Annotated in this window: 55 protein-coding genes (1 of these 55 only partly in view); 11 read left to right on the top strand and 44 right to left on the bottom strand. The window is 53.6% G+C overall.

Going from position 1 to position 57,158, the window contains the following annotated elements:
* Positions 1 to 120: 120 nt before the first annotated feature.
* The 4 genes from NST08_RS04540 to NST08_RS04525 form a co-directional block, all read right to left on the bottom strand.
* Positions 121 to 1,071 carry a DUF3991 and TOPRIM domain-containing protein gene (locus NST08_RS04540; protein ID WP_213529389.1) on the bottom strand — a complete coding sequence of 317 codons (951 nt, stop codon included), beginning with the start codon at positions 1,069 to 1,071 and terminating at the stop codon, positions 121 to 123.
* 49 nt (positions 1,072 to 1,120) lie between these two features.
* A complete protein-coding gene (locus NST08_RS04535) occupies positions 1,121 to 1,405 on the bottom strand; it encodes a hypothetical protein (RefSeq protein ID WP_213529390.1) in 285 nt (94 codons plus the stop codon).
* 181 nt (positions 1,406 to 1,586) lie between these two features.
* Positions 1,587 to 4,085 carry a helicase-related protein gene (locus NST08_RS04530; RefSeq protein ID WP_251536727.1) on the bottom strand — a complete coding sequence of 833 codons (2,499 nt, stop codon included), beginning with the start codon at positions 4,083 to 4,085 and terminating at the stop codon, positions 1,587 to 1,589.
* A gap of 3,587 nt (positions 4,086 to 7,672) precedes the next feature.
* Positions 7,673 to 8,014 (bottom strand): TnpV protein, encoded by a 342-nt coding sequence (locus tag NST08_RS04525; protein WP_251536386.1) that lies wholly within the window; start codon positions 8,012 to 8,014, stop codon positions 7,673 to 7,675.
* A gap of 64 nt (positions 8,015 to 8,078) precedes the next feature.
* On the opposite strand from NST08_RS04525, the gene NST08_RS04520 reads away from it, so the two are divergent.
* Positions 8,079 to 8,897, top strand: coding sequence for a hypothetical protein (locus tag NST08_RS04520; protein ID WP_251536384.1), 819 nt, complete (start codon positions 8,079 to 8,081; stop codon positions 8,895 to 8,897).
* Here the strand turns inward: NST08_RS04520 and NST08_RS04515 are convergent.
* From NST08_RS04515 to NST08_RS04425, 19 genes are all read right to left on the bottom strand, one after another.
* On the bottom strand, positions 8,884 to 9,150 hold the full coding sequence (locus NST08_RS04515) for a helix-turn-helix domain-containing protein (protein WP_251536382.1): 267 nt from the start codon (positions 9,148 to 9,150) through the stop codon (positions 8,884 to 8,886). The two genes, NST08_RS04520 and NST08_RS04515, sit on opposite strands and share 14 nt — an antisense overlap.
* 21 nt (positions 9,151 to 9,171) lie before the next feature.
* A complete protein-coding gene (locus tag NST08_RS04510; RefSeq protein WP_251536381.1) occupies positions 9,172 to 9,612 on the bottom strand; it encodes a hypothetical protein in 441 nt (146 codons plus the stop codon).
* A gap of 32 nt (positions 9,613 to 9,644) precedes the next feature.
* Positions 9,645 to 9,821 (bottom strand): hypothetical protein, encoded by a 177-nt coding sequence (locus NST08_RS04505; protein ID WP_160327402.1) that lies wholly within the window; start codon positions 9,819 to 9,821, stop codon positions 9,645 to 9,647.
* 9 nt (positions 9,822 to 9,830) lie between these two features.
* On the bottom strand, positions 9,831 to 10,316 hold the full coding sequence (locus tag NST08_RS04500; protein ID WP_062410483.1) for a hypothetical protein: 486 nt from the start codon (positions 10,314 to 10,316) through the stop codon (positions 9,831 to 9,833).
* A gap of 24 nt (positions 10,317 to 10,340) precedes the next feature.
* Positions 10,341 to 14,165 (bottom strand): DUF5704 domain-containing protein, encoded by a 3,825-nt coding sequence (locus tag NST08_RS04495; protein WP_235594203.1) that lies wholly within the window; start codon positions 14,163 to 14,165, stop codon positions 10,341 to 10,343.
* Positions 14,166 to 15,278: a copper amine oxidase N-terminal domain-containing protein gene (locus NST08_RS04490; protein ID WP_062410482.1), complete on the bottom strand. Its 1,113-nt coding sequence runs from the start codon at positions 15,276 to 15,278 to the stop codon at positions 14,166 to 14,168.
* Positions 15,279 to 15,392: 114 nt separating this feature from the next.
* Complete coding sequence (locus tag NST08_RS04485) at positions 15,393 to 16,376, bottom strand: hypothetical protein (protein WP_062410481.1); 984 nt, start codon at positions 16,374 to 16,376, stop codon at positions 15,393 to 15,395.
* A complete protein-coding gene (locus NST08_RS04480) occupies positions 16,363 to 16,911 on the bottom strand; it encodes a hypothetical protein (RefSeq protein ID WP_062410480.1) in 549 nt (182 codons plus the stop codon). The genes NST08_RS04485 and NST08_RS04480 overlap by 14 nt, the downstream gene beginning before the upstream one ends.
* A 10-nt stretch (positions 16,912 to 16,921) precedes the next feature.
* The gene (locus NST08_RS04475) at positions 16,922 to 17,311 is read right to left on the bottom strand and encodes a hypothetical protein (RefSeq protein ID WP_062410479.1); all 390 of its coding nucleotides are present in this window, start codon (positions 17,309 to 17,311) and stop codon (positions 16,922 to 16,924) included.
* 81 nt (positions 17,312 to 17,392) lie between these two features.
* Complete coding sequence (locus NST08_RS04470) at positions 17,393 to 17,872, bottom strand: hypothetical protein (RefSeq protein WP_041052829.1); 480 nt, start codon at positions 17,870 to 17,872, stop codon at positions 17,393 to 17,395.
* A gap of 76 nt (positions 17,873 to 17,948) precedes the next feature.
* A complete protein-coding gene (locus tag NST08_RS04465; protein ID WP_251536380.1) occupies positions 17,949 to 20,018 on the bottom strand; it encodes a hypothetical protein in 2,070 nt (689 codons plus the stop codon).
* Entirely contained in the window at positions 20,008 to 21,879 is a 1,872-nt protein-coding gene (locus NST08_RS04460; RefSeq protein WP_251536379.1) for an ATPase, T2SS/T4P/T4SS family, read from the bottom strand. Before NST08_RS04460 ends, NST08_RS04465 begins: the two co-directional genes overlap by 11 nt.
* Entirely contained in the window at positions 21,876 to 22,721 is an 846-nt protein-coding gene (locus NST08_RS04455; protein WP_062410476.1) for a ParA family protein, read from the bottom strand. Before NST08_RS04455 ends, NST08_RS04460 begins: the two co-directional genes overlap by 4 nt.
* Positions 22,722 to 22,754: 33 nt before the next feature.
* Positions 22,755 to 23,462, bottom strand: a complete 708-nt coding sequence (locus NST08_RS04450; protein WP_062410475.1) for a hypothetical protein — start codon at positions 23,460 to 23,462, stop codon at positions 22,755 to 22,757.
* 11 nt (positions 23,463 to 23,473) lie between these two features.
* Positions 23,474 to 24,571 carry an SAF domain-containing protein gene (locus tag NST08_RS04445; RefSeq protein ID WP_251536378.1) on the bottom strand — a complete coding sequence of 366 codons (1,098 nt, stop codon included), beginning with the start codon at positions 24,569 to 24,571 and terminating at the stop codon, positions 23,474 to 23,476.
* A gap of 45 nt (positions 24,572 to 24,616) precedes the next feature.
* Positions 24,617 to 25,225: a hypothetical protein gene (locus NST08_RS04440; RefSeq protein WP_062410473.1), complete on the bottom strand. Its 609-nt coding sequence runs from the start codon at positions 25,223 to 25,225 to the stop codon at positions 24,617 to 24,619.
* Entirely contained in the window at positions 25,213 to 25,425 is a 213-nt protein-coding gene (locus NST08_RS04435; protein ID WP_062410472.1) for a hypothetical protein, read from the bottom strand. Before NST08_RS04435 ends, NST08_RS04440 begins: the two co-directional genes overlap by 13 nt.
* Before the next feature lie 74 nt (positions 25,426 to 25,499).
* Positions 25,500 to 26,444: a ParB/RepB/Spo0J family partition protein gene (locus NST08_RS04430; RefSeq protein WP_432806744.1), complete on the bottom strand. Its 945-nt coding sequence runs from the start codon at positions 26,442 to 26,444 to the stop codon at positions 25,500 to 25,502.
* A complete protein-coding gene (locus NST08_RS04425; RefSeq protein ID WP_062410471.1) occupies positions 26,392 to 27,219 on the bottom strand; it encodes a ParA family protein in 828 nt (275 codons plus the stop codon). Before NST08_RS04425 ends, NST08_RS04430 begins: the two co-directional genes overlap by 53 nt.
* Positions 27,220 to 27,432: 213 nt before the next feature.
* Here NST08_RS04425 and NST08_RS04420 point away from each other — a divergent pair, with 213 nt between their 5' ends.
* Positions 27,433 to 27,825: a hypothetical protein gene (locus NST08_RS04420; RefSeq protein WP_062410470.1), complete on the top strand. Its 393-nt coding sequence runs from the start codon at positions 27,433 to 27,435 to the stop codon at positions 27,823 to 27,825.
* A 368-nt stretch (positions 27,826 to 28,193) separates the two neighbouring features.
* On the opposite strand, the gene rlmD is transcribed toward NST08_RS04420, so the two are convergent.
* On the bottom strand, positions 28,194 to 29,870 hold the full coding sequence (rlmD, locus tag NST08_RS04415; RefSeq protein ID WP_341341489.1) for a 23S rRNA (uracil(1939)-C(5))-methyltransferase RlmD: 1,677 nt from the start codon (positions 29,868 to 29,870) through the stop codon (positions 28,194 to 28,196).
* Positions 29,871 to 29,990: 120 nt separating this feature from the next.
* On the opposite strand from rlmD, the gene NST08_RS04410 reads away from it, so the two are divergent.
* Positions 29,991 to 30,185, top strand: coding sequence for a hypothetical protein (locus NST08_RS04410; protein WP_028406872.1), 195 nt, complete (start codon positions 29,991 to 29,993; stop codon positions 30,183 to 30,185).
* Between the two features lie 170 nt (positions 30,186 to 30,355).
* On the opposite strand, the gene NST08_RS04405 is transcribed toward NST08_RS04410, so the two are convergent.
* From NST08_RS04405 to NST08_RS04395, 3 genes are read right to left on the bottom strand one after another with little or no spacing between them, the layout of a single operon-like run.
* A complete protein-coding gene (locus NST08_RS04405; RefSeq protein ID WP_007131021.1) occupies positions 30,356 to 31,237 on the bottom strand; it encodes a diacylglycerol kinase in 882 nt (293 codons plus the stop codon).
* Positions 31,238 to 31,255: 18 nt separating this feature from the next.
* Complete coding sequence (locus NST08_RS04400; protein ID WP_341342609.1) at positions 31,256 to 32,020, bottom strand: sirohydrochlorin chelatase; 765 nt, start codon at positions 32,018 to 32,020, stop codon at positions 31,256 to 31,258.
* A 2-nt stretch (positions 32,021 to 32,022) separates the two neighbouring features.
* Entirely contained in the window at positions 32,023 to 32,313 is a 291-nt protein-coding gene (locus NST08_RS04395; protein WP_028406870.1) for a YerC/YecD family TrpR-related protein, read from the bottom strand.
* A 319-nt stretch (positions 32,314 to 32,632) separates the two neighbouring features.
* Here NST08_RS04395 and NST08_RS04390 point away from each other — a divergent pair, with 319 nt between their 5' ends.
* A complete protein-coding gene (locus NST08_RS04390; protein WP_007131018.1) occupies positions 32,633 to 33,259 on the top strand; it encodes a hypothetical protein in 627 nt (208 codons plus the stop codon).
* Positions 33,260 to 33,528: 269 nt separating this feature from the next.
* Here NST08_RS04390 and NST08_RS04385 read toward each other — a convergent pair whose 3' ends face one another.
* From NST08_RS04385 to NST08_RS04365, 5 genes are all read right to left on the bottom strand, one after another.
* Entirely contained in the window at positions 33,529 to 33,894 is a 366-nt protein-coding gene (locus tag NST08_RS04385; protein ID WP_007131017.1) for a YrhK family protein, read from the bottom strand.
* A 228-nt stretch (positions 33,895 to 34,122) separates the two neighbouring features.
* Positions 34,123 to 35,079 (bottom strand): magnesium/cobalt transporter CorA, encoded by a 957-nt coding sequence (gene corA, locus NST08_RS04380; protein WP_341341488.1) that lies wholly within the window; start codon positions 35,077 to 35,079, stop codon positions 34,123 to 34,125.
* A gap of 105 nt (positions 35,080 to 35,184) precedes the next feature.
* On the bottom strand, positions 35,185 to 36,165 hold the full coding sequence (locus tag NST08_RS04375; protein WP_007131015.1) for an inorganic phosphate transporter: 981 nt from the start codon (positions 36,163 to 36,165) through the stop codon (positions 35,185 to 35,187).
* 14 nt (positions 36,166 to 36,179) lie between these two features.
* On the bottom strand, positions 36,180 to 36,794 hold the full coding sequence (locus NST08_RS04370) for a DUF47 domain-containing protein (RefSeq protein ID WP_028406869.1): 615 nt from the start codon (positions 36,792 to 36,794) through the stop codon (positions 36,180 to 36,182).
* Positions 36,795 to 37,007: 213 nt separating this feature from the next.
* Positions 37,008 to 38,348: a DUF3048 domain-containing protein gene (locus tag NST08_RS04365; protein WP_445933629.1), complete on the bottom strand. Its 1,341-nt coding sequence runs from the start codon at positions 38,346 to 38,348 to the stop codon at positions 37,008 to 37,010.
* A gap of 717 nt (positions 38,349 to 39,065) precedes the next feature.
* Here NST08_RS04365 and NST08_RS04360 point away from each other — a divergent pair.
* The 3 genes from NST08_RS04360 to NST08_RS04350 all read left to right on the top strand — a co-directional run bounded on the left by NST08_RS04360 (position 39,066) and on the right by NST08_RS04350 (position 41,195).
* A complete protein-coding gene (locus tag NST08_RS04360; RefSeq protein ID WP_007131012.1) occupies positions 39,066 to 39,605 on the top strand; it encodes a DoxX family protein in 540 nt (179 codons plus the stop codon).
* A gap of 281 nt (positions 39,606 to 39,886) precedes the next feature.
* Complete coding sequence (locus NST08_RS04355; RefSeq protein ID WP_028407130.1) at positions 39,887 to 40,411, top strand: DoxX family protein; 525 nt, start codon at positions 39,887 to 39,889, stop codon at positions 40,409 to 40,411.
* 241 nt (positions 40,412 to 40,652) lie between these two features.
* Positions 40,653 to 41,195, top strand: a complete 543-nt coding sequence (locus NST08_RS04350; RefSeq protein ID WP_144878511.1) for a DoxX family protein — start codon at positions 40,653 to 40,655, stop codon at positions 41,193 to 41,195.
* A 985-nt stretch (positions 41,196 to 42,180) separates the two neighbouring features.
* On the opposite strand, the gene NST08_RS04345 is transcribed toward NST08_RS04350, so the two are convergent.
* The 8 genes from NST08_RS04345 to NST08_RS04310 form a co-directional block, all read right to left on the bottom strand.
* Positions 42,181 to 42,957, bottom strand: a complete 777-nt coding sequence (locus NST08_RS04345; protein ID WP_007131008.1) for a DODA-type extradiol aromatic ring-opening family dioxygenase — start codon at positions 42,955 to 42,957, stop codon at positions 42,181 to 42,183.
* A 77-nt stretch (positions 42,958 to 43,034) separates the two neighbouring features.
* Positions 43,035 to 43,856: an alpha/beta hydrolase family protein gene (locus tag NST08_RS04340; protein ID WP_007131007.1), complete on the bottom strand. Its 822-nt coding sequence runs from the start codon at positions 43,854 to 43,856 to the stop codon at positions 43,035 to 43,037.
* A 192-nt stretch (positions 43,857 to 44,048) separates the two neighbouring features.
* A complete protein-coding gene (locus NST08_RS04335; RefSeq protein WP_007131006.1) occupies positions 44,049 to 44,300 on the bottom strand; it encodes a hypothetical protein in 252 nt (83 codons plus the stop codon).
* Positions 44,301 to 44,550: 250 nt separating this feature from the next.
* Positions 44,551 to 45,423, bottom strand: a complete 873-nt coding sequence (locus tag NST08_RS04330) for a DMT family transporter (RefSeq protein ID WP_210095622.1) — start codon at positions 45,421 to 45,423, stop codon at positions 44,551 to 44,553.
* A 502-nt stretch (positions 45,424 to 45,925) separates the two neighbouring features.
* Entirely contained in the window at positions 45,926 to 47,698 is a 1,773-nt protein-coding gene (locus tag NST08_RS04325) for a BlaR1 family beta-lactam sensor/signal transducer (RefSeq protein WP_341341487.1), read from the bottom strand.
* Between the two features lie 67 nt (positions 47,699 to 47,765).
* Complete coding sequence (gene bla, locus NST08_RS04320) at positions 47,766 to 48,716, bottom strand: class A beta-lactamase (RefSeq protein ID WP_341341486.1); 951 nt, start codon at positions 48,714 to 48,716, stop codon at positions 47,766 to 47,768.
* A gap of 375 nt (positions 48,717 to 49,091) precedes the next feature.
* Positions 49,092 to 49,475 (bottom strand): penicillinase repressor BlaI, encoded by a 384-nt coding sequence (gene blaI, locus NST08_RS04315; protein WP_341342608.1) that lies wholly within the window; start codon positions 49,473 to 49,475, stop codon positions 49,092 to 49,094.
* Positions 49,476 to 49,628: 153 nt separating this feature from the next.
* Positions 49,629 to 51,656, bottom strand: coding sequence for a penicillin-binding transpeptidase domain-containing protein (locus NST08_RS04310; protein WP_341341485.1), 2,028 nt, complete (start codon positions 51,654 to 51,656; stop codon positions 49,629 to 49,631).
* 670 nt (positions 51,657 to 52,326) lie between these two features.
* On the opposite strand from NST08_RS04310, the gene NST08_RS04305 reads away from it, so the two are divergent.
* The 4 genes from NST08_RS04305 (at position 52,327) to NST08_RS04290 (ending at position 54,761) form a co-directional block, all read left to right on the top strand.
* Positions 52,327 to 52,674 carry a PadR family transcriptional regulator gene (locus NST08_RS04305; protein ID WP_251536263.1) on the top strand — a complete coding sequence of 116 codons (348 nt, stop codon included), beginning with the start codon at positions 52,327 to 52,329 and terminating at the stop codon, positions 52,672 to 52,674.
* Complete coding sequence (locus NST08_RS04300; RefSeq protein WP_341341484.1) at positions 52,664 to 53,326, top strand: DUF1129 family protein; 663 nt, start codon at positions 52,664 to 52,666, stop codon at positions 53,324 to 53,326. Before NST08_RS04305 ends, NST08_RS04300 begins: the two co-directional genes overlap by 11 nt.
* A gap of 130 nt (positions 53,327 to 53,456) precedes the next feature.
* Complete coding sequence (locus NST08_RS04295; protein ID WP_341341483.1) at positions 53,457 to 54,389, top strand: hypothetical protein; 933 nt, start codon at positions 53,457 to 53,459, stop codon at positions 54,387 to 54,389.
* An 81-nt stretch (positions 54,390 to 54,470) separates the two neighbouring features.
* Positions 54,471 to 54,761: a YfzA family protein gene (locus tag NST08_RS04290; protein ID WP_210095616.1), complete on the top strand. Its 291-nt coding sequence runs from the start codon at positions 54,471 to 54,473 to the stop codon at positions 54,759 to 54,761.
* Positions 54,762 to 55,091: 330 nt separating this feature from the next.
* Here the strand turns inward: NST08_RS04290 and NST08_RS29885 are convergent, their stop codons facing one another.
* The 4 genes from NST08_RS29885 to ilvA form a co-directional block, all read right to left on the bottom strand.
* A complete protein-coding gene (locus NST08_RS29885) occupies positions 55,092 to 55,319 on the bottom strand; it encodes an IS3 family transposase (protein ID WP_167324143.1) in 228 nt (75 codons plus the stop codon).
* A 23-nt stretch (positions 55,320 to 55,342) separates the two neighbouring features.
* Entirely contained in the window at positions 55,343 to 55,954 is a 612-nt protein-coding gene (locus NST08_RS04285) for an IS3 family transposase (RefSeq protein ID WP_341035058.1), read from the bottom strand.
* 11 nt (positions 55,955 to 55,965) lie between these two features.
* Positions 55,966 to 56,262, bottom strand: a complete 297-nt coding sequence (locus NST08_RS04280) for a transposase (RefSeq protein WP_007131733.1) — start codon at positions 56,260 to 56,262, stop codon at positions 55,966 to 55,968.
* A 589-nt stretch (positions 56,263 to 56,851) separates the two neighbouring features.
* On the bottom strand, positions 56,852 to 57,158 hold the 3' portion of the coding sequence (ilvA, locus tag NST08_RS04275; protein WP_028407068.1) for a threonine ammonia-lyase IlvA. 962 nt of this gene lie beyond the right edge of the window; the window shows 307 of its 1,269 coding nt (coding positions 963-1,269); its start codon lies off the right edge, out of view; the stop codon is at positions 56,852 to 56,854.

Genomic DNA, 57,158 nt, shown 5'->3' with positions numbered 1-57,158 from the left:
ATTACATGCTATACAATCAATGCGGTTGCGCTTATCCTCAATCTATTCACATCTTATCCACATGCTGCGAAAATTTTCCGTAACCCAAAAGAAAAGACACCAACCGTTCAGCGTCTACCGCTATCGGGATGGTTCACCGCGTCTTCGTCGGAATTCCATCAATTCGTTGTTTACATCCTTTCCGAACTTAGGCGGCTCATCGGATATGAGAAGGGTGGGGGAGAGGAGCCTCTGTATCGTGGCTGCCGCCAATCGCCCCGGCTCATCATTATCCAGGTGCAGAACAAGTCGATTTACTTGGGGAAAGCACTTCAAGTAATGCGTTAGGGCAGACGGAGGAGTAGAGTCCTCCCCATTTGTCCTGGGCCTGTATATTCCGGCCAGCGACAGCTTATGCGCCTGCCGCCAATCCCGGCCGGCGAGATGTTCCAGTGTACAGTAGGATAAGAGATCAATAGCGCTCTCAAACAGATGCAGTTCCGTACTGTTTGTCGAGGCCGGAATGGAAAACGAATACCGCTTGTCGCTGCCAACGGCTTCCCCCATATAACGGGTGCTTGTCGTACCGCGTATCGCCGCATAGCGCGGCGTCCCTTCCTGGTCAAATCCGACGAATACCGCGTTGTGATAGCGTCGGCTTTCATACAAGCGCCCCGTTTCGAGACAGTAGTCGATCAACGTGCGATGGATACCACGTTTGCTGAGATAGGCCATGACGCGATGCGATGTATGATTCGGTTCGGGAAGCTCAAACCGCGCTGGAGATGAGCGTTGTTGCAAAGATTGCGAAAATGCAGGTGCGCTGCCCGGATGAACGCCTTCAATTTGCAGCACCGCATCGGGAAAAGACATGCCCCGCACTTTGATCAAATAGTCCAGCGCCGAGCGTCCGCCGATCCCCCTTGACCACCAGTACCATTTGCCGTTGGAAATTTTCAAGCTGTCGTGTGTCCGGGTGGTGTAGACATTGCGGGAGCATCGGACCAGTTCTGCCGGCTCGTGCATATGCAAATATGTGAGCAGGTCCAGTCTTTTGGCACGTTCGATCTGTTCCTTGTTTACATAGCTCATTGCCGCAGCTCCTTTTGGAAATCCAGGCAGCGTCCGATGGGTATATGGTTCATCGTGCCTTACCCCTCTTTTTGGGGTACGTATAAGCTCTGCCTTCCTTCAACTTCGTAACGCCTTTCTTTTTCATGAATGAGTCTAAATCGCCTTCATGAACTTGACTGGTCACCCCGTTTGAGTCGCGGATGTAATAATACGTGTCGCCAAATCCGTTCTTCTCTTTGGATATCAACTCCAACGATGGCACGGTTTCTCCCTCCTCGATCAAGCCGGTTCCGTAACCAAAAGGCGGCAAAATCGGACAAAAGCATCCGCCGCTTGGGATGGCATACAACATGTTCATTCCTCCGGAAATAAGAAAAGGACCCCGAAGCTGGAGTCCAATTCATCATGTGATTTTACCTTTAACGGACGGGCATATCTTCGATCTGTGAAATGCTCGCACCGATACCATGTTCTTTTCCGTAATGGTCAGCAAGAAGTTCCCTTTCAGGGGTAGGAACGACGGTGTCAGACCGTTATCGCTCACGGCCCACCACCCGCCGTTCCGGCGCTTCCGGTTCATCATCAGGCACGCTGTCCACGGCTTCGTGTTCCCGTTTGTCCATGTTGAGCAGCGCATTCAATTCCGCAAGCCGCGCCGCTTTCGTTTGCAGTTCCTGCTCCTTCTCAAATGGAGCCGCGATTTGTTCCTTCGCCGTTTCCATTTGCTGCCGCAAGGTGGCAAGCTGCTCACGGGCATGCTCCAGCTTTACAGGCAAGTCGGACAAGGCATTGTTGATGCGGCTTATGTTGCCGCCCGCATCCGCTCCGAGCGTCACCGTATGAGCGAGCGCGCCGCGCAGCGTAACCTTGTATTCCTTATGGAAGCTGTCAAAGGACAGCCACAAGGAAAAGCCAAGATAGCTTCCCGCTGCTTGCGGATCGGGCGACGTCATGCCCTTGCAAGCGTCCAGCAAAGCCGCGCCCGCTGCCGCCCTCTCCGAGTAGGTGTAATCTTTGACCGTCATGCCGGGGAATTTATCTGCCCCATCCGCCTCGGATGCCAAAGATCGTGTATACAAAGCAACGTCCTGTTCATAGCCGGCGATCCGTTCCTCCGTAGACTTGATTTGCTGCGGCAACATTTTGAGCAGGCGGTCCTCCAGCGCATAGCGCTGGCTTAAATGGTTGGCTTTGAGCAGCTTCAGTTTGGATACCTGGATGTCCAGGTCCATTTTCTCCTTGATGTACGGGTTGCCGGTCGCCAGCGCCTTCACTTCGGCATAGGAGAGCGCCGTCTCATCGATATCCTCGGCGGAACGGACCGGAGACTTGCTGGTCATGATCTGCGAAATGAAGCGCTGCTTGTTTTCCAGCGTTTGATAAAGGTACGCGTCGAACGTGTTCTCCGTCACATAGCGAAAAATATGCACCTCGCTGTTCTGGTTGCCTTGCCGGATAATGCGCCCGCTGCGCTGCTCCAAATCGCGCGGACGCCAGGGGCAGTCAAGGTCGTGAAGGGCAATCAGCTTCGTTTGCACGTTCGTGCCTGCGCCCATCTTGAACGTCGATCCGAGCAGTATCCGAACTTGGCCACTGCGTACTTTGGCGAACAGTTCCTTTTTCTTGACCTCGGTATTGGCGTCGTGAATATAGGCGATTTCCTCGGCAGGAACACCTTTCTCCATCAGCTTGCGCCGCAACTCGTCGTACACATTGAAGGCACCATCCTGTTTCGGAATGGACAAATCGCAGAACACCAACTGGGTCAAACGCTGCTCCTGATGTTCCGCCCAATACCGGTAAACGTTATCCGCGCAGGCGCTGACCTTGCTGCCTTCGTCGTCAGGAAGCAGGGGATTCGCCAGCCGCTGATCGAGCGCCAGTTTGCGTCCGTCATTGGTGATCGTCAGCATATTGTCCTCATGCGGCTCTACTTCCTTCGCCCGCACCCGCTCGGCGCGGCGGGCAAGATCCGCGACCATATCGCGCTGAAAGTCGCTCGGCGGCACGGCCACATTATGGAAGTGGGCTTTCGGCACGGGAAGCTGGAGCATGTCAGCCGTCTGGATATCGGCCACTTCCTTGAACATATTCATCAGTTCCGGCAAATTGTAAAAACGGGCAAACCGGGTTTTCGGCCGATAGCCCGTTCCTTCCGGCGCAAGCTCGATCGCGGTGACGGTTTCGCCAAATGTCGAAGCCCAAGCGTCAAAATGCTGCAATCCCTGCCGCTTGAGCCGCTCGTATTGCAAATAGCGCTGCATCGTGTACATCTCGGTGATGGAGTTGGAGATCGGCGTGCCCGTCGCAAAGATGATGCCCCGGCCTCCGGTCAGTTCGTCCAGATAGCGGCATTTGGCAAACATGTCCGACGACTTTTGCGCTTCGGTTTGCGACAGTCCGGCCACATTGCGCATTTTCGTATAAAGAAACAGGTTTTTGTACGAGTCGGCTTCGTCCACGAATAGACGGTCTACGCCCAATTCCTCAAAGGTCACGACATCATCCTTCCGGCTCGTGTCGTTCAGCTTCTCCAGCTTGGTCTGCAGCGTCTTTTTCGTTTTTTCAAGCTGTTTGATCGCATAGCGTTCGCCTCTGGCTTCCTTGAGTTCCCGGATGCCGCTTGTAATTTCCGAAATCTGCTCGTACAGTTGCTGTCGCTGCCGCTCTGTTGAAATCGGAATTTTCTCAAACTGCGAATGGCCGATGATGATCGCATCATAATCGCCGGTAGCGATCCGCGCACAAAACGTTTTGCGGTTTTTCGTTTCAAAGTCCTTTTTGGTCGCCACCAGAATATTCGCCGACGGATACAGTTGCAAAAACTCCGCCGCCCACTGTTCGGTCAGATGGTTCGGAACGACCAGCATGCTCTTGTTGCACAGTCCCAAATGCTTGCTCTCCATCGCTGCGGCGGTCATCGCGAACGTTTTTCCTGCGCCGACACAATGCGCGAAAAGGGAGTTGCCGCCGTACAGCGCCCGGGCAACCGCATTGACCTGGTGCCGGCGGAGCCGGATTTCCGGGTTCATCCCGGTGAATCGGATATGACTTCCGTCGTATTCGCGAGGACGGATGGCATTGAACCGGTCATTGTACAGCCTGGTCAGCCGTTCGCGCCGCTGCGGGTCTTTCCATATCCAGTCGCGGAACGCTTCTTTCATCATCTCCTGCTTTTGCTGGGCGATGGCCGTTTCCTGTTTGTTCAGCACACGCTTTTCCACGCCGTCCTCATACGCGGTGTCAAATACGCGCACGTCCCGCAAATTCAGCGTATCTTCAAGAATTTTATACGCATTAACGCGGTTGGTGCCGTACGTGACGTTCGCCTTGATATTGTTGCTGCGGTCATCGCTTTTGCCTTTGACGTTCCAGGCAGCCGTATATTCGGAATACATGACATTGATGTAGGTCTGGTACATCGGCGGCGTGTCCACCAGCTCAAACAGAAATTGCCGAATGTCTTCCGACGGCAGCCAAGTTGCGCCCAAACGGACATCAATTTCGGAGGCGTCCAGGTCTTTCGGCTGCACCGCTTCAAGCGCTTTGACGTTTTCGCCGTAACGTTCGGCATCGTATGCGGCAAACTGTCTGGCCACACGCAGCTTCTCCCGCACATTGCCGGACAGGTACGCATCCGCGGTTTCATAGATCGGCTTTCCTTCCTCGTTCAGATTTTCGGGATTGGGGAAGATGACGCCGCGTAGCTCCTTAATCAGCTGATCTTCCGTCATGCCGGTTAGCTGCGCCATATACGGCAGATCGACACGAGCTTTTGCGCCGATGGAAACCGCAAGCGCCTCCGAAGCAGTATCTACTTGTTCAACGTGGATTCTCTGACGGATGGTGCGTTTGGTGAACATATCCGCCTTGCGCAGCAGCCGTCCTTCCTCGTCGATGATTTCCAGCGAGCAAAGAAGAAAGTAGGAACTGTCGTCCGAAAAAGCAAGGCTGTTGGCGCGGCTGTTGATCAGGCCGTAGTGCGCCGTAAACCGGTCATACTGCGCATTCAGCTTTCGCTGTTGCTGCTCTATCATCTCATCGCTATAGTCTTCGGTTTGGTACTCGATCAGCTCGCGCACGGCGTCCCGCAGCATAATCATTCCTTTGATGCGACCTGCTGCCGTAGCTGACGTGTCCACACGGCGCATCCGGCTGTTCTCCCGATAGTAGATATCCCCGTCCACCAGCGCAAAGCTGAAATTGCGGACAGACGGATCGGCAGGGAGGGAGGGCTCTTCCTCCTCCGGCTGGTCTTCCCGTTCCAGTTCCACCCACTCGGCATGGATGCCCGACAACGCTTCGCGCAGCAGTTCATCCAGATTGGCGTCCGGGAATGGCTTGCAGGACGTTTCCTGGCGGTTGCCGTACATCCGGTCGTCAAAAACCATGGTGCCCAGCACCATATCGGGATGTTCCGCGAAATAACGATTCACCGGAACACCGTCCGCTGTCTCGGAAAGGGATAGCCATGCTTCGGTTTGCTCGCTGACGGCGACCATGCGATCCCGTTTCTGCAAAAAGATAATGTCGGCGGTTACTTCGGTTCCGGCATTGGCCAGAAACGCATTGCTCGGCAGACGCACCGCTCCGAGCAGTTCGGCGCGTTCCGCAATATATTTGCGAACCGAAGGGTTTTGCTTGTCCATTGTTCCTTTGGATGTAATAAAAGCGATGATGCCGCCCGGACGCACTTTGTCCAGTGTCTTGGCGAAAAAGTAATCATGGATGAGAAACTTGTGCTTGTCGTAACGTTTATCCGCCACGCCATAACCGCCGAACGGCACGTTCCCGATGGCGAGATCAAAGAAGCTGTCCGGCAAATTCGTCTGTTCATAACCGCTGACCGCGATCGACGCCTGCGGGTATAGCTGCCTGGCAATCCGGCCGGTAATGCTGTCCAGTTCCACGCCAAACAGCCGCGAGCCTTGGAACGACTCCGGCACCAAACCAAAAAAATTGCCAATTCCGCAAGAGGGCTCTAAAATATTGCCGCTGCGAAACCCCATCGATTCCAGACATTCGTACATCGCTTTGATGACGGTCACAGACGTATAATGGGCATTCAGCGTTGACGCGCGAGCGGAAGCATATTCATCCGGCTCCAGCACATTTTTCAGTTCCGCATATTCGGTTGCCCACTGCGTGTTCGCTTCGTCAAACGCCTGCGGAATACCGCCCCATCCGACATAGCGGGCCAGCACCGCCTGCTCGTCCGCTGTCGCTTGCCGCTGCTCCTGCTCCAGCTTGTTCAGCAGCCGAATCGCTTCCATGTTCCATTTGAACTTCGTTTTTGCGCCGCCATGCCCCAACTCATCATCCGTAATCCGGTAATTGACAGCCGGGACAGACGGGTGGGCTGGCGCGGCGCGGCCGGCCGCACGATCAGGGGAAAGGGAAGTGTCTGGCTGCGATATGGGCTCTGGCCCCTCCGTCACCGGCTCTTCCGGTAAAACCGCATCTTCCGCTGTTTCCCATGCCGCTTCGTCAGTCCGTTCCGACTCCTGTTCTCCGGTAATCAGATGATCGTTCAGCGGGTTTTCGCGCAGCATTCGCTCAAAATCCCGGCGATTCAACTCTTTGATGAAGAGCGGGAACTGACGGTCTTGCAGTACCACTGTTCGTTGCTCCAGCTGCACAATTTCATATTCGTCCGCACCAATCCAGACCGTGCTGCCCGCGTCATAACCGTAGTGCGCCCGTTCCCGGTTCACCGGCGCGTGTTCCTGTTCCGCTTGCGCTTCCGGGTGGGGAGACCCCACCGAGGGCGATACATCCGGCTGCGGCACATCGGACCTGGCCAATTCCGCCCCTTGCAGCCGCAGCTTTTCCTCCTGCTGCTCCGCAAAGGCGGGCAACCGCTCGGCTTCCTGCCGGTTCAAGTAACGACCCGCTGCCAGCAGTTCGCCGATACGTTTCTGCACGTTCATCCACGGCAGCACGACTCGCGTATCCGAGTTCATGATGGAGCCGCGGGTCAGCGTGATGCCTTTGCTGTCATAATTCATGTGAATATCCGTGCCGATCAGCGCGGGAAGACGTCCGCCGGTCCCGTATTCCCGTTTCAGAAAATCGGCGTTCTCCTGTGCGGACAGCGACTGCATGAAATGCAGCGCAATGCGATACTTGCCGTTCTCAAAACCGCTGCCGTTTTGCAAAATGGCGTCAATGACCGCTTGCGGCATGAAAAAAGCGGAGGCTTTTGCGTCCTCCGCTTGTTCCATCCACAGCGTCTGTTGCTCGATGGATGGTTCTGTCCTTTTTGACAAGTCAAATTCGTTCAACAGCATCATGCTGGCGATATGCCCGGCGATGACGCCCCAATCGTAAAAGCCTTGCGCCGTTCGTTGCTCCGCTGTACCTGTCCACAGATGCAAAACGTTGCGATACGGTTCAAACCCGGCCTGCACCCCTTCATCCAGCGTCAGTTCGGTGATGCCTGCCGGAAACAAACCGCGCACATATAACACACGCTCGCGCTCATCCTCATGAGCGAGGAAAAATGCTGCGATGTCCGACTTGCTCTCCCGCAGCGGCGCGGCTCGGAGCATGTCATTGATGATGGCGTGGTCATGAATAAACGGAAGACTTCGGTCCTCCGTTTCCCGGTCGTACCATTTTAGTGATAAATCAGTTCCGCCAGAATCAGTTCCTCCGCCTGTTGCTTCAGGTTGTTCATATGTCCCGTCCAGCCCAGCGGATCGCTCGCCTTGTCCGGTGCCGGGTGAGACGCGAGCAGTTCCTGTATCGTCCGGTCGATCTGCTCCCGCGCCGTCCGGTCGATGTCCGCCAGATGTTGGTTCAACTGCCCCGACAACATCAGATGGGCGTACATGCCCTTCCGCTCGGTTTTCAGAAACGTCTTGCGCATCATCCCGTACTTCCCGATGGTCGTCTCCGCTTCGCTCAGCGTCAGGTTGGGCAGCAGATAATCCCCTTGCGGCGTGTACGTCAGTTCCATGTTCATCCTTCCTTTCTTGCTGGGTAGCTTCATTGTGCGGCAAGGAATCGGGTCTTGCAAGGGTATGAAGCGACTGCCCCTTATTTGCACGTTGTGCATCCCGGCGCAGCGCCCGGACGGTCGATTCCACTTCCCGCAGCATCATCTCGGACACATCGCTGATCGCTGCGCCCAAGTGGGACAGCACAGGAAGCGTGTTGAAATACCCGATGCCGGACAAATCCTCGGTGCTGATGTAAGGTGCGGGATCGAGTCCGCAACGGATCATCGCCATGTAAGCGACGGCCGTTTCGGCAGCTTGCTTGAACAACAACTCCACATGCGAAATATCCAGGTCCTCCAGCAAACTGTGCTCCCGCTCTTTCATCAACTCCGCCACATAATCGGCGCTGTTGTCATCCACCGCATTCCGCGCAGCAGTGAGCAACGCGGCAGGCAGATCCGCACGCCGTTCGCTCTCGTCCGGCGCGCCGAACGCATTTTCCAGCGTTTCGATCACATGAGCCGTATCGCTGATCTGCAACCGCCAAAGCGACACCTGCGGCTGGCGTCTGCTCTGGGTATCCGATACGTCAAACACATGGCGCAGGCCCAGGTGGTTGCCCCGATCTTCGATCAGGGCAATCCCTTTTGCGCCGCGCTTCACCCAGCGATCCAGCCGCTTGTTCCAAACTTCAATCGGCGCGCAGGCCGTCGCGTCCGGACGTTGTGCGTAGATCAACAGTTGATCCTGAAACGGATATTTATAGTTCCAGGCCGCCGTCCGCAAAAAATCCGCCCAGCGGTCAGGCTGATTCGTCACCGTGCGAGCCGTGCCGGCAGCCAGTTCGACGATGCGCTGCAACTTGGCTGTCACGAGAGCACCTCCCTTACCGAAACGTGATTTGATTGGCCAGGCGAATGCCTTCTTCGGAATAACGAGCCGTAATCCGAATGAGTCCAATAAGTTGCAGGCGATGCAGATTTCGGCGGACAGTGGAAGGAGAGAGACCCACCTCCAAAGCCAGCTTTTTGCCGGACAACAAGACGCAGCCGTGCCGCCCGCCCGCGCGGTTCATCAGGTAGCTGTACAGCAGCTTTGCTGCAGGAGGGACCTTCGCTCCGACCAGCAGTTTATACCGCGTGAGATCATTCATAAGCTTCCTCCTCGGCAGACGCTAACGCTCCGTCGACCGTTCCGACAAACGCTCCGGCCGGACGTAGCAGTACAGATAGAAATTGTAGTCTCCCGCATGCGGGAAACAACGCAGGTAGTACCGATGGCGCTCTGTTTGAAAACAAAAGCCGTATACACCGGAATGCCACGCCCCCGATAATCGGGCCTCCGGATGCGACATGCAAAGTTGATGCATTCGGCTGCGGCTTTGAAGCCATCCCTGCTCCGTCAGTGCCTGCACAACCGCATCCAGTTCCGCCCGGAAAGCCGGCGTTTTTAGCGCTGGCAAATGCTCGAACCAGTTTGCCCAGAACGTCTCGCCGCTGCTGCCAAAATAACCGCGCAGATGCCCGATGCAACCCCGTTTCGTATCCTTCTCTATTGAAGCGGAATAAAAATAGGCCGCATCTTCCGACACGGCCGTTTGCAGTTTTTCCAGCATATTCTTTTCCTCCCGGCTGGTAGGTGTTCGCTCTAGGTTGCGACACACATAGAAGGGGAAAGTTCGATATCTGCCACAAGCCGACGGGAGGAAAGCCACACGCGGCTGTTTTTTCCGCCCGCCAAATCCAGTAAATAGCAGTACACCAGCTTGGCCGCAAGCGGAAGCGAGGCTCCGTCCAGCAGCCGATAACGAGTGAGATCGTTCATTGCGTCCTCCTATCGTTGCGTTTCCGTTTTTTTCTTCTGTGCGGCAGGCGTGGAAGGCGCTTGCTGTTGCTGCTCCACCAAGCGCTCCGGCCGGGCATAGCAGTACAAGTAAAAGTTGTAATCCCCGGCAAAGGGAAAGCAGCGCAAATAGTAGCGGTGATCCTGCGTTTGCATGCAAAACCCGTATACATCCGTGCTCCAAGCACCGCCGATGCGCGCCTCCGGATGCTCGCTGCAAAATCGTAACATATGCTGGCGGCTTTTCAGCACCTTCTGATCGCCGATAGCTTGAAAGACCTTACCCAATTCTTCTTTAAAAGCAGTCGTTTCAAAGGGAGAGCGCCGGGGAAACCAGGTTACCCAGAACTCCTCGCCCGACCGCCCAAAATCGCCGCGCAGGTGGCCGATGCAGCCACGTTCGATCTCCTCTGCGGCAGAAGCGGAATAAAAATAAGCCGTATCCTCTGGCGCGGCACTTTGCAGCTTTTCCAACATGTTTATCCCTCCCGTCTGGTGAATTTAATGGGTGCCTCCCGTCCCAAAGTCGTCGTAGCTGGACAAATTGGCATGATAAAAGACGACGTCGCCGTCCAGCAGGGAGAACGTTGCCCCGTATGGATCGACGAAGCTGCGCTGAAACCCTTCCATCCGCCACTGATTGTCCAGCGGCGCGTTTTTGTATTGCAGATGCGGATGGTTCAAGTCTTGATCGCGGATCGTTTCGATGTTGAAATTGACGATGATATACCCATCCTTTAGAAATACGGGCGCATGGTCGTCCAGCCGGTGCGTGCGGCCGTACTCGGCCAGATTGAAGCCTTTCGGCACCACGTACGGCGCGGCGGGCAAACTGTAGTCCCCCCGCCATCGCTGAACCGAAGCGTTGGCGCGGGCCGCACCGATGCCGGAGGGCACCTGCGTGCTTCCGACAAACGTCCGAAGCTGAGGCGGCAGCAGCATGATATCGTAGCCGCCCACATAGGTCGGCTTCTGCGCATCCTTTACATATTGATCGATAAACGTCTGCCTGTCTCCGGGCGAACCGTTTAGCGACCAAAGCGTTGCGGCGGTGTCGGTCAACTCCTGCTTCGGCACATTGCGCAGGCGAGCGTCGAGCGTCACATAACGTTTCTCCGCATCGTCGCTGGAGCCGATACGAATAAACCGCCGACTGCCTGAATGATAGTACAGATCGACTTCTTGCCTGTTCTTCCCCTTGCTGTCCACAAAATAAAACGTCGGTGTAATGAGGATGCCGTCGCCCGAGCCGAACATGTTGCCTTTCGTCATGACTTCGAATTTGAAATGGTAACCCGTTTTGACCGCTACGTTTTTCTTGCCGCTCTCGGGATGACTGCCTTGCCGTACCGGCAGCACGTAAGGTGGGGTATTGCCGCGCGGTGCGCCGTCAATGCCTTTCGTTCCGACCCAATAGGCGTTTCCTGTCGGCGTCGCGCTGCCCTTTTGGGTGCGGAACACCGATTCCCATGCAAAATCGGCAATGTCGGTGATGCGGAAATCATAGAGACGTCCGATCACTTCCACTGGAACCGCTTGCGCAGCCACATGGTTGGACAAGTCCAGGTTGGCATTCATTTGGGACGTGAAGGTAGCCGGGCTGTTCTCGGCAAACGTTCGGAATAACACGTCGTAATGGCCCTCGTCCACCCAAACGGGCAAGTAGAAGGTCGTCTGCAACTGGCCGACCGGGATGGACACCCACGTGTCCTTGGGGACGAACGTCGTACGATCCGCTTTGTACACATCGAACGGAAAGCGTACCTGCTTGTCCCTCATATACTTGGCATAATCCCGATTGCCGTAGCCCTTGATGTCCTTGTGCGGGCCGCTTGTCGGAATCGTTACGGTAAAGGGCCGGTCCAGAATGAGCGCAGCACGTCCGGCGGTTGGCTGCGTTTTCTGATTATGCGCCTGGTCGTCGGATACGGACGCCCAATTGACGACAGGCGTATGCACCGTCACCGGATTGATGCCGCCGATCGGATAGCTCTTGTTTTCCCCGCCGCCAATGCCCTTGACCAGCGTATAAAAGATAGTGCCGGTGCTCGGTTGATTCGCTTTGTTCGTTTTGGAAGCGTCAATGACATAGCCTGAGCTATACAGCACATCTTGCCCGACCATCGGCGGGGCCGGTATCGCCCCCGGCGTCGGCGCTTTTTCCTCGACGGTCCGGTTGTCCATGATTGTATTTCCGTTAAAAACGAACGAGTCGTTTTTCACCTTGATCTTGCCGATGGCGCTTTCTGCAGTTGACCTCCAGTCCTCATTCGGAACAGGAGGACGGCTGGAACCGCCGGAAATTGTTTGCCCGGGAAGCGTCACATTCGTATAGACCGGATCGGTAATATGCGCGCTGAGCGACGCATCATGCGCAGCGGAAACGGTTGGCGGCGCATAGCCATTCGGCTCCAGCGTAACCGTTCCCGAAGGAAGCGCATAATTGGAGACCGTCGCCTTTTGAATGCCGTACACTTCGAGATTTTGAATCGTCCAGAAGCTGTACTTGCGTTCAATCGAATAGTTTTTGGTGACCGTCTGTGTATCTGAACGCGGAACGGTAATGGTCGTCGGATTCCCATCTGCATCGGGCGGGCCGGGATGCGTCTCCGTCCAGGTGAGGGTGTACGTTTTGCTCACCTGAATCGGGTATTGCTTCGTGCCGGTCGTTTCCGTGAACGTGTTGCGATACAAGTACGATTTGGCTAAGGCGTTCACATACAGGCTCTCTGAAGTCGGAATGCCTTGCAGCACATCAAATTTTTCTGCGCCGCGCGAATCCGCCTGAATGACGGCTGAAACGCTTGGCTCCATCACTTCGGCCTGCTGGGAAGCGCCAGGCTGCGGTTCCCCGCCACCGTCTCCTTTCCGTACTGTATGATCCGAAGTGGAGTCTCCGGTATTCCCGTCCGTATCTTTCACGATGACCGTTATTTTGACGGTCACGCTGGAGCCGGAAGCGAACGGAATTTTGATCGGTAGCGACTTGCTGGCCGTCAGTCCGCTGAGCGCTCCGGATTTGTCACTAGGCACGGCCAATGTTGCGTTCTCGATGCTGGTGATCTCATAGGATTTCAACGACTTCTGCGACTTGGCTTCAAAAACAAAATCCCCGTCCACCGTCGTGACTGAGGAAGCGACATTGTCCGGCGCTTCGATTCGGGATGTCACCGTAACCGGAGAGGGGATTTTATAAATGCCTACGAAATTGGAACCGCCCGATCCGACCAGGATAGATCGTTCCCGGAGCTTCGCGTCTCCTTTTTCCTGAATGAATAGCTTTTCGTCGGGTTTGTTATTGTTCGTAATGTAAGAGCGGATGATTTCATACGTCTGACCGCCGGAAGTGATTTGTCCTTCAAACGTATGATTCGCCTCATCCCCGGTAGCGAAAACGCCTTTGTCCACTTCTTTGAGTTTGGTGCCGTCTTCTTTTTGATAGATGGCCTTCACCGGATTGTTCTCCGCATATTCGGCAACCGCGTCCGTTCCGCCCAGATGCACCGTAAAGCTTCGCATTCGCACCTTCGGATTCGTTTCGGGATTTTCTTGCAGCCAGTCTTTCCGCGTCGGGTCCTGCTTGGGCGATAAATAGGAGCGAACGATCGTATACGTTTTTCCATTGTCCTCAATTGTTTCGGGAAATTCATGATTGATCGTTTCTCCGACTTTGTACTTGCCCTTTTGAAACGTAACTTCCGGATTTTGAATGACTTTGCCGCCTACGGTTTTCGCAATCACATCGACCGGAAATTCCGCGCTTCGATAGGGCACATGAATGCCGAAATAATCGTCCAAGTCGTCCGGATGCGCCCAAGGTTCGGCCCTCTTGATCTCGTCCAGCGTATAAAAGGGCCCTTTGCGCACGTTGCCGTTTCCGTCGATAGACACCATGATGGCATACAAATATAAGTCGTCGTTGTCTTTGATGTCGCCCATGCCCGCTTTCCACATGCCTTCCGTGACGAGCGCCTCGCTGACTTCGTAATAGGTCGTGACAGGCTGGCCGGGGATGGGCGGATTCGGTTCCTGTCCTACTTGCCGTACTTGCTGATCCAAAAAAGAAGCGTGTTGGCCGCTTCTCGGATCGCCGCACTGTTTTGGCGCCGTATTCGTACATAATTGGTCACGGCGCACCGTCCAACCCACGGTTCTGTATTTAATGGACGATGTTGCAGCCGTACTTGTGATTTCAAAGCTGATTTTTCCTGCCTCCGTTCTTACTTTGGGGGTTTCGGCTTTCGCTGCGAAAGGAAAACCCGAAAATAAAAAAGAGCATGCCAGAAGCACGCTCAACGCCGATTTTATGAATTTGTTTTTCTTCATCTATTCCGAGTCCGCCTTTCTGATGAAATAATTGCGGAATAAACTGGCTCCCGGATCGACTTTCAATGTACTGCCCCAATCGCCGCCAACATTCGTGGAAAGAGAAATATCCGCGTAACCTTCGTACCAAACCTGCTTATCGAATTTGCGGTCATTGGGGAACCGCTCATCGTACAGCAAATTTTTACTTTCCGTGAATGAGTTGAATTTGATTCTGAACTTGGAACGTACATAATTATTTCCAAACCCGTCTTTATAGATCATGGAAGGCTCGGGATCAAGGTATCCTTCAATTTGAATCTTGTTTTCTTTAACCCAATCCACATACCGCCGGATGTATTTCAATTCCGCATTGGAGCTTTGCACCTTCGTGGCAAATACCGCCTGCGCCCAAGAATTGTCAATCGTTTTGTAATCTACGTTCAGCCAGAGTGCGCCAAACGTTTTCAGTCGGCTCATCCATATATCCACGTTTTTCTTATTGAATTCCGGTAGGGTTGAATACAATACCGATGAAACCTTGCTGTCCGTAGGATGCGAGTAGGGATAGGCCATTTCATAGGCTTCATTCGGCACATCGGCCAGAATGTACGGGTAATCTTTCGCGTTCTTCGGCAAATGGGTTGTGCGAATCAGACGGCCCCATTCATCATACTTCTCATTGGCTTCTTCTTGTGTGGAAATAAAGACGGTCGATGTTGGGCTATCCCAATTCACTTCCGCCCCCAGCGCTTCGCTGACAAAACGCAGCGGGACAAACGTCCGGCCGCCGCTGGTGATCGCCTGCGAATCGAAAGCCACCTCTTTGCCGTTGACGAGCGCCTTGCTATCGCCGATCGTAAGCACAATATGCAGGTCGTCCCGCTCAATCGGTACGGTCATCGTTTTGGGCTCCCAGCCTACGTTTGCGCCCATCTGTTCCGCGATGAATCGAATCGGCACGAGCGTCCGGTTGTTTTCATCGACAAATGCTTGTGCATCGGGAAACCAGATTTTTTGTCCGTCCATAACGACGCTGACAAAAGACGGAGGTCGGCTCGCCGCGCTTGCTGTTACGGTGAACAAGCTGCAAAGCATCGCGGCGGCAAGTCCTGCAATTATCCATTTTCTCACGCCATTTGCTCCTCTCTTGATAGGGGTCATGACAAGTTTGGAAGATTTCGACTGACACGTTCATCATAGAACCGATCCGACGGCGTGTCCACTTTCCGAAACATCGCCGTCTCGTTAAGATGGCGAGACCGGACAGTCCAGCGGCATATAGCCTTTTTGCGCGGCCGCTTTTTCGCTGGAAAACGTCTCTTCCACCGGATAAGTAAAGCCGCATGTGCTGCGGTAATACACCTTCATGCTTCCTTTCCTGGCTCCGACAATCTCTGGCTTCTTGAGCAAGCGGCTTCCGCCGAGGGCGTAATTGTTGTAAAACTTGCCTCCCATCGGAATGCCCTGGATGAAAGCAAGCACCCCGACGTCATCCACGGTATTGTTCCAATCTTCCTGTGAAATCGTTGGCAATGTAAACGTGTAGGAGAGACCAAATCGGGAAACCGATTCGTTGTGTTTATTGATCCGGTACGCGAGTTCGTCTTCAATTGCGCGGACGATGGTGCTCCGGCGCACCTGCTCAAATCGCTCCGCATCCTTTAATAACGCAATATTCGTCTGCTGCCCGACGTCGGCCCGCAAGCCTTCGTGCCAGCTCCGGCTGATCGCATCGTAAGCGAGGACGAAATCATCCAGCGTGAACGAAAGGCTGTTGCCCGTTGAATCGGCGTAAGCATACGGCTTTTTCGCTCCCCAAACCGGTTTCTGTTCCGTGTGCCCATCGGCTCCCGTCCACTCCTCCTCGGCATAGACGTAGAAGCCGTCGTAACCAATCACCGCAATAGCCGGGATATACCGACTCAACACGCCTTGCGCAACGGGATCGTCGGCAATGCCGAAGCTTGCGTACAGCGTCCGATAAAAAGCGGCAATCGCCTCGTCCTTGTTCAGCGCCACCCGCTTGGCCGATTCGTATTGCGTCTCCCGCTGCTGGTTCGCATTGACGGTCAACATCCGCGCAGCATCATCCACCGCCGCATCCAGCGCGGTGTTATAGCGCAGCTCGGAGAGTAGCGCCTTCCGCTGCGTTTCGACCTCGATCCGGTTCACGGTCGCAAACGGCAGAAAAATAAGCGCTCCGACAATGGCCCATTCAATCAGCCTCATTGCGCACCACCCCGCCGTAAGGAATGAAGATTTTTTCGTTCGGACTGATGGCCTGGTTCAGAAAATCGAACAGGATCGTGCCGGGAGTCCGGTTCGTATTTTTGACGGTGACCGCAAACGTGTCGCCGGCCCGCAGCTTGTAACGTCTCGCCGGATCGTCTTTTGCGGCCGCGCTGTTCGGGAACAGCACAGGCAAAATCTGCGCGTTGTAAAATAGGTCGTAGTGCACTTCGTAGCTGCCCCGAAACGTATCCGGCCTTGTCGGGTCGTCATAAACCGGCACGTACTTTTTGCTGCCGTGTTCCATTTGCACATCGAAGGTGTTACCCGTTGCCGCAATCGCCTCCATAAAGTCCGTATACATGGTCGGCGACACAAAGCCTTTGTCCCGCACCGCATCCACAAATGTTGTCGTCGCCCGCAGGACGACCAACTCCGAAATATCGTCCTGCTGGTCGAAGGCTGCGGAAATGGGGTAGAGGTAGAGCAAAAGAACGGCAATGAACGCCGCGAAAACTTTCGAGAAACTGTTCATGGCATTCTCCTTAGCGCAAAGCAAAAATGAGACGCAGCAGCCGCCCGGACGCATCCCGCTGGGCGACTGCCGTATACCGGGCATTCAGGCGAATGCCGGCGGGGACGAACGGGTCCCGATCGAGCGGCGGCGCGTATCGAACGCCGTCCACCACAATTTCCGCGTCTCCCGTCTCCAGCCGGGCAATGGATTGCGCTACCTCTGCGCCGGATACGGTGCCGTCGCCGGCAATCGGCGAAAACGTCATCTGCATGTTGCGATCCAGCGACTTTCCCGACACATAGGCGGTGGCGTTCAGCGCGGCCCCGGTTTGAAAGAGCAGCAGTCCGCTTGTTACGGCCATCAGAAAGAGAAGACAGGCCACGCTCATTTCCAGCATCGTTCTGGGGGCATGTTCCATCGGCTTCCTCCTTGGAAAAACTGGGCGTCCGTCTATACCCGAAAGGACGCCCCATCAGCGTTGTGATGTCAGTAAGGGCGCTTACTGCTGCCGAAACACGATGCCGCGAATGACGTTGCTGCTATCGTGCACCAGTTGCGCCCGAAATTTGCCGCTCGGATTGACGTAGTTGATATTCGCTTCATCGAGCGCATGGCTCAGTTGCCCCGGCGCTTCACCAACCACTGAGCCGTAGGTCACACTGTCGATTGGAACACCCGTGTTGATCACCTTGCCGTACCACTGACCTGCCGGATTTTTCCCGGTGACAATCTGGATGCCGAACTCTTCTTTATCACTGAACTTGCGCAGCGCGTTGACCACCTGACTGCCCGACAACGTCGTGTTGTCGTACACCGTAAACGCCGTTTGCGACAGCTCCGTCTGGATATTGCTGAAATTGCTTTGCGCCGCCTTGGTGGAGTCTTGCGCGGAAATAAACAATACGACGGCGAGGGTAATGAGCGCGATGGCAAGAAAAATGCCTGCCGCCATCACGAGTGCTTTTTGCGCGTTCGACATGAACCGATCTCTCCTTTAAATGAAATTTGGAATAAAAAAGACACTTCCCGTTTGGAAAGCGCCGCAACATGTCCGCTTACTGAATGCGCTGAAGCTGTTCGTAGTAAACGGACATCTGATGCAAGCTGACGATGACGAGCGGAATGACCAGATAGCCGAAAATGAGGGCCATCATCGGCGCAAACCCGATCCATTTTCCCCAGCCTGCCTTTTGCTCAATCAATTGCTCGTACTCCTGTTTGCGCTGCTCCTGCGCGTAAGCCTGTTCCGACTCCAGGTCGTCGAACGCTTCCCGGATCGGCAAACTTTGCGCAGCCAGTTCCAGCTTTTCGACCGTGCGGACGAACGGCACAAACGGCGCATCCTCTTTCAGCTGCGCCAGCGCCTGATCCGCGCCCTGTTCGAAATGGAGCAAGCAGGTTTGCAGCGGTTCCTTGAACACGCGGGCAAACTGTTCCATCCAGATGAGCAGATGCTCGACCGACATCCGGTCCATATCTGCCAGCATGGCGATGACGGCATGCAGTTGATCCACTTCATGCTTCATCTCCATCTGCCGCATGCGCCGCTGGAACAACCGAACGCCGACCGGCATGGCGTAGCCGCCCCATCCCGCGAGAGCGGCGAGGAGCGCTTCCCACCACTTCACATAATGATTGTCCAGCTTCGTGAGCTTGACCATAATGCGCCGAGCCGCGGCGCGAAGCTGATCGTCCTGGCCCGTCATCGGCGATTCGCTGCGGAGCAGGGCCATCACCGTTTCTTCGGTGCGATGCTTCACCTCCTTTACGCGATCGATGATGCGGCGATCGAGCGCCGCCGCCTCGCGCGTCTTGGCTTCCTCCTCCGGCGACAGTTGGCCGAACAGGATGCCCGGCTTTACCGGCGCATACAGGATTTGATGCCGGCTTGCGGCATGAAGCGCCATAAACATCCCGAGCACAGCCAGAAAAGCCATGCCCGCCGCCACGATGCGCTGCACATAGAGCCATTCCAGCCGAAGCGGCGACGCGGTGTCTTTAAGCAGCTTGACCATACGGTCAGCTTCCCGGGAACCGGGGGCGGGACCGAAACGATGCACAAGCCAGCGCATCCATGGCCATTCGTAAACCCGTTTCTCCCATCTTTTCCGGCCGGTTGGTTTTGGACTCACGTCCAGTTCCTGAATGTTCCTCAGCAGAACGTAGGACAGCCATACGACCGCCATCAGGCCGATTTTCACGATCCAGCCGGTCGTGCTCGCATAAAAGGCGTCCATGGCCGGAAAGTAATGGCTGGCCCAAGCTTCGATCGGCCGGGTAAACAGCAGCGGCAACAGCGCGATGGCGGTCAGTCCTTGCAACAGGAAACTGAGGCGCTCGCGGCGCAGCAGTTCCAGATTCAGTTCGGTCGCAAGCTTCCCAAGCGCCTTCAAGTACACGGAACCGGTTGCGGTTCGTTTGTCGCCGTATTCCTTCACCAGATGCGACAGCCCGGCCAAGCCCTGCAAATAGCGGTTCGGCGCGCTCTCGATATACTGCGCCAGCCGCTGCTCGGCGTCGCTTGCCGTGAGCACTTCGTATATTTCGTGTCCGTGCAGCGCCATCTCATACGGCGCGCCGTCCGCCGCTTCATAAACGGCTTCTTCCACCATGCCGTGCCGATGATAATGATGACGCACATCCGAAAAAAAATGCCGGAGTTGCCGGAGCAGTCGCGTCTCCAGCCGATGGACCAGATTGTCCGAAAGGATTCCGTGGCCTACCCAGAAGCCGATGCCAATCATGCCGAGCGCGGCCGGGTCGCGCACGCCGAGCGCCAGCGGAACAGCCGCCGCGAGCAGCACGCCCCATATGAGGAGCGCCGTCTTCATCGTTTCCAGCCGCAGCTTCCATTCGTCGCCAAGCTGGAGAATGGTCATTCGTTTGCGAAGTTGAAGCAAATAACCGCGCAGGATCGGCACGCGTTCGCATAGGCGATACAACTGCTGCAACACGCTGTACATCGTTTGCTTCTTGCGGGCTTTGCCTGGTTTGCGCAGCGCTTCATACCGCCGAACGGCCTCCACGTCCGAACCGTGACGGGATACCCATTGAAACATCGCCACCATCGCGAGGAACAGCACCGTCGCCGCGCCGAGCAACAGGGACAGCCATTCAATTTTCATCGCTATCCCCCCAGTGAACCGCCAAAAACGCCTCGAACGCCGCCTGGTCCGGCCCGGCGAGGCATGCGGCGATTTCCTTGCGGCTTCGCTCGGACAACGGATGAACGGCGACATAGCTTCCGTCCCGGTATTCGATGACGTTCCGCGCGACATAAAGCGGGCGGTCCGTCGAGCGGCGGAAATATTCCAGCATCGTCTCCATGAACGCCGTCATTTTCTCCTCGGTCGTCGTTTTGTGGCGGAACGTCTCCGGGTAGCCCGCTTCCTGCTCCACCGGGACGCATTCGGTAATTCGTTCAATGTAGCGATGTCCGTCCGCGTCCCGCCTGAGGTGAATGTCGAAGTTGATGACGCTGACGACCTGCTGCTCGGCCACTTTTTCGTTCGTAAACACCCCTGTCTTCAGCAGCGAGTTGCGCAGCGAATAGACGAGATCGCGGAACGTTTTGGCATGATGCGTAAACAAGGTGAACAGCGAAGCGACCTGCGCCATCTGCACCATCCAGGCTGCAACCGGGTCGGTCGCCACTTCTCCCAAAATATTGACCGAGCCGTCCGTTTTTTTCTGGATGTCCAGACCGTCCTGCCCGGAGATCGTTTCCGTTTCCCGCAAGCTTAAAATGTTGCGTTCCCGGTATATTTTCCGAAGCTGAAGCTCAAAGCTCATTTCCTGCACCCGGATCGGCAAGATGGCCGGAATGTAGCGCACCATCGCCATCAAGAGCGTCGTTTTGCCGCTGCCCTGTGCGCCGGTGATGGCCGTGATGCGCTCGCCCATGACGAGATATCGGATCAGTCCAATGGGCAACTCTGCGTTGGCGTCCTGAATCAATTGTTCCAGCGCTGCGTTTTGCACATCGAATTTGCGCACAAAAAAAGCCCACGATTCGCTGAACCGGGGGCGCAGCACGACGACGCGGGAGCCATCGGCCATTTCGTTCACCTTAAAGCCGTTCGCTTCGGACAATTGGCCGGGAAAATTATGTTTGTACACGTTCTGGCACACGCGCCGGAGTTCTTGCTCCGAGCCGAAGGACAGAAAGCTTAAATGAATGGATTTCCCTTTATAAAACAGCCACACGCTGTCATGTGACCTTGGCACCTCGCGCAGCAGCGCTTCTTCCTCCAGGCTCCATTCGCCTTCCCACATCGAGGGCGGGATGCCGGAAACACCGCCCGATACGCCATCGATTTTCATGTCACGGATTTCGTCGATGACGCTAAACCCTTTGTACTGCTGGTAGATCCGCTGCACAACGATCTGGGTTTTGTCCTCGGTGGGAAGCTTGTGTACTTCCCGCTTGTAGATGTCGCAGATTTCGTCGGCGGTAATCCGGTACGACTCGGTCTCTTCGTCTTCCATACTCCGTTTGGGGCGATCCAATTCGTATTTTTGAATCAGTTCGTCCAGTGCTCTCAATCGATGTTGTTTCTTAAACAGATGGAGCAAAATGTCGAACTGATCTTGCGGCGATAATTTTTTCGGATCGTCAAACGGCAGGAGGCGATTCAGGTTATTATCGTCCAGATGGTAGCGCTGCTCGAGCAAATCAGCGATGACCTGCTTCACATACGCCTTGTCCCGCAAATCTCCGGACGTGCAGCCCCGCAGCGCCTTCTTCAGTTCTGCGCGCTTGTTTTTGCGACGGCGGTATTCTTCTTCCGACAAGCCGAAGTCGATCAGGCTGCTGCTCGTCATCTCGTGCAGCGCCTCTTTCACGAACGCGGTCATCGCTTCCAGCGTATAGACCGGTTTTTCGTCCGGCTGCTCCGGCAAGCGGCGGCTCAAACGCAAATAGAGCAAGACGCCGATCGCAATGAGGATGCCCGCCAGAAGCAAAGCGTTCAGCGCGAACATCATCGGTCATCGTCCTCCTTCCCGCCGAAAAGAGGCTTGTTTCGTCCGACGTTGTTGATGATCGCCTGCGCCAATGCCCGCACCTGTTGCATAAAGGGATAGTTTTCATGATCGCGCGGCACCTGCCGGTTGCGAAATAGAAAACGGACGGCTTCTCCTTGTTGGGTCGCATCCAGCCAGCCCGTATTATGGACAATCGGGTACGCGGGCTCCCGCCGATGGAACTGGCGCTTGATATTTTGAACGGTCAAAGCGGAGCGAGGATCATATTGTCCGAATACAAGCAAATGCTTCCGGTTGGACTGAAGCTGCGCCTCCACCAGCGAAAAAGCTTGCTCCAGTTTGAGCATGTTTTGCGGCAGACAGGCGACCAGCAAATCCGCCTGACACAGCAGCGCCTGTGTCCACACCGACAAATTGCCGCTTCCGCCGTCCAGCAACACCAGATCGTAAGCGCGTTTTGTCAGTTCCAAGAGCGGCACGAGCCAGTCCTGTGCCGACGAAACAAACGATACGTCCGGCTTGTTCGATCCCGGAAGGATGTCGAGGCGCTCGGCGAGCAGCGGCAGCGTGTAATCCCGAAGCAATTTCGGTTCGAGCTTGCGGTTTTGCAATAGCCTGAGCAGCGCGTCGATTCCTACATCGGATGAGACGTCCGCTTTGTTCATCCAGGTCCGCCTTGGATAAAAGCCGCGTTCAATGGCTGCATATTCGCTTTGCAAATGCCCAAGCAGCAAAAGACGCGAAGAATATTCAAGACCGAGCAGCGCGGCGGAGGCGATCAGGTTGCTTGTCGTACCGGCTTGTCCCGAAATCGGACTCCAAAACACCACGGTAAAACCCATTGCTTCATCTCCTTTCGTGCGACTTTACCGGATTCACGCGCGCTTTCGTGCACGCGCCCATGCCCGCCGGGCCGTTTTGGCATCGCAATCAAACAACTGTTGCAGCATGTCGAGCACGGTCCGGCGATAAGTTCCAGTCAGCTGCCTGATGTCGATGCGGCCATGATGCTGGTTGTCGAGCTCCACGGACATGTCCCGTTCGTCCAGCGGAAAGCGGAACACGGTATCCTCCCAGCGTACAGCCTGCTGCGGCAACAGCGAATCGAAATACGACTCAGGTATGGCGATCGGCAAGGTAGGGGTGATCAGTTTGTAAAACGAAAGCGGCTGACCCTCCGCTTCGTGAAGGCACAGCCGCTGCATCAGCTCCGCGTTTTTATGCATGCCGAGCCGACTATAATTGCTGCACCACACCCGCTTGTCATAGCCCGGCAACTCTCGTCCTTTCACAAATTCCGTGTGATCGGTGTCGAGCAGCATGACATCGTAGGCCGCTTCGCCTTCGGCTTGAAGCAGGGAGCGTTCCAATTGCGCTCGCGTGATGAGCCCGGTCGCCACATCGATGCCTTCAAATTCCCGCAGCGAATCGCCGAATTCTACTTGCGGCAAATAGCCTTGCATGGACTGGGCAAGGGTGGAATCCACGATCAGCACCTTTCGCTCCATCGCCGTGAGCAGCTTGCCCAGCACAAGGAGCAGGTGGCTTTTGTCCGGCGCGCCGAAAAACACGACTTTTTTCATGACGGCCTCCTTTACTGGTTAAAAATGTTCTCCAGTTTATCTGTGCCGGGCGACTCCCCTGAGGGTGAAGATGGCGCTGACTCCGCAGGCGCTTCCGGTCGATTCCCATTCGTCGTTGTCGAACCGGAAGGGGAGGGGAGCGGATGCGCGGCCGGCGGTTCGCGATCATTCGTAGCCGTTGTGCCCGACGGTTGCGGCACGGATGGCGTTTCCCGTAACGTGTTGCCCTGCTGCGTAACAATCCGCTCGTTTTGCAGTTGCTGCTGAACCGTCACGCTGCCGCTTGTCACGCGCAGTTTGTCCGACTCGCTCATGGCTTTCAGATTGTCATCCAGTGTCGTTCGCAGTTGGCGGGCAAGCTCGGTTGTCGCTTTTTCGAGCAGGTTCGGATCATGTTCCATCAAATCAAGCACTTTCGGATTTGCGGGATAATTGACCACAGCTGCTTCCTGCAATCCCGGCTCGATATACGGCAGGGCATACAGCCGTGCGCCTTGCAAGTAGGCATCGATAATCGCGCTTGACGTTTGCAAAATATCCTTCTCGTTCATTTCGAGCCAGATGACCGTTCCTGACAACTCCCGCGCTTTCTTCTTCGCTAACAGGACATAATCTTCTCCTGTCGGGAAGTTGATTCGCACGTCGATGTACTGTCCCTTTTGTAGATTGGAGGGAAGTTGAATGACATGAAATTCTTGCACCCGCAAATCCTTCGGGATCGGCGTGCTCTCGTACAGCATAGATGGCATCAGAGGTGTTCCGGGCTGCAATTCGATTTTGGCGCTTTTGCCGATGGCCGCTTCCCGTTCAGTAATCATCCCGGATGGCACCAGACTCGCGGGCATCGGGACGGACTGGAGATCCTCCGCCGTGACGGTGCCTCCGGCCGGAATGGTTCGTGCCACGGTCCAGACGTTCCTGCGCGATTGTTCCTCTATCGTTTTCAGTTCCTTGATCTGCCTTTCGTAGTGTTCCTTCATTTGCTGCTGATTCTGCTCTTGCTCCGATTGCTTTTTCAGAGAATATATGACCGCAGCCACAAGTAAACAAACGCTTATAGCGATCGCGGTGATAATTAGTGCCTTGCGGTGCCGATACGTCCACGACATCGCTCACGTCTCCTCTCAATCAATCTTAAACTGCTATCGAAACTTTTACCGGGCATCGTCACGGAGCTTCTGCTTTTGCTGGGTCGCAGCCTGATGCTGCTCCAGCTTTTCTTGCGCCCATGCGGGCATATGCTCCGGTGTTATTAAGCCGATAAAATCTTCCCGATTCCAGCGAGACTCTTCTCCGGTATACAGATTTAACACATAGACGGCCCGACCTCGGGAATAGGCAGAGGTGCCAAAACCGCTTAACGCCAGCACAAGCTGATTAACTGCGGTGCGATATTCGGGACGCAGCCGTTCCGGCCGGATGACGACAACCTGGTTGTCAATGCGCATGTCTTCGCGAATCGGCTGACATTCTGCCTGGGTAAGGGGAGTTAGGGGCACCATGACACTGGCCCTTTCTTCTTTGAGATCCTCCAACTCCCATTGCACACGGGAAATGAAGTCATTCATGGCCTCAAGATAATCTGCGCTGGCCGCAATCGCGTAAAAATGCTCGACACCCAAAGAATTGTTTCGGGTGCAGGTACAAACCATGTACGGACGTTCGGCATTGGTTTCGTCTATGCCAAGCAGCACTTCCACCTTCCCGATGGAGATGGCCTGAACGACTTCGTAGTTGTCCACCATTCGCTTCATTTCTTCCATCGTCCGTCCTCATTTCCTGGAAAGTTGCGGTCATTCTTCGTTCTCCGGCTTCGCTTTGATTGGCCGGCTTCACGAGATTTCTTGTTTCGCGTGTGCGGCTGCTCGGCCTCGTCCTCCAAAACTTCAAAGCGGTTGAAACCCGGCCTTTCTTGCATCAGGCGCTCATATTGACGACGCCTCCCTTTCGTGAAATACACCATGAATCGCCTCCCCAAAAATGGGCATAAAAAAGCTCTCCGTCCTAGGGGAGAGTGCCTGCCGAACAGGATACATGCTAACGTTCCTGTTCCCGTTGCCGTTTTTTATACCAGCTTTCCAACAGTTGTACGATCAGGTCTTCCTTTTGCTTTTCGGTAAAGTCCCTCGGGAAGAAACGGTCGATCCGATCGCGCCGAATGGTCATCTTTTCTTTCTGGTTCGGCTTCTCCTCCGTGAGAATTGAGAAGATGACATCCACGTTAAGCCGCCCGTCCTGGCTCAGTTTTTTCATGCGCTGCGCCTGCGCCAGCGAAGGCGTGCAGTCTTCGGACTGCATCGTTTCGTACAGGGCTTGCTGTTCTTCTTCGGACAAGTAAGAAAGTTCTACGGCCGGATTGAAGGCGATTCGTTTATCGTCCACCATTTCGAGAATGGAGGGGGTCAGTTCGGTAAGGCGGATATATCTGAATATTTGGTTCCTGCTCTCTCCAACTTGCTCCGCCAAAACTTCACTAGATTTTTTCCCGTCCAACTTGTTCCCAACTTGGGAACGAGTTAAATCTGTACGCTGTCCTTGCCGATTCATCGCCTCCAGCTTCATCTTATAGGCAAATGCTTTCTCGCTTGGCGAAATATTTTCCCGTTGCAAATTGCTGTCCACCATAATGATCGTCGCCTGATCGTCGTCCAGTTCGCGGACGATACAGGGCATCGTTTCTCTGCCTGCCAGTTCGCTTGCTTTTTTGCGCCGATGTCCGGCTACCATTTCATAGCCGCCGTCCGCCTTCGGACGAACCAGGCCGGGAACCAGTACGCCGTATTGCTTCACGCTGTCCGCCATTTCCAGCATCGCTTCATCCGCCTTCACCTTGAACGGATGACCGGGAAAATCGCTGATTTCCGACAATGGTATTTCCATCACCTTTTCCCGCTGTTGATCAGCGCGGCTCTCCTCCGTTGAGAATAAATCAGCGACTGTGGTCAGTTTGATGCTGGCGCGCATGTCGTCTTTCGCTGCCAATGCTCTGCACCTCCTTCGTGAAGGCAGCATAAGCCTCCGCAGCTTTCCCATCCGGATCATGGACGTAGATGCTTTTCCCCTTGGCGCTTGTTTCCGCCGCGCGAACGGATAAGGGGATTTCGGTGTTGAACACGCGCAGCTTGTCACCGTAGTCGCGCCGAAGAATAAAGGAAATGTCTTTGGCAAATTTCGTCCGACTGTCTACCATCGTGAGCAACACGCCATCCAAAACCAACTTCGGATTGATCTGCCTGCGCACACGGGCAATCGTCTGCAATAGTTGGGTCATACCTTTGGCGGGCAAATAATGCGCTTGTACAGGAATAATAACGCTATCTGCTGCCGCCAACGCGTTGATGGTCAACATGCCAAGACTCGGCATGCAATCGATCAGCACGTAGTCGTAGTCGGCTTTAACGGAGTCGATGTACGAGCGTAAAATCGTTTCTCTGCTCATCGTGTTGACGAGCGATACCTCAACAGCGGACAATTCAATATTGCCTGGCATCAGGTCAACGCCTTCATGGTGATGCAAAATACCTTCCCGCGCTTCATAGGATTCTTCCAGCATCGTCTTCGCCAGCAATGTCGCCAAAGATACCGACAAATTATCCGGTTCGTGGAAACCTAACGAATCCGTCAGGTTGCCTTGCGCGTCCGCATCGACCAGCAAAACCTTTTTCCCATCGGCTGCCAAACCAATCCCCAGGTTGACCGCCGTTGTGGTTTTGCCCACGCCGCCTTTCTGATTGGCGAGGGCGATCACCTTGGTCATCCTACACTTCTCCTTTCACGCAAAAAGCCGGTTGCGCTGAATATTTCAGGGCAACCGGCTTTTTGAATTGTATCTATATAAAAAGAGAACACCGCAAGAAGGGCGTTCTCTTGAATATTCAAGAATTACCTGTTATTTAAATTGACGCGTATTAACCTATAGCGATATGTTATTCTATTGATAAAAACGAATTGATGGAAGGGTGGGTGTACCGTGGTTACTTTTCCTATTATATCTATTTGTATTTTGTTAGTTTCAATTGTGCTTACGCGTTATAGCAAAAATATTAAACATGCTATTCCCCCAACAGTCGCGTTTGTTCTCAATGGAGTATTAATCTTATCCTTGATCGAATTTATTGCTTTATTTATGAATAATAATGATGTGATTACCCAAATACCTGCACCCTATTACTGGCTTCTATTGTTCGCCGGGTTCATAATTGAAATCTTTTCTTACCGCCAAAAATATATACCAGGTCATTTCATCGCTGCCGCATTACATTGCTTTGTGGGGTTTATCGCCACCTTTTCGATTGGCCTTCCTCTACTTATACTAGCGTTGATTGAAATAATCATTGCTGTTTACCAGTATCAAAGGAACTAAGATACCCGCGCCGCCTTTCTGATTGACGAGAGCGATCACCTTGGTCATCCTACACTTCTATTTTCACGCAAAAAGCCGGTTGCGCTGATATTTCAGGGCAACCGGCTTTTTGAATAGTATCTATTATAAAAAGAGAACACCACAATAAAGGGTGTTCTCTTGTATATTCATATGTTGCAGCTACTCCATTTTCGAAGCTGATCCGTGAACTTATTCCTATGAATTCAACATGTCTACACACCCGACGTCCAAATCCAGGTCCAAAACGACCGAAACCTCAATTTTGTCTTTAAGCACCTTATTTTTGAAGTCGCTGCCGTCTGCCGTGAAAGTCATAAAACGCGCAAAGTGTTGAAAATAAAGGATTTCTACGTATCGATTCGTTGCATTCCTATTACGCACTCCACATGCACCGTATGCGGGAACATATCCACCGGCGTAACCTCTACCGTCCGGTATCCGCCATCCTCCAGTACCCGCAGATCCCTTGCCAATGTCGACGGGTTACAGCTCACATAAACAACCCGCTCCGGCTTCATCTGAAGAATCGTCTCCAAGAGACGCGGATCGCAGCCCTTGCGCGGCGGGTCGACGACGATGACGTCGGCCTCGATGCCCTGCTCTTTCCAGCGCGGGATGACGTCCTCAGAGGCGCCGACCTCGAACTCGACATGCGCCATGCCGTTGAGCTCCGCGTTGGCGCGCGCATCCTCGATCGCTTCCTTCACGATCTCGACGCCGTACACCTTCTTGGCATGCTGGGCCAAGAACAGGGAGATCGTCCCGATACCGCAATAAGCATCGATGACGGTTTCCTCCCCGGTTAACCCCGCATACTCCACCGTCTTCCCGTACAACACTTCCGTCTGAGCCGGGTTGACCTGGTAGAACGAGCGTGCGGAAATGGCAAATTTCACGTCGCCGATATAGTCATGGATGACTTCACGTCCCCACAGGACGCGAGTCACATCCCCAAAAATCACGTTCGTCTTCCGTGTGTTGATATTTTGGCAGACGCTGACGACAGCCGGCAATTCCTCGCGAATCGCCGTGATCCACTCGTTCATACGCGGGATGCGTTCGCCGTTCGTGACGAGCACGATCATCATTTCGCCGGTGGCAAAGCCGATCTTCACCACGACATGGCGCAGCAGGCCTTGTCCGCTCTCTTCATCGTAAGCGGTAATGCCGAGCCGGCGGCCGATGGCCTTAACGCGGCGCACCACTTCGTCGTTCTGTTCATGCTGGATCAGACAGGTCTCCATATCGACGATCCGGTGGCTGCCGCGGGCGTAAAAGCCCCCGACGAGGCCGCCCTCGGTCACGCCGATCGGCACCTGGGACTTGTTGCGGTAGCGCCAAGGCTCGTTCATGCCGAGCGTCGGACGGACGATGATGCCTGCTTCCGGCTCTTGATGTAGTCCAGTGCCGAAGTCTGCGCCTGGTTCATCATGGAGTCCGGTGCCGCTGATGTTGCCGGCGCCCGGCTCTTGATGAAGCCCGGTGTTTCGGTGCTCGCCGCTGACTTGAGCTTCGCGATCCGACGCGTTTTGACCTGCAGTCGCGGCATCAGCCTGTCCACTCATGCCACCCGCTGCTGGGGAAGCTCCTTCAACTCCGCTCCCCTCGCGCACCACCCGCAGCTTCCCGATCCGCTCCAGATTGTCGATCACAAGCTGCCGCTTCCATTCCAGCTGTGCGGTGTAATCCATATGCTGCAGCTGGCAGCCGCCGCACTGGTCATAGATCGGGCAAGGCGGAGCGATCCGGTGCTGGCTGCGCTCGACAAGCTCCAGCAGCTTGGCATATCCGTACTGCTTCTTCGTCTTGAGCACCTTCGCCCGGACCTTCTCGCCCGGCAAAGCTCCCTGCACGAACAGCGTATATCCTTCGACGCGGCCGACGCCCTCGCCGTCATGGGTCATCCCGATAATCTCGAGGATAACCTCGTCATTCTTCGCCACCGGCAGATCGGCGATGGCCGCGGAGGCTGCGGCCGGCTTGCTGCTGCGGCGCGAATCGCGCCTGCTGCGCTTCTTGTTCATGATGTGACATTCACTTCTTTCCGCTTTAGCTTCTATATCGATCTATACGTACGGTTACTCGTCTTCTTCATCTATTCCCATATCGCCCGGCATCCATAATATCTCCCATGGGGGAGACCCATGAGATTGCCGAACGAGCAGCTTCTTCCCGGATACAACAAAAAGCTCCCCCAAGGGAGCTTGCCTGCGAAAGCTCCGTCCATCATTATACGGGAGCTTCCTTCCATATTCAATCGGCATCGCCTGCAAAATCCAATCATTTACTTACAAGAGCCGGGAGACGGATGCGCTGAATCGGCTAAAGCATCCGGCTAGCATCCGCACAAGACCGCACAGACCCGGGCACGAACATCATGCGCCGCTTACGCCATTCACTCAACGACAAATGTCTCGCCATCTCTTGCTTTCATTCATTTAACGTCTACCGTCCCGCCAGTCCTTAACCAGGCTCCTTAAAGCCCACCCTGCACCACTACCTACCGGCATCAAGCAAAAATTCGCAGATGCTGCGGCAAAATCCGGAACGTGCCCGGCAGCATGCCGCCAAACTCGCCGTCCAGGTTCAGCTGCACCTGTCCCGGTGACGTAACCTCCATGTAGTCGGTGCGGAAATGCAACACCTTCTTGTCATTCACATGCTCGCCGCGCAGCGCGAGCGTGGCTACACGCACGAACTCCGCCAGGTTGCACTTGCGCAGGGCAATGACGTCGAACAGGCCGTCATCGATGCTGGCGCCCGGTGCGAGCTTGTCGAAGCCGCCGACCGAGTTGCTGTTGGCAATGAGGAACACCATGAACTCGTCATGAATGATCTCCTGCCCGCTGGCTTGGATGATGAGCTCCTGCGGCGTAAGGCTGACCATTTTCTCGATCCCCTTCAAATAATACGCCAGCTGCCCGATCATCGTCTTCAGCTTGCTAGGCACCTCATACGTAAGCTCCGTCAGCGTACCGCCCCCGGCGATATTAATGAAGTAGCGGTCATTCGCCTTGCCGACATCGATCGGGCGGGTCTCGCCCCGGATCACCAGGTCGCAGTACTCCTCCCAGTTCCTCGAGATGCCGAGCGCACGGGCGAAATCATTCGTTGTCCCCAGCGGAAAAATACCAAGCGGCGGCAGGTTATCCCTTCCCGCCATCCCGTTGATCACTTCATTAAGCGTGCCGTCGCCGCCGGCCGCAATCACAAGATCGTACCCCCGCTCCACGGCATCCGCCGCTTCACGGGTCGCATCCCCCTCCCCGGTTGTTGCATGGCAGGAGGTTTCAATGCCCGCGCTATCCAGACGGTGCAAAATATCAGCTAATCTTCGCTTCATTTCCTCCCGCCCTGAGGTCGGGTTATAAATTAATCTTGCATTTCTCATTAACGATACGCCACCTACTCATGATTTCAAGGATTGTATCATCAGATGGGCCTGGGACTCCATCCAATGCGACAGCAGCGGATGCGGAAGCAGGGTTTTGCCGGAATAGCGGCACGAGAGCCCCTGAATCCTGTCCGGAATGACCTTCTCTGTAAAATACCCCTCACTTAAAAAAAGCGGAGCCGCGATCACCTCGCAGCCGCGCTCCTTCCATTGCAATGCTTTCTCCCGGACATTCCCGGGGCTCAGCAGGGCATAATCGACGCTTGTGCCGCTTAAGGCGCCAACGAGCCCGGCAAGCCGGGACATGCCTTCCTCCCAGCGGCGGCGAAATCCATCATGCCTGCTGCCGTGTCCCACGAGAAGGATGACCTCCTTCTCGGGCTGAACGGACAGCTCGCTTACCTTATCCCACACCATGGCGGCGATGTCCGGATGATCGTCCATCGGCGTGCCGAAATGAACAGCGGCGCGGACCCGGAACGGCTCAAGATCCGTTTCCAGCTCCGGAACCGCCTTCGCTCCTATAGCATAAGCTATTTCGTCGACATGTGTGCTGCCTGATGACACAAATAGAGGAATGACCACAATGTCCGTAACACCCTGGTCCTCCAAAGCCGTAATGCCGTCCTGAATCAGACGGCCCTCTACCAATTCCAAGTATGAAGCTACGACCGGCATATCCATGCGGGCTGCCAGCTTGCCGACGGCTTCGTCCACAAGCGACACCCATCCTTGCTCCCTGGAGCCATGACTGATCACGAGCACGCCCGGCTGTGCCATCATTAACGCCCGAGACGCTCCAAAGTCATTTTATACCCATCATTGCCATAATTCAAACAACGCTTCACCCGCGAGATCGTCGCGGTGCTGGCTCCCGTTTCGGCTTCAATCTGGTTGTATGTGCATCCCTTGCCCAGCATCCGAGCCACCTCGAGCCGTTGGGACAAGGACTGGATTTCGTTAACGGTGCAGAGATCGTCGAAAAATACATAGCATTCTTCCACGTTCTTCAAGGTTAATATAGCCTCAAATAATTGATCAATGCTCTTGTCATTAAGTTTCTTCAGCTGCACTGAATTATCATCCCCTATTGTTACTGTGTATAACACTCGCACTCCCATTGTACCCGAGCGGGTACAGTCTTTTCAAGCATTAACGATTTCACGCACTACAGGACGACCATACATTATAATCTTTGGTATGAACCTAAACGAAATGAATTAAACCTAGATCTCATATATTCCCTCATAATCCGCAGCTGTCCCCTCACATCATTCCCGTAGGCATCCGCCCGATTCCGCTCCTATCCCGAAAATCGGGACAATAGCCTAAACCCATCGCCCGCCCGGAACATACAGTATAGTATCTTAACTTACAAAGGAAAGTGATATGATGACTGGTCATTCCCACTATTATCACCGTCGACCTTCTTCCCAACGTCCTTCCCATCGCAGTACTTACCGCTCGCTGAACGAATCACTTCCCCAGGAATCGTCACCGTATCCCGGCCTGAATTCCTACAGCGAGTATCCAGATGCTAATCCATCCGCTTTATATCCATACACCGATTCGGTTCCGGCCTTAGCGCCGGTACCCGGCACGGAAGCTACTGCTTCGTCGTTCGCGCCGTCCGACAATTCGAACGGCGGCCTCGGCGGCCTTCTCGGCGGAGGAGGCAGCAGCGGAAGCGGAGGATTAGGAGGCCTCCTCGGAGGCCTGGGTCTGAAGAACATGGGCGATCTGAAAAACATTATCGACCGGATGGGAGGCATTGACGGCATCGTCAACAATCTCGGCAAGGTTCAAAAGGTCATGCAGGGCTTCCAGCAGCTAGCGCCGATGGTGTCCCTGCTGGCAGGAGCGTTCAAGAAGAAAAACAATCCGCCATCGGCTGATTACGCCGACTCCGGCGGCAATTACGAGTATACGCCGCCAAGACGACGTTCATCCGGAGGCGGCAAACGCCGGACCGGCTCGCGCAAGTCGTCCGGCTCCAGCAAACGCAGACGCCGGCGGTAGCCGAAAGGCGCCCCGAGGCGAGGGCGATGCAATCCCCCCGCAGAGCCCTTGCATTTTTAGGGCGCGCAGGGCACCGTCCGGCTTACCCGGATATAGTCAGGTTAGACGGCAGTACATGACCGCTCCATGAACAGCTCCAGCCCTGAAAGCTCAGGGCTGGAGCATATTTTTGCGCCGGGTAGAGCATTCCCGTCTAACGTGGACATCAGGGCATGGCTTGAAAGATGCTTCAATGGCGTGAGCTTTTTACCGTATGTCGCTTACGCTGTTCAACGCGACCAATCCTGATCGGAGCTGCTCTCCTGATCGGCTGAATGCTCGAGCGATTTTAACCGGAACCAATAAGAGCCTCGAATGCCCGACCGCAGCAGCATCATAATGCTTCCGAGCAGGTACAGCACCGTGGAGATACGTTTTGTCCCCGGGTAGAACATTAAGATGCTGCCAGTAATAAACAGCAGTCCGGTCAGCAGCTCGCTAAGCATCATCCCTGCCTCGAAACGGCTGGTGACGGTTAGCCGGCGCTTTCGCGCCCGCGACAGTCGGAGCAGCCGGCGCAGCCTTCCGGTACGTACGGACAGGTTCAGGTGTCGTTTTCTATGGTGTTTGCCTTGTCGATTCAGACCGGGTACCATCGTAACTCCCTCCTCAGGAAGCCTTACCCGTGATGGACCATCCATAAACCCCGGCAGCCAAGCTCCGAAGATGTGTGCGCTGGAACTTAGTCTCAGACGATCAAGGGTCACATACCCAGCCTTGATTCCGTCTTTCGGCTTGTCTCAAGCAATTGTAAGCTTGTCACCCGGCGCAGATCTTCTCTTACACTCTTTTTGTTAACCCGGAATATCATCCAGAAAATAACACTATTTAAACCAGCCCCTGCGTATAAACCACATCACCATGCCGCCGCCGAGCAGGAACATCAGAACCAGCACGGCAAAGTAACCATACCTCCATTGCAGCTCCGGCATCACCTCAAAATTCATGCCATAAATGCCCGCAATCAGCGTCAGCGGCATGAAGATCGTGGTGATCACGGTCAGCGTCTTCATGATTTGATTCATCCGGTTCGAATTTACGGAGATGTAACTGTCGCGAAGATCCGCCGTCATCTCGCGGTTGGTCTCGATCATGTCGGACAGCTTGAGCAGGTGGTCATAGATATCGGAAAAATAAGCAAGGTGCACATGATGCTTCATATGCTGCGAGTTGATAATCCGATAGAGCAAATCCCGCATCGGCACAACCGTCCGCCGGAGGCGAAGCAGCCGTGACCGAAGGGCAAACACCTGGTTCATCAGCTCCTCCACCGACTCCCGTTCACCTTCATTCTCCAGATCCGCCAGCTCGTCCTCAATCGCGTACAAGCTCGGGAAATATTGATCCACCATCTTATCCATAATCGTATAAGCGGTGAAGCTGGGGCCATCCTCGCCAACCGCTCCCTTCCTGGCAGCCTCCACGACCCGGTCCCATGCATCATTTACCTCCGGCAGATTTTGCTGGTGGAACAACACGACGAGCCTTGGCGCGAGGAACAGATCCACCTCCACCGCCTGGAGCGTATCCGGATGCAGTGCATGCAGGACGAAGAACTGCATTTCATCGTAATAATCCAGCTTGGGACGCTGCAGAAAATGCAGGCAATCCTCAATGGCCAGCGGGTGAAAATGAAAATACGTCTCCAGCATCCGCGCCTCCTCCGGCGTCGGTTCGCTGAAATCCACCCAGACCCAGGCGTATTCCGCCATATTCATCTCGGCCAGCGACAGTCCCAGCACCGGCTCATAGCTCGGCGTGATGGCCAACGTGCGAATCATAGGCGTCCTCCCTTCTGCAGATATGTAATCGTCTATTAAAAAAAGCCAATCGTATGCTGATTGGCTCCACATCTATCCGTTATCTATCTGTAAGTAAGTATTGGTCTAGAAGAAAATTTTAAAGATAAGTCCCGCCAGCACAGCCGTAATCGGAATCGTGATGAACCAGGTTACGACAATTCGCCCTGCCAGGGACCATTTCACGGCGGAGAAGCGTTTCGCCGAGCCTACGCCGAGAATTGCCGATGTAATCGCATGGGTCGTACTGATCGGCAAGTGAAGCAGTGTCGCCGAGAAAATAACAGAGGCTGCCGAGAAGTCTGCGGCGAATCCGTTAATCGGCTCGATTTTGAAAATTTTCGTTCCCATCGTCTTGATGATCTTCCAGCCGCCGATCGAGGTTCCCAATGCCATCGCGGTTGCAGCCGCCAGCTTAACCCAGAACGGAACCTCCATCTCCGAGAGATGACCGGAAGTCACGAGAGCGAACGTAATGATCCCCATCGCCTTCTGCGCATCGTTCGTGCCGTGCGTGAAGGATTGGAGCGCAGCCGTAAAGATCTGCATCGTGCGGAAGCCCTTATTCACGGTGTGCGGACTGCGTTTTGCGAAGATGACTTTCAACAGCTGCATCACCAGATAACCGACCACAAATGCGATGATCGGCGAAAGGACAAGCGCCAATACGATATCCGTAAAGCCGCCGTAATTCAGCTTATCGCTACCCGCTCCGACGAAGACCGCACCGGTCAATGCACCGATCAGAGCATGCGAGGAGGATGAAGGCAAGCCGAACCACCAGGTTACGAGGTTCCAGATAATCGCCGACAACAGCGTCGCGATTACAACCTCGATTCCGTTATCCAGTGTAGCGGGGTCTGCAATGCTGCCGCCAATCGTTTTGGCAACGCCTGTGAACAGCATCGCGCCAACGAAGTTCATCGAGGCTGCAAGCAGAATGGCAACTCGAGGCTTCAAGGCACGGGTCGATACCGAGGTAGCAATCGCATTAGCCGTATCGTGAAACCCGTTAATAAAGTCGAAGGCGAGTGCCAGGAAAACAACGAGAATGATTACGATATCCATAGTTCAGGACTCCCTTACGAGTTACGCATAATGATGGATTCCAGCATATTCGCCACGTCTTCGCAGGTGTCCGTGGTTGTCTCAAGACGCTCATAGATCTCTTTCTTCTTGATCAGCAGAATCGGATCGGAAACGGTCGCGAACAGATCCTTAATGCAGATACGCAGCAGCTCATCGCCCTGGTTCTCCAGATCGTTCAAGCGGATCGTATATTCGCGGATCGCAAGAAGTTTTTTCTGCGAGAGCAAATGAATGGCTTTCTGAATTTCGTAGGCCGATTGACGAAGAATTTCTGCAAATTGCACGATGTATTCGTCAGGCTGTCCGAGCTGGTACATATAAAACCGGGATGCGGTGGCCTCGAGCCCGTCCATCACATCGTCCATGCTGGTTGCCAGGTCCATGATGTCGTCTCTTTCGATCGGCGTTATAAATGTTTTGTTGAGCTCCGTGATGATCGTATGGGTATAAGTATCACATTGGGACTCGAATTTTTTCATTTCATTGGCGAATTCTAGCACATCCTGAAGATTGGTAACGTGCTGTGAAAAATAATCTGCAGCTTGAACCACCGTGTCGGCCATATTCTCCAGGCATTGGAAAAATATATCCTTTTTCTTCATTTTCATACTCTTTAACCCCTTTACGGATAAATTGCCGCGAACGAAAGAAAAGATAGACAACCTTGAATATCTTATCACATCCGCCGCAGGGTGTGTATAGAAAACTAACACTCAAAAAAGTAAGAAACTAACAAGGAAGCGCATCCCTAGCCTGCTCCATACCTTTATGCCTGATACTTAACATCCCCGTATAAGGATATATTATCCGCCGCCCATGAATTATGGATTGGTTATGCTCACATGGCTCTCAAATGATGGAGAGTTAGGCACAATGTTGAAATATGTCGTTCCCGGAACAAGCGCCACCTCTGCCCCGTCCTTGACGAACCGGATCGCATCATTCGCGGCTCTGACCCACTGCCCCCGGATCACCTCGCCCCGTTGGAACAGCATGGCCTCGCCCCCGGTTTCTACATCCACGGCTAGACGCCCTATATCATCCAGCACTTTATGGTCGGCTCCGAGCACAATCACATTGGCAGCTTCCAGCTGCTCATTGTTATTAAGATCGACATGGGGAGACCCATTAATGGATCGCTTATACGTGCTCGTTGCTTCATCGTATTCATAGGAAACCACATAACTGTTCAGCAAAAAGGTAATGTCCACCTTGCCCGCGGCTTCTCCGGCTGCCTCCGTTTGGGACCCCGCTTCGCTGCCTGCATTCCCGGCATTTGCCGATTGTCCTGCACCGCCTGCGCTGTTCGCAGATGCTGAAGATTGCTCCGCATTGCTTGTATTTTCCGCAGCATCAGCAGATGGTTTCCCGCTATTCGTCGTTCCGTCTTGCTGCGTCGAACCCTCCGTGCCGTCCGCAGTTCCCCCGGAGGATGGGGTGTCATCGGTGCTATTCGTACCCTCGGTGCCATTCGTTCCACTCGTGCCTCCTGCAGGCTCTTCCGTAAGGAAGCTGTATTGCGGAACCTGAACCTGCTGATCATAGCCCATCTTAGCAGCAGCTTGACGCAGCTTCTCGTCGCTGGAATACAGATTATGCGGCGCTTTACGGTCCTTCGATCTCCAGAAAAAAGCACCGGCATTGCCGATTTCGTCCAAATCCTGCTTCCCCTGCTTTTGAATGATCGAATAAGCCTCGGGGCTGCCGCCGGCATGAACCAGAACGCCGCCATAGCTCTCGCCAAGACGGATCAGATAAGGACGAATGCTGCGGATCGGCCCGATCTGCTCGATGCCTTCTTGGCTTTGGAAAATCCCGATCAATCGCGTAATGCCGCCCTCGGCCAATACCTCGTATACGATATCGGCTTGGCTCAGCCCCGACTGCGGCCTTGCCGCCGGCGCGTTATTGATCATCACCGCCAGCGGCCGCTGCGTGACCGGCGCCTCAACCGCCAGCCCGGTTAAAGGCGCCCTGTACGGAGCCGGTGCTGCCGGCTCCTTCACATCCTCCACCGGAGGCTGTACCGGACTCTGTACCTCCGGACTCTCTACCGGCTCTGCTTGCGGCTTCCCACCACAAGCAGACAATGCAAGGACGGCCGCAATCGCCATGAAGCTTGTCCTCCATGCAAATTTGCCAAGTCGATGTTTACTGCGCATATCATTTCCCCCTATGGACTCTCCCAAATACTTATTACCCGAAATTTCCAACCGACAATTCAACTTTAATTTACATTTAATCATAAACGCTGCGCTTTGTCTGTAATAAAGAACCGTTCGTAAGGCGCCTGGCTCTAGGTCATTCATCGATCAAGTCTTGTAATCTCGGTTGATTCATAACTCGATAGGTTCTCCGCAAGCCTACCTTTCTATGGAAGATAACTCGATCGTCCTCCGGCAAAGCCTTTCTATCGGAGATAACTTGATAAGTTCTCCGCAAGCCTGCTTGGGGTGGGACCACGAACATTTGGCTGCTGTCATTGATGCCCTACAATTACCTCCCTTTCCCTGTAGTAGAACATTCACTTATTTCATCAGCCGATTCTAGGGGCAGACCGCGCAAGGTTTCAAACCATTTAAGGAGCCGCTGCCGTATTTCAGCCTATTTGAAGGGCAGTATGCAATGTATTTCAGAGGCAGAATGCTATGTTCACAAATTTGTGATTTTTATCACATTGTATTGTGAATAATTTCACGTATAATGAAAGTGTAAGAAAGGTGATCACTTAAACCAAACAGCACCAAGCAAGACAAAGCAAGAAAGTGAACAACAAGAAAGCAAACATTAGAAGTCACCAGTAAGCCATTTAACAACAACGACATCCATGAACAGACAACAATGCAAACGAAAAATAACTCAATTAAGGAGTGGTTCATATGTTTAACAATTGGCTGAGAACAAACAAAGTGGCAATGTGGTTGCTGACCTTCATCCGGGTCTACATCGGTTACGAATGGATGGTGGCCGGCTGGGGCAAATTGACTGGCGGCTTCGAGGCTGCAGGCTTCCTGCAAGGCGCGATCGCCAAGGCGACCGGTGACCATCCCGCTGTACAAGGCTGGTGGGCGGCCTTCCTCGAGCACGCGGCGCTGCCGGGCGTAAAGGTCTTCAACGTCATGGTCCCGCTCGGTGAATTCCTCGTCGGCCTCGGGCTGATCCTGGGTACCTTCACCACCTTCGCCGCCCTCATGGGGATCGTGATGAACGCCGCGTTCCTCTTCTCGGGCACCGTGAGCACGAATGCACAAATGCTATTGCTGCAAATGTTCATCCTGGTTGCTGCAGCGAATGCCGGTAAAATCGGTCTCGACCGCTGGGTAATCCCATATCTCCGCGGCCTGTGGAACAAATGGACACACAAAACGACCCGCCATGGCGACACGACGCCAACGCCGCTCAAGAAGCAAACGGCTTAATCGGCTGCAACTCAATTAGGCAGCATCCAAGTGATGGAGAACCACGGTTCTTCATCACTTTTTGGTATGTCCGGATCGCATTCCAAAACGCACAGGCATAAGCCAGGTGGAAGTGAATAATGTATTTTAATACGGATTTTTGAAAATATACATTGCTAATCACTTTCCCAGCGTGAACGAAAATCCTTGATGCGTTCACGCTTTCTGCGGTAATTATTTTCATTTTCTCAAAAATCCGAAAACAAAATATAGAATGATTATTCATGGAGGAGTGGTGTTGGATGTGGATGAGCTGGCTTCAGACAAGCAAAATCGCAATGTGGGTATTGACGATGATCCGGGTATGGGTCGGGTATAAGTGGCTGACCGCAGGCTGGACCAAGCTGACGGGGGGCTTCGATGCCAGCGGCTTTATGAAAGGAGCGATCGCCAAATCAGCCGGTGAGCACCCGCCGGTGCAGGGGTGGTGGGCGGCCTTTCTGGAGCATGCGGCGCTGCCGGGCGTAAAGTTCTTCAACATCATCGTCCCGCTTGGGGAGTTTCTTGTCGGGCTGGGTTTAATCCTCGGGACGTTTACCACCTTTGCCGCGCTGATGGGACTGGTGATGAATTTCGCCTATCTCTTCTCCGGCTCGATCAGTACGAACGGCCAGCTGTTGCTGCTTGAATTTCTTCTCATCCTGTCTGCGGCCAATGCCGGGAGGATCGGGCTGGACCGCTGGCTTATGCCCTTCCTTAAACGGAAGTTTGCCCGTAAAATGAATGTCAGTTATCATGAACCTCTTATGAATAATCAAACGGCGTAGCCAACGTAACCCTGCGTGCTCCTCTCAAAGAGCGCAGGGTTATTTCTTTTTTTTAATATAATTATGATTTTTATCACGAATGTGATTTTAATCACATATATTGTGATTTGTTTCACTTATAATGAAATCAGAAAGAGATGATCATCTTCCTCCCTCAACCAGATGAACACCAATAAGCCGGTCGAGGGCAAGCAACAACAATGAACTCAATAAAAAATCATCTTCCCAAGGAGTGGTTGATATGTTTAACAATTGGCTGAGAACAAACAAAGTTGCAATGTGGCTGCTGACCTTCATCCGGGTCTACATTGGTTATGAATGGATGGTGGCCGGCTGGGGCAAATTGACCGGCGGCTTCGAGGCTGCAGGCTTCCTGCAAGGCGCGATCGCCAAGGCGACCGGTGACCATCCCGCCGTACAAGGCTGGTGGGCGGCCTTCCTCGAGCACGCGGCGCTGCCGGGTGTAAAGATCTTTAACGTCATGGTCCCGCTCGGTGAATTTCTCGTCGGCCTCGGGCTGATCCTGGGCACCTTCACCACCTTCGCCGCCCTCATGGGCATCGTGATGAACGCCGCGTTCCTCTTCTCGGGCACCGTGAGCACGAATGCGCAAATGCTCTTGCTGCAGATGTTCATCCTGGTTGCTGCAGCGAACGCTGGTAAAATCGGTCTTGACCGCTGGGTAATCCCTTACCTCCGCGGCCTGTGGAACAAATGGACACACAAAACGACCCGCCATGACGGCGGCACAACCCCAACACCTCTGACAAAGCAAACCGCTTAACCGGCACCGCTGATACAGGGACGGGGCGAGTTAGAAAAATTCGTACCGACAATATGCGAGCACAATGCCCGGGGAGCATAACGACACAACGCCAGATGGCAAGAAGCTCCCCTGGACATCGAGCCCACCACCAGCAATGGCATAACCACCCGCCCACACCCAAAGCCCGGCTTGGCTTCTCAAGCCGGGCTCCTTTGTGCTTCCCGGGCGGCTTACACCCTACGGAGCTGCGCCGGTGCACCCACAGGGAGGGCCTCCGTCTCGGAGCAGCGACAGCGGTCGCTCTTTGGGAGCCCTTTGCCACCTTTACACAATATACATTCATGCAAAGGGCGGACAACAAGCGAGCGAAGAGACGGGGGACCGGACGACACAACTAGATCCGCCGGCTGAGCTCCCAACACCCCTCTTCCCCGCCCACACCCAAAGCCCGGCTTGGCTTCTAAAGCCGGGCTCCTTTGTGCTTCCCGGGCGGCTTACACCCTACGGAGCTGGGCCGGTGCCCCCCAGGGAGGGCCCCGTCTCGGAGCAGCGACAGCGGTCGCTCTTTGGGAGCCCTTTGCTACCTTTACACAATATACATTCATGCAAAGGGCGGACAACAAGCGAGCGAAGAGACGGGGGACCGGACGACACAACTATGTGCACCGGCTCAGCTCCCCCCTCTCCCCCGCCCACACCCAAAGCCCGGCTTGGCTTCTCAAGCCGGGCTGCTTTTGTGCTTCCCGGGATGCTTACACACCACGGAGCTGCGCCGGTGCCCCCTCAGGGAGGGCCCCCGTCTCGGAGCAGCGACAGCGGTCGCTCTTTGGGAGCCCTTTGCTACCTTTACACAATATACATTCAGGCAAAGGGCGGACAACAAGCGAGCGAAGAGACGGGGGACCGGACGACACCCCCAAGTGCACCGGCTCATGCTCCCGCTCCCCTTGAGCCCCCAAAGCACAATAAAGCCGGGCTTGATCGCCAAGCCCGGCTTCTCCTTTTATTGAAATGACCAGCAGTTCAAGCTTAAACTGCCATATTGGTAAGATTGAAACAACCGTTCCGCCTTGCGGCCGTTATCCGCAGCCCCCATCGCATAGAACAGGGGAACCAGATGCTCCGTCCCATAAGAAGGTACGGCTTCGCGGGCATGAGGCGCTTTCTTGTCATACGCGAATAACTGATGGAGATTCCACGTCTCCAGCTGCTCCGCTATCCATTCATCAAACTGTACCGCCCAATCATCAGGCTCGTCGCTCGGATGCACCATCCGCAGATTGTGCACGAGGCCGCCGCTGCCGATGATAAGAATGCCGTCCTCACGGAGATCGGACAACATTGCGCCGATCGAGTACTGCTCGCTGGGCGAGCGCTTGGAATCGATGGAAAGGGCAACAACAGGGATATCCGCATCCGGATACATTTGGCGCAAAATGACCCAGGCCCCATGATCCAATCCCCTGCCGGTAACCGGTTTGGCATGCAGATTGCCTGCCTCGAAGCGCTGCATGATCTGATTCGTCAGCTCCGCGCTGCCTTTGGCCGGATAGGTGATCTGGTACATCTCCTCGGGAAATCCATAAAAATCATGCATCGTGCCATGCTCGGCATCGTCAGTCAGGCGCTGATCCGGATCATCCCAGTGAGCTGAGAATACCGCAATGCCTCGGGGCTTCGGCAGTTCCCGTCCCAAACGTGCGAGGAAACGGGTATACTCGTTGTCCTCCAGCGCCATCATCGGCGAACCGTGTGCAATAAATAGAGCAGGTAACGTCATGGATGCCACCTCCAGCTTCAAAATCAAGGGACAACTCTATTGTACCGTTATTCTGCCCAATATGCCAAATAACTTCCTCAAATACTCCAATGCTGCCATTCCTGCTGAATATGCTCTTGCTCGTCCAGCCAATCCCGGGTTCGCTTCAGCAGCAGCTCGCGCTGCGGGCCGGCAGAATAGGTGTGATCCGCCTGAAAAATAATCTCCTTATCGCACCGGCCTTCCGAGCGCATCCAGAACACCTTTTGATACAGAAAAGCATAGTCCACCGGGATAATGTCATCCGAGGTGCCGTGAATGACCAGCACATTGCCCGTAAATTTCAGAGCCTCTTGGAACGGCTGGCCCTGCGCCAATGACTCGAAAAATACCGGAGTGAACGAGTACCCCAAATAATCGGCAGCACCCGATTTGACGGCGGTGTCATATACGTCGCGGCCCGTGATTTTCACAATATCGTTGAAAGGATAGCCTACCGCTGACCATAGCACGAGATTTTTCACCCGGCGGTCCCGCACGGCGGTCTGGAGCGCTACCGCGCCGCCCAGGCTGTGGCCGATCAGCGTAATTCGCTGGGGGTCGACATCCGTGCAGCTGAGCGCATAATCCAGAACGGTCCGCGTCTGGGCGATCATCGACTCCAGCCCCTCGCTGCCGTAGCTGCCCGAGCTCTCGCCGCAGCCGATATAATCGAACCGAATGACCATATGCCCATCTTGGGCGAGTTCACGCGCGGTTTTGACGAACAGGCGGTCAACCCCGATGCGGCTCCCCACAAACCCGTGGCAAATAATAATCAGCGGCACCCGGCTGCTTCCAGCATCCGCCTCCTTCTGCGGATAATGTATCGTTGCTGTCAGCTCCTCTTGACGATGCCGGATCGTAATTTGACGCTCCATCCTAATTCCTCCCCGCGAAATCAGACGCTTTTAGATACTATAATAATTCCGATAAGTTTAATATGAATTAATTAAACTTATCTTAGCATCGTGATGCGCGGGTTGTCAACAATTCACAAAAATCGAACCCCAGGTATGCGGCTACCGCTTGTGTAAGGTAATCACCCTGAATGCTGGCTTATATCCTTCGTCCTACTCATAGCTTTGGCGGAACATCGCATGGGTCTCCTCGCGGCCATCCCAGCCGTTCAGCCAGCTCTCTCCATCCGCCCCGTCGTTCCATAGGGACGGATCCGCCATCCCTGTCCGATTCGGGTGCACTGCATCCTGTGCGGGTTCTGCGCCTTCTTGTCCCCCGGAGGCATAGTCCGGGTCCAACTCCAAGGCGTATCCGGAGGATACGGTTTCATTCCTGTTATACTGTTCGTCAAAGTAAGCACTCATCTAAAAATCCTCCTTCCGCCCCGTTCGGCGAGGCCTGTATGGTCATTTCTGAATGCTTATTATTTTGAAGTACGAGAGGCGGAATTATACTCCCGCTCCCAAATATGCTAAAACCCGACGGTGCTGCGAGAAAGTGGTCTATGATAATTAAGGATTTCGTGGACTTAACGCCCATGACGCTGCTGAGACCTTTCTATATAGAAAGTAACCCCCTTCAATTGAGGAATTGAAGGGGGTTTTGAACTACCCATTATTTTTCTTTAATAACCAGTAACACGCCCATGAATATGAGAATGGAACCGATCCAAAATGTTGCTCTGATGCTTTCTTCAAGAACAAGCCATCCAAGCAAAGTTCCCACTACGGGTTGAAAAAAGAAAAACATCCCCCCATTTGAAGCATTTAGCATTTGCAATCCACGATTCCAAAGTAGAAATGCACCTGCCGTCGACACAATGCCTAAATACAAGATTCCGCCCCAAATTTTCGGGTCAGCCAGTTGAGCGATGTTCAAGACGTGTAACCGCGGCAAGACAAAAGGGCTCAGTATAGTAATGGCCACCAAAATAGAATAAGTCGTTACCGCAATTAGTGAATAATCCCTCGGCACACGCTTTACAAGCACAGACATGAATGCCCATGTCAGCGCAGCTGCAAGAAGCCAGACACCTCCGAGTTTGCTTGTAAAACTAATCTGTCCTACACCTACAATGAGCAAAACCCCAAGGATTGCCAAACAAATGGATATCCCCTTTTTCAAAGTTAACCGCTCTTTAAGAAGTAAGCGAGCAAACACCACCATGAATGCGGGAGTTGTGGACGTGATAATTGCTCCCATTTGCGCGGAAGACAACATGGTACCGGTTTCCTGTGCAACGATCGAAACTGCATTTCCGATGATCCCAATGGCTATGATGATTAAGAAATCAGGTTTACGAATTTGCCAGTTTTGACGCGTTGCCAAACCGACCATGAGCAGTGCTGGAACAGCTACTAAATACCGAATCCATACCAATTCCAGTGGAGGTATGACCGACACGACAACTTTTACAACGACGTACATACCTCCCCAAATACTGGAAGATAAAATCAAATATAAAGAACCTAATAATGCGTTTTTCATTTTGTTCCCTCCGTTTTTAGATAGGGTTTAGCAAGCCCTTAACGGAGAGATGGAGCCACCTTCACTCCACTAAGGGCGTAAAAGTGCTACAGGCACATCGTTTTCAAACAAAGGAGAAAAAAACATAAATGAATCACCTCTCATCCCGCGAGTAACTGCGGAAATGCTAGTCCTAATATTTGTCCTATCGTAACAAAAGAATTAACTTTTGAACATATACAAATCGTCATAAACTGCTGTCAAATTTAAGAACATCAGTTTATAGCAAGGCGACTCCAGTACGTCATAATAAAGTTCCTTCATCCGAGTTTACACACAGAAAAAAGCATCCGCCCAAGATCCATATCTTAAGCGAATGCGATCACCCCACGTTTTCAATTGAATGCTCTCGCCATTCTAGAGACGGCCGTCGTGCACGGCGCCCTACCCTCGCAACCTCTTAGCAAGAATTTCCCCTCATGAGCAACGTCTTGACTGAAAAAACACCCTTCTATTCCCTGTTTCAGTAGATGCCTTTATCCTTCAATATCCGCAATGATATTTCGGCCGCCGTACTCCCGCTTGCCTGATCTTCATGCGCAATATTCGTTGCAAAAAAGTAAGTGTTGCCCTCCTTCTCGACGTAACCGACAAACCAACCGTTCGTGTTTTTATGATTGACCGTGCCTGTGCCGGTTTTGCCGAACAGACGGGCACCGCCCCTTTCCTGCAGTTGGATCGCTTGCTTCACCGTCTCGATATGCTTATCGTCGAATCCAAATTGATTCGTATAGAGCGCCTTCAGCAATTGAACCTGCTCAACCGGCGATATCGCTAATGACGATTCCAGCCAAAACGGCTCGGACCTGCCGGATAGATCGGCATTCCCGTACCCGATTCGCTCGAGATACCCCTGCAGCTCGCCCCGGTCCATCCGGTTCTCAAGCGCATGGAAGTACCAATTGACCGAGCTATCCATCGCCGTAAACAGGTTATGGTCCCTATTCCAGGCATCGTACGGGTATTTTTGGCCGTTCCATTCGATGGTCGAGCGTTCGGCCGAAATGGCCCCTGATTCTAGTCCGAACAAAGCGCTGTAGATTTTATAAGTAGAGTCCGGAGACACTCTCCGCGTGCTTTGCGATTCGTTATAGATGCGGTATTGGTCAGCATTCAGGTCATACAGCACGAACGTTCCTTCATAATCCGAAAAATAGGCGCTCAGATCCTCGTATTCGGTATGTTCACCCATAAAATCATATCGCGAATCGTCCCGGTTCATGGCCTCTGCGACGGGAAGCTGGCTTGCCACCATGAGAGCTGCAAGCGCAACAACCGCAAGACTCTTGATGTTTTGCCGCCTGGAGTCCGCCCGAAACCGGACAATCGTCTCGATGCGATGTCGGATCGGGCTCTTCGGGCCCACAAAGGGGCTCGCCAGCGAGAACGGTGCGGAATGCGGTACTCGGCTCGCAAAACGGAGAATCGTTTGGCCGTAATCGCTATGGAAGCGTTCGTCCAAAGATTGCAGCACGGCATGATCGCAGGCGATTTCACGATCCAGCCTCATCTGCTTCAGAGCCATCCAGATGAGCGGGTTGAACCAATACACCGCTTGTAACGCCACGATCCCGTAATTCGTAACGTTATCCTTCGTTTTCCAATGGTTTAATTCATGCAGCAAGATATATCGGATTTCATCCATGGAAAGCCAATCCATGCACCGGGACGGCAGCATCAGGGAGGGTTTCAGCACGCCAGCCAGCATGGGCGATTGAACAAGCGGCGACTCCAACACCATCACTTCCCGGGTGATACGAAGCTTCCGCTTGCACTCCTCCAATACGGCCAGCACATCCGCATTCGATACGGGGCGGGCCGTTTTTTTCATCCGTCTGATGCTCAGCCAAGCTTGCAGAATGATCAGGGCAAAAACAAGCAAACCTGCGATCCATATGCCTACCGTCATGGTTTGCAGAAACTCCGGCGTCCCCCGGTTCACGGAGATGGTGAAGTCCTGCAGCATATTCGCATTAGCAGCCTCTTGCAATCCGGCCCCGTCCCCGGCAACGCCTAAGTCACGGTGCTGCGGCCCGCCCAAACCGGGAACCCACGATGAGAATTGAAATAAATGCCCCGGCATAAAAGGAATCGTTAACGCGACCAATAACAGCATCCAAATCCGGTAGTGCCACCTCGCGGTAAGTTGTTTTCGAAACACGGCTTTGATGCCCATCATTCCCGCTGCGGAAATACTAGATATGATACAGCCTGCGACCAGCATCGAAAACAACATGTCGCCGCTCTCCCTTCTTCCTTAACGAGATACTACCACTATCGCATGACCCGGGCGATATATCAAATCAATCCCTCAGGGCCGAAAGCGCAGCTTCCGCTGCCTTAGCGATCAGCGCATTGTCGTAGTCTGCATCCTGCGCATCCCGGCTTGATAAAATCGCGAGCACGATCGGATCGCCCTCCGGAGGCCAGACAATGGCGATGTCGTTCCGCGTTCCATAACTCCCTGCCCCCGTCTTATCACCGACGACCCAGCCTTCGGGCACGGCCGCGCGAATCAGCTCGTTGCCCGTCGTGTTGCCCCGCAGCATGTCCGTGAGTATCGTTTGTTTATCCTCCAGAAGCACATCGCCAAGGGCAAAAGCGTTGAGCGAGGTGGCTAAAGCTCGTGCCGTGCTTGTATCACGGTCATCCCCAGGCACAGCCTCATTCAGTTCGGTTTCGTAACGATCGGCCTGGATAACCGTATCGCCGATTTGCCGCAAAGCCGCCTCAAAGCCGTCCGGTCCGCCCAGCTGCTTAAGCAGCAGATTGCCGGCCGTGTTGTCGCTATAGCGAATGGCTGCATCCATAATGTCTCTAAGGGTCATCCCCGTCGAAACATGTTTCTCCGTAATGGGCGAATAGGTCACGAGGTCCTCGGCGGAATAGGAGATCATCTCGTCGATGTCCTCGACGGAATTCTGCATAAGCACCGCGCCCGAAGCCAGCGCCTTAAAGGTCGACGTATACGCAAAACGCTCATCCGCCCGATAAGCGATCGTCTCCCCCGATCCCGTGTCGATGGCGTAAACGCCGAGCCTCGCGTCATATTCGTTCTCCAGGTTTTCAAACAACGGATCGGTTGCTGCTGCTTCCACGGTAGACGGCGGAGGCGGAACCTCCTTCCCGGTCTCGGCGGCTGGAGCTTCATTCTTCATACAACCGGCAAGCATAAGTATAGCGGTTAGCACAATCGGTACTATGGTCCATTTCGGCTTGGTCCGAAAATGATATGAATGTTTTGCTTTTAACATATGCAATCCTCATTTCAGCTTGATCTAGGATGGTGCGAATGTTTTCTTAGTCCCCCTTTCCAATCAGTTGGATTACTAATGTAATCTATCATTATACTACATTTGTAATCTGTTGTTGTCAAATGCTCCGCATGATCTCTTTTTGAAACGCTCGGTCGTGCAAGTTGAACCCTATTTTTCCAATAAAAAAGAGCTCGTTCCAACCTTCAGAACGAACTCTCCTTGGCTTTACATGAATCGTTTATCCCCTATTTCCGATCCTCGACCGCTGGCTTGTCGTCCAAGCGTCGACGCTTTAGCATCGTGCGGCAATCACCATTACACCGCGCGCCGGGATAGGCAGCGGCGAGACCGCTATTTGCGCAAAGTCATCGGTTACTGCTTGTCGGATTTCTCGTTCAGCATGTTACGCAGCTCCTTGATCTCCTCTTCCGTTAGCGACTCCTCTTCGAAAAAATGAACAAGCATCGATTTCATCGTCCCGCCGTAGATGCGATTGAGAAACGACTTCGCCTCAGCCCGCTGACACTCGCTCTGGGAATACAGCGGCGTGAACGTGAACACTTTTTGCTGCTGATTGACGCCGACCACCTCTTTTTTGACCAGACGGTCGAGCAAGGTACGAATTGTTTTCGGCTTCCAATCGGTTTTCTCCTGTAATGCTTGAATGACTTCGCTGGCGGTAAGCGGAGATCTCTCCCACAGCACGTTCATGACTTCCCATTCCGCTTCCGAAATTTTTGGCACTTGCTCAGGCACTTTCATCACTTCCCGATTCATTTTGACTCCACCGCAGATTGAAGGCGGCCATGCCGCATACCTTCCGCGGTCCAATCCCGGATGGAAACAAACGGTCCGATCCGGCTGCTGATCTTAATATCGCATGTCTCTTCCAATTTTTCAAACCGGACGTTAGTGCCGGTTCTCCACGTAACCCTTTACCACCGGCGCGGTTTTGCGAACGACGTAGCCGCTGCCGCCGCGATCGCGCACGTCCTCGATCATAACGGCCATCAGAAAATCGAATCCGTCTGCATCATAAACGACGAACCACCCGTTCTCCTGCCCGCTTTCCGCTTTCGTTCGCTTCAGCTCTGCGGTGCCGGTCTTCCCCGCAATTTTGCGGCCCGGGATATATGCCCCGTGCCCTGTCCCTTTGGGATCGTCGACGACCCTAAGCAGCATACGATGGATGGCTTCGGCCGTGTCCGGGGTCAGAACCCGTTCTCCCTGCGCTTCCCCCTGAAGCTCCTTGTCTTTCTTAAGCTCCAATACGGGCGCAACCAGCTTCCCTTCATTGATGAATGGGGTGTAGGACAAGGCCAGATGCAGCGGGCTCATCTGGACTTCCCCTTGTCCATAGGAGGAATCGGCCAGCAGTATTTCGTTCGTGATGCCATCGTTCGACAGGCTTGCCTTCGGGAACGGATAGTCAATCGGCAACGATGCGCCAAACCCGAATTTCTCCGCCTCCCTGCTGAAATCTTCGGCCCCCATCTCGAGCGCTTCCTGGGCCAAATAGATATTGTCGGAATTGACGATCGCGTCGGTAAGATCCTCGACGGGTACGTCCCTCACCCGTTTCACGTAATAGCTCCCCCAGCTGCCATCCTTGGCCCATCGCAGTCCCTCGATCGTTTTGACCTCATCGACGGAGCTCACGCCAAGCTGCAATCCGATGGAAGCGGTAATCGGCTTAAACACCGAACCGGGAGCGTACAGCTTCGTGAATCGGTTCAATAACGGCTTCTTGGGGTCCTCGTTCCACGATTTCCACTGCTCCTCCGATAATCCTTGGATGAACAGGTTCGGATCGTATGCCGGACTGCTGACCAGCGCCAAAATCTCCCCCGTCCGCGGATGAATGGCCGCCCCCGTTCCCGCGTCTCCATCCAGCGAGCGATACATCGATTCTTGCAGGCGGGCATCGATGGTCAGGCGGATATCCTCGCCGTTTGCCGGCTCGACCTTCGCCAGCGTCTCACGCACCGTTCCGTCCGCCGCGATGATCGAGATGTGGACGCCGTCCTTTCCTCTAAGCCGATCGTCGTAAATTTGTTCGAGTCCGGCTTTTCCGATCACGTCGTCGGGCTCCAGGTTTTTGTCCTTATGCTTCTCCATATCCTCCGCGGTGACTTGCCTGATATATCCGGTTAAATGAACGGCCGCTTCCCCGTAGGGGTAGACCCTGGCGCCTTTGTCCCGTTTCGTTACACCCTGCAAATCGCTAAAATCAAGGCGGGCCCGATCCCCCGTCGCATTGACGATCGGCACGAACACATTATCCTTGACCCACGAAGCCGCGAGTTTTTCCCGAATGAACGATTCCGGGATTTCAAGCCGCTTCGCAAGCTGGGCAATCGTCTTCTCCCTGGCCTCTCCAAGTTCGCCCGGCACGATCCCGATCACTTCAATGCTTCCGTTGACGGCAAGCCCGTTGCCCGACCGGTCATAGATTTCCCCCCGCCTCGACTGCAGCGTGCGAACCGTCACCTTATCCCCTTCTTCCATCGATGGGAAGAGCAGGGATGGCTTCCAATCCACTTTCCATTCACCCGTCTCCTGGTCCCTCGCCACGCGCATGGCCCCTTCAACGTCAATCGGGCCTGCGCTCGTATTCATCTTAAGCTGATATGCAAACGTCTTTTCGCTTAATCCGTTGTCAGTCGCCGACTCGCCGGCTTGAGGCAGCGCGGTCACGCTCAGATTGCTCATGCCGATGCCCTCGTAAATGGAACGGTAGCGAGCCGCGAACGCCTCTGCAGGAACCGCCTCTTTCGCCGCTTTGGAGACCAGCTCGTACATGGCTTCATATTGTCCCTGCTGCCAGAGCCCGATGTAGCGATCAAACACCTCTTCCGGGAGGGCCTCTTTCTCTTTGCAGCCCGTAAACATGATCAGGATGATGACGATACAGCCCACATATCGAACACAACGCATGAAATCCCCTCTTTTCCGATTCTTGATAGAATGTTGCCCTTAGATTTGAGCTTGCCGGAGTTTCGGCTCTCTTGCCGTAGCCCTTTTCAAACGCCTTCCCAAAAACAGATTACTAATGTAATCTAAATTGAATACTACATTTGTAATCAAGATGTGTCAATAACTCGAATCTATCGAAGCTGATGCGGATCCCATCACGCCTTGCTTCTTGTGATCGTCAGTTCGGAGACTCGACGATGGACGCTCGACATCGGAGATGCTCGACGACGATGGCTCGACCACCCAGGCTCCATGACAGTGGCTCGACGACATGGCTCGACCACCCAACTCCATGACAGTGGCTCGACGACATGGCTCGACCACCCAACTCCATGACAGTGGCTCGACGACAGTGGCTCGACCACGAGAGGCTCGATAACGGAGGATGAGCCCATCAACCTTTTTAACGAAGCCGCGTATTATTCCTGTCCTTCCAGCTAGCACATAGCAGATAACATTCGATCGACTATCTTGCATTGCAAGTCAAGTCATGCTAAGATGGGTTGCATAACAAGGTAGCGGTTAACATAAGGTAGCAAATCAGCCGGGGGATTACTGAAATCCAGATTCTCTGCCGCACCCACCTACCTTGCATAACAACCTAGTTGGAAAAAGGAGACCACCACCATCTATGACAACACAAAGCCAGATGCTCAAGGGCATTCTCGAAGGCTGCATCCTGGCGCTTATGGAGCACCGGGAAGTGTACGGCTACGAGCTCAGCACCTTGCTGGAGAACAGCGGACTGACGTTTGTAAGCGAGGGAAGCATCTATCCGCTCCTGCTTCGAATGCAGAAAGAAGCGTTAATCGAAGGCACCCTACGCTCCGAGCCGGGTGCAGGCGGACCACCCCGCAAATACTACAGGCTGACCGGCAAAGGACAGGAGACGCTGCAGCAATTCAAGCTGCATTGGGGAACGCTTAAAGAGAGCGTGGACTTTATTTTAACTTCCGGAGGCAAAAAGCATGAAGATTAAACAAATGATCAAGGAAAACAACCGGCTTCAGGATGCAATGACACCCGGCAATTTGTCATATTATCAGGACATGGTTGTCTATATACGAAGCAGTTCCGTCAATGAAGCAAAGGGCGAGGAGCTGCTGCTGGAAATCGGCCAGCATCTGCTGGATGCTCAGGCTAAAGGAAAGACTGCGGAAGAAGTCTTCGGCAGCGATCCGGAAGTCTATTGCAAAGACCTGGTTGAGCAGCTGCCGCCTATGAAGGGCCTCAACAAACTGCAGCTTCACGTTATGATTCCTTGGATCTCGTTGACATGGTTCTTTTTCGTGCAGGCGATCGTTGGTTTTATTGTCACTTGGACGGGAGGTCCGGTCGAGCGGATGACGCAGGTACGGGTTTCAACGCTGATTCTCTTGGCCGGAGGCTCCTACATCTTGATTCAATTAATAATGAAATGGATGAAGAACGGAACGTTCCAACCGGAAGAAGAGCGGCGCAAAATCAATATCCGCCATATGGGCATTTACGTCGTTATCGCTGTAGTCATTCTTGTCGGCGGCGTGTGGCTGGGGCGGCTGCTCCCGGTGCTTCATATTCAGCCTTGGGTCAGCCTTGTCATTTTTGTCATCGGACTCTTGGGAACGAAGCTGTTTTTTTCGAGCAAATAATGCAAAATCGCCGCAATTTCGTTATAGTTCATGAAGATTTTTTTAATATTTTCCAAAAAAATTGTAAACCCATGTCCGGTAGAAGGTGGTAGGATAAGGGTAATGCGTGGTAAAAGGAGGAAATCTCTTTATGAAATCCAAAAAGTCCGCCGTGGCTGCGATCCTTGCCCTTGCTCTATCCCTTCAGACGGGAATCATTGCGGGAGCAGCCCCTTCTTCGGAAACCAAATCAGCTTCAACAGCCGCCTCAAATAAAGCCACTGCCTTCGGCAATGCCGTATACAACAAGGCCAGCAAATTGCTGAAGGAGAAAGACGTCGCATACGCCAAGAAGTATATCACCAAGCATATCCGCAGCGTAACCCGTTATCAGGCGACCATGCTTGTATTGAAGCTGGAGAATGCGATGAAAAAGCAGCTGTCAGCCAAGACCGACATCGTCTATAAGACCGGCATCCAAGACAAACTAATGAACATTTACAAATACAATGAGCCCATCAGCGCTACGCTCAGCCGCACGAAGGACGACAATCTCAGACAAGTCCTGATCAATTTGCGCGACAGCGGCTACCGGTTGTTCACGACCGAAGGCGTTGTATTCCCGATCGTCGACTATAAGTCGCTGGTGTCTTACAAGCCGTATATTAACAAAGATATTCAAGCCTATATCGACATCATGGTGGTTGAATCCGAGAAGGTATCCGTCAGCGATGGTGCACTCATTATTCCTTGGTCGGACGTCATTGATCGGGGGCTGGTCCAGGAAGCTTTCCTAAAAGCTCATCCTAAATCAAACCGGGCCGCTGAAGTGGAGCGCATGCTGTGGTTCATGGAGTTCAGCCTGTTCTACGGCTACAACAACACGCCGCTCTTCGCTTATGAAGATAATCTCCTTGATCCCGAGGTGCGCCAAGCGCTGGATCAAGCCTTGAAGCGCAATGACATCGAGAACAGCCCGTTCCTGAAAAAGCTAAAAGCCTGGTCCGACGTCCTTAAAAGCAACAATGACAAGCTGACAAAGGAAGTCGAGGACTACCGCCAAAAGGAGTTCCCGCTGGAATAAGCGATTGGAACTTAATTCTTAAATAGCCATATTTATTTTGTAATATATAGAGAATAGTAACTTGATTAGGATGGGATTACTTTGGTTAGGAAACAAACGATTGTACCATTTTTGAAAAGCTATTGGGTATCTACTATTGGCGTATTTTTATTATCACAAATGTTCTTTTTCACATCTGAAGCAACAGGTTGGATACTTAACTACAGAGATACGGATGGAACGTTATTTGGAAGGATTCTTGACTCTACTATTTTCACTGAATGGTTTAATTTCTACGAAACGCCCCAATATAATTTACTTACTGTCTTTTTTGGCATCTTTTTTCTTGTTCCTGGAATAATCAGTGTGATAAGAAAGGTTTTTTCTCGCTGAGTTTAAGAACCTTACCTACACTTTAGGAAAACGAATACCAATTGCTGATTTAAGTTCTAATTGTTATGTGTCCAATTGGTTTAACTGCATTATGCTAAGCACTTTGAGTACAACCAAAAAGCCGGATTCCTGGAAGGGGAATCCGGCTTTTCAATGTGAGCGCAAGTCAACGCTTCGCACTTACAAGTTCCAAAAATGGAATTGTTCACGGGATTTCACGCCGCGACTCACCAACAAGTCCCCAAAAGGGACTTGTTCGCGGGATTTCCCGCCGCTACGCACCAACAAGTCCCCAAATGCTCTTCTGTCAAGAAAGTAGACACCTCTAAGCTAAGCTATGCACTCGTAATAGCACTGCTCAAAACGCACCGGGGACATATACCCAATCGTACTGTTAGAACGTTTTCGGTTGTAAAAAAATTCAAGGTACCGGTACAGCTTCTGCCCGGCTTCCTCTTTTGTTTTAAACTTAGGTTTGCTGTAAATGAATTCTCGCTTTAGGATACTGTGAAACGCTTCAATACAGGCGTTGTCGTAGCAGTTTCCTTTGCGGCTCATACTGGGCTTCATGTTAAATTGCTTCAACTGTTCACGGTACTCTTTAGCGCGGCATATTGCGAACCGCGGTCGGAATGGTGAATCAATCCCTTCGGAGGCTTCTTAGCAGCATACGCCATCTTTAGGGCATCGAGGGTAAGGTCTGTGGTCATCCGATCGCTTAGCTTCCAACCGACGATTTGTTTGGTGTACAGATCCAGGATGCTCGCAAGGTAGAGTTTCCCTTGGCGGCAGGGGATGTACGTGATGTCAGCGACCCACTTTTCGTTGGGCTTTGTGGCTTTGAAATTTTGTTCCAACACGTTAGGGGCAATCGGGAGATCATGCTTGGAATCGGTCGTAACCACTCGGAACTTACGGGCCATGCATGAACGAAGGCCATGTTCGCGCATAATGAGGCCCACCGTACGTTCCGATACCGTCCATCCTTCCTTCACCAGCTCGTTTCGTATTCGGGGACTGCCGTAGGTTTCATCGGAGTCATAGAAGTGCCATTTCACACGTTCAGCCAGCGTTGCCTTACGTTTTTCCCGTTCAGAAGCTTCAGAGGTACGCCATTTGTAATAACCGCTCCGAGACACGTGAAAGAGAACGCACATCTTCTCCAATCGAAACTCGGAGCGATGATCTTCGATAAACTGGAACCTTAGTTCTTTTCTTTGCTGAAGATGTGCATGGCCTTTTTTAGGATCGCAATTTCTTCTCTCAAATCATCAATTTCGCGTTTCTGATCTTCGATAAGTTGGGTTTGCTGACGTAAGGTTTCCCCATGATTGACAGGCTCGTGCTCGAATGTTCGATACTTTTTGACCCAGTTGCGTAATGTGCCTGGATTAATGTTCAACTCATCGGCGATCTGCTCCAGCGTCTTCGACTGTTCTTGCACGTACTTTACGGTTTCACGCTTAAATGTCTCGTTGTAATGTTGTCTATTGCCACTCATTTTTTTTGACACCCTCTCGTCTGCTTTGTTTCATTATCGTTTTATCACTAAGGGGTGTCCACTTTTTATTCTAGCTGCAAAAAGGGACTTGTTAGCGGAATCTCCCGCCGCGACGCACCTACAAGTCCCCAAAAGGGACTTGTTCACGGGATTTCACGCCGCGATGCACCAACAAGTCCCCAAAAGGGACTTGCTCGCGGAATTTCGCGCCGCGCGATGCACCAACAAGTCCCCAAAAGGGACTTGTTCACGGGATTTCACGCCGCGATGCACCAACAAGTCCCCAGAAGGGACTTGTTCACGGAAATTCCCGCCGCTACGCACTTACAAGTCCCCAAAAGGGACTTGTTCACGGGACTTCGCGCCGTTACGCACCAACAAGTCCCCAAAAGGGACTTGTTTGCAGAATCTCCCGCCGCGACGCACCAGCAAGTCCCCAAAAGGGACTTGTTCACGGAAATTCCCGCCGCGACGCACCAACAAGTCCCCAAAAGGGACTTTCCGCCTCTGGCTCACCAGCGGTTGCCCCTTCCCCGCTCCATCAAGCTCACGTTTTCAACGCGAGGCTTCCTTTTTTACCTAACCCGCATCAGATCAGCAGGTTGAACAAATTCATGTTCTTGTTCAGCTCGGTGTAGTCAAGACCCTTGCGCTGCATCCGCTCGATGAGAGGGCCGTAATCCTCCGGACGAAGCAGCTCTATTCCTACAAGCGCAGGCCCGTTCTCCTTGTTGTGCTTCTTCGTATATTCAAACCGGGCGATGTCGTCGTCAGGGCCGAGCACCTCTTCGAGGAACTCGCGCAGAGCCCCGGCACGCTGCGGGAAATTAATCATGAAGTAATGCTTCAGCCCTTCATAGATCAGGGATCGCTCCTTGATCTCCTGCATCCGGTCG

Source organism: Paenibacillus sp. FSL K6-1566, assembly GCF_038050475.1.
GTDB classification, from domain to species: Bacteria; Bacillota; Bacilli; order Paenibacillales; family Paenibacillaceae; genus Paenibacillus_AQ; species Paenibacillus_AQ lactis.
This window is presented reverse-complemented; position numbering and strand designations above follow the sequence as displayed.

What these genes read in the sequence shown, in the direction of transcription:
- NST08_RS04540 (WP_213529389.1), bottom strand. Translation starts at nt 1,071, where the DNA reads ATGAGCTATGTAAACAAGGAACAGATCGAACGTGCCAAAAGACTGGAC.
- NST08_RS04535 (WP_213529390.1), bottom strand. Translation starts at nt 1,405, where the DNA reads ATGTTGTATGCCATCCCAAGCGGCGGATGCTTTTGTCCGATTTTGCCG.
- NST08_RS04530 (WP_251536727.1), bottom strand. Translation starts at nt 4,085, where the DNA reads ATGAACCCGGAAATCCGGCTCCGCCGGCACCAGGTCAATGCGGTTGCC.
- NST08_RS04525 (WP_251536386.1), bottom strand. Translation starts at nt 8,014, where the DNA reads ATGGAACTGACGTACACGCCGCAAGGGGATTATCTGCTGCCCAACCTG.
- NST08_RS04520 (WP_251536384.1), top strand. Translation starts at nt 8,079, where the DNA reads ATGAAGCGACTGCCCCTTATTTGCACGTTGTGCATCCCGGCGCAGCGC.
- NST08_RS04515 (WP_251536382.1), bottom strand. Translation starts at nt 9,150, where the DNA reads ATGAATGATCTCACGCGGTATAAACTGCTGGTCGGAGCGAAGGTCCCT.
- NST08_RS04510 (WP_251536381.1), bottom strand. Translation starts at nt 9,612, where the DNA reads ATGCTGGAAAAACTGCAAACGGCCGTGTCGGAAGATGCGGCCTATTTT.
- NST08_RS04505 (WP_160327402.1), bottom strand. Translation starts at nt 9,821, where the DNA reads ATGAACGATCTCACTCGTTATCGGCTGCTGGACGGAGCCTCGCTTCCG.
- NST08_RS04500 (WP_062410483.1), bottom strand. Translation starts at nt 10,316, where the DNA reads ATGTTGGAAAAGCTGCAAAGTGCCGCGCCAGAGGATACGGCTTATTTT.
- NST08_RS04495 (WP_235594203.1), bottom strand. Translation starts at nt 14,165, where the DNA reads ATGAAGAAAAACAAATTCATAAAATCGGCGTTGAGCGTGCTTCTGGCA.
- NST08_RS04485 (WP_062410481.1), bottom strand. Translation starts at nt 16,376, where the DNA reads ATGAGGCTGATTGAATGGGCCATTGTCGGAGCGCTTATTTTTCTGCCG.
- NST08_RS04480 (WP_062410480.1), bottom strand. Translation starts at nt 16,911, where the DNA reads ATGAACAGTTTCTCGAAAGTTTTCGCGGCGTTCATTGCCGTTCTTTTG.
- NST08_RS04475 (WP_062410479.1), bottom strand. Translation starts at nt 17,311, where the DNA reads ATGGAACATGCCCCCAGAACGATGCTGGAAATGAGCGTGGCCTGTCTT.
- NST08_RS04470 (WP_041052829.1), bottom strand. Translation starts at nt 17,872, where the DNA reads ATGTCGAACGCGCAAAAAGCACTCGTGATGGCGGCAGGCATTTTTCTT.
- NST08_RS04465 (WP_251536380.1), bottom strand. Translation starts at nt 20,018, where the DNA reads ATGAAAATTGAATGGCTGTCCCTGTTGCTCGGCGCGGCGACGGTGCTG.
- NST08_RS04460 (WP_251536379.1), bottom strand. Translation starts at nt 21,879, where the DNA reads ATGATGTTCGCGCTGAACGCTTTGCTTCTGGCGGGCATCCTCATTGCG.
- NST08_RS04455 (WP_062410476.1), bottom strand. Translation starts at nt 22,721, where the DNA reads ATGGGTTTTACCGTGGTGTTTTGGAGTCCGATTTCGGGACAAGCCGGT.
- NST08_RS04450 (WP_062410475.1), bottom strand. Translation starts at nt 23,462, where the DNA reads ATGAAAAAAGTCGTGTTTTTCGGCGCGCCGGACAAAAGCCACCTGCTC.
- NST08_RS04445 (WP_251536378.1), bottom strand. Translation starts at nt 24,571, where the DNA reads ATGTCGTGGACGTATCGGCACCGCAAGGCACTAATTATCACCGCGATC.
- NST08_RS04440 (WP_062410473.1), bottom strand. Translation starts at nt 25,225, where the DNA reads ATGGAAGAAATGAAGCGAATGGTGGACAACTACGAAGTCGTTCAGGCC.
- NST08_RS04435 (WP_062410472.1), bottom strand. Translation starts at nt 25,425, where the DNA reads ATGGTGTATTTCACGAAAGGGAGGCGTCGTCAATATGAGCGCCTGATG.
- NST08_RS04425 (WP_062410471.1), bottom strand. Translation starts at nt 27,219, where the DNA reads ATGACCAAGGTGATCGCCCTCGCCAATCAGAAAGGCGGCGTGGGCAAA.
- rlmD (WP_341341489.1), bottom strand. Translation starts at nt 29,870, where the DNA reads ATGAACAAGAAGCGCAGCAGGCGCGATTCGCGCCGCAGCAGCAAGCCG.
- NST08_RS04410 (WP_028406872.1), top strand. Translation starts at nt 29,991, where the DNA reads ATGAGATTGCCGAACGAGCAGCTTCTTCCCGGATACAACAAAAAGCTC.
- NST08_RS04405 (WP_007131021.1), bottom strand. Translation starts at nt 31,237, where the DNA reads ATGAGAAATGCAAGATTAATTTATAACCCGACCTCAGGGCGGGAGGAA.
- NST08_RS04400 (WP_341342609.1), bottom strand. Translation starts at nt 32,020, where the DNA reads ATGGCACAGCCGGGCGTGCTCGTGATCAGTCATGGCTCCAGGGAGCAA.
- NST08_RS04390 (WP_007131018.1), top strand. Translation starts at nt 32,633, where the DNA reads ATGACTGGTCATTCCCACTATTATCACCGTCGACCTTCTTCCCAACGT.
- NST08_RS04385 (WP_007131017.1), bottom strand. Translation starts at nt 33,894, where the DNA reads ATGGTACCCGGTCTGAATCGACAAGGCAAACACCATAGAAAACGACAC.
- corA (WP_341341488.1), bottom strand. Translation starts at nt 35,079, where the DNA reads ATGATTCGCACGTTGGCCATCACGCCGAGCTATGAGCCGGTGCTGGGA.
- NST08_RS04375 (WP_007131015.1), bottom strand. Translation starts at nt 36,165, where the DNA reads ATGGATATCGTAATCATTCTCGTTGTTTTCCTGGCACTCGCCTTCGAC.
- NST08_RS04370 (WP_028406869.1), bottom strand. Translation starts at nt 36,794, where the DNA reads ATGAAAATGAAGAAAAAGGATATATTTTTCCAATGCCTGGAGAATATG.
- NST08_RS04365 (WP_445933629.1), bottom strand. Translation starts at nt 38,348, where the DNA reads ATGCGCAGTAAACATCGACTTGGCAAATTTGCATGGAGGACAAGCTTC.
- NST08_RS04360 (WP_007131012.1), top strand. Translation starts at nt 39,066, where the DNA reads ATGTTTAACAATTGGCTGAGAACAAACAAAGTGGCAATGTGGTTGCTG.
- NST08_RS04355 (WP_028407130.1), top strand. Translation starts at nt 39,887, where the DNA reads ATGTGGATGAGCTGGCTTCAGACAAGCAAAATCGCAATGTGGGTATTG.
- NST08_RS04350 (WP_144878511.1), top strand. Translation starts at nt 40,653, where the DNA reads ATGTTTAACAATTGGCTGAGAACAAACAAAGTTGCAATGTGGCTGCTG.
- NST08_RS04345 (WP_007131008.1), bottom strand. Translation starts at nt 42,957, where the DNA reads ATGACGTTACCTGCTCTATTTATTGCACACGGTTCGCCGATGATGGCG.
- NST08_RS04340 (WP_007131007.1), bottom strand. Translation starts at nt 43,856, where the DNA reads ATGGAGCGTCAAATTACGATCCGGCATCGTCAAGAGGAGCTGACAGCA.
- NST08_RS04335 (WP_007131006.1), bottom strand. Translation starts at nt 44,300, where the DNA reads ATGAGTGCTTACTTTGACGAACAGTATAACAGGAATGAAACCGTATCC.
- NST08_RS04330 (WP_210095622.1), bottom strand. Translation starts at nt 45,423, where the DNA reads ATGAAAAACGCATTATTAGGTTCTTTATATTTGATTTTATCTTCCAGT.
- NST08_RS04325 (WP_341341487.1), bottom strand. Translation starts at nt 47,698, where the DNA reads ATGTTGTTTTCGATGCTGGTCGCAGGCTGTATCATATCTAGTATTTCC.
- bla (WP_341341486.1), bottom strand. Translation starts at nt 48,716, where the DNA reads ATGTTAAAAGCAAAACATTCATATCATTTTCGGACCAAGCCGAAATGG.
- NST08_RS04310 (WP_341341485.1), bottom strand. Translation starts at nt 51,656, where the DNA reads ATGCGTTGTGTTCGATATGTGGGCTGTATCGTCATCATCCTGATCATG.
- NST08_RS04305 (WP_251536263.1), top strand. Translation starts at nt 52,327, where the DNA reads ATGACAACACAAAGCCAGATGCTCAAGGGCATTCTCGAAGGCTGCATC.
- NST08_RS04300 (WP_341341484.1), top strand. Translation starts at nt 52,664, where the DNA reads ATGAAGATTAAACAAATGATCAAGGAAAACAACCGGCTTCAGGATGCA.
- NST08_RS04295 (WP_341341483.1), top strand. Translation starts at nt 53,457, where the DNA reads ATGAAATCCAAAAAGTCCGCCGTGGCTGCGATCCTTGCCCTTGCTCTA.
- NST08_RS29885 (WP_167324143.1), bottom strand. Translation starts at nt 55,319, where the DNA reads ATGAGCCGCAAAGGAAACTGCTACGACAACGCCTGTATTGAAGCGTTT.
- NST08_RS04280 (WP_007131733.1), bottom strand. Translation starts at nt 56,262, where the DNA reads ATGAGTGGCAATAGACAACATTACAACGAGACATTTAAGCGTGAAACC.